The 57,671-nt window shown below is 37.2% G+C and carries 59 protein-coding genes and 1 tRNA gene (2 of these 60 running past the window's edge); 25 read left to right on the top strand and 35 right to left on the bottom strand.

Annotated elements, in window-relative coordinates; all coding sequences use genetic code 11:
• The 4 genes from BLR30_RS01115 to BLR30_RS01100 form a co-directional block, all read right to left on the bottom strand.
• A protein-coding gene (locus tag BLR30_RS01115) for a CTP synthase (RefSeq protein WP_089853447.1) crosses the window boundary here: on the bottom strand, nt 1–913 show its 5' portion. Its footprint begins 695 nt before the window's first position; 913 of the gene's 1,608 nt are visible here — the first part of the coding sequence; it begins with the start codon at nt 911–913; the stop codon falls past the left edge of the window.
• Between the two features lie 99 nt (nt 914–1,012).
• Nucleotides 1,013–1,372 carry a hypothetical protein gene (locus BLR30_RS01110; RefSeq protein ID WP_089853445.1) on the bottom strand — a complete coding sequence of 120 codons (360 nt, stop codon included), beginning with the start codon at nt 1,370–1,372 and terminating at the stop codon, nt 1,013–1,015.
• Between the two features lie 79 nt (nt 1,373–1,451).
• Nucleotides 1,452–2,021, bottom strand: coding sequence for a YceI family protein (locus BLR30_RS01105; protein WP_089853441.1), 570 nt, complete (start codon nt 2,019–2,021; stop codon nt 1,452–1,454).
• 70 nt (nt 2,022–2,091) lie between these two features.
• Nucleotides 2,092–2,499, bottom strand: a complete 408-nt coding sequence (locus tag BLR30_RS01100; RefSeq protein WP_089853438.1) for a hypothetical protein — start codon at nt 2,497–2,499, stop codon at nt 2,092–2,094.
• 59 nt (nt 2,500–2,558) lie between these two features.
• Here BLR30_RS01100 and radA point away from each other — a divergent pair, with 59 nt between their 5' ends.
• Entirely contained in the window at nt 2,559–3,911 is a 1,353-nt protein-coding gene (gene radA / locus BLR30_RS01095) for a DNA repair protein RadA (RefSeq protein ID WP_089853435.1), read from the top strand.
• Nucleotides 3,912–4,017: 106 nt separating this feature from the next.
• Nucleotides 4,018–4,611, top strand: a complete 594-nt coding sequence (locus BLR30_RS01090; RefSeq protein WP_089853429.1) for an acyl carrier protein phosphodiesterase — start codon at nt 4,018–4,020, stop codon at nt 4,609–4,611.
• On the opposite strand, the gene BLR30_RS01085 is transcribed toward BLR30_RS01090, so the two are convergent.
• From BLR30_RS01085 to BLR30_RS01070, 3 genes are all read right to left on the bottom strand, one after another.
• Nucleotides 4,608–5,549 (bottom strand): phosphatase PAP2 family protein, encoded by a 942-nt coding sequence (locus BLR30_RS01085; protein ID WP_175443572.1) that lies wholly within the window; start codon nt 5,547–5,549, stop codon nt 4,608–4,610. The genes BLR30_RS01090 and BLR30_RS01085 overlap by 4 nt on opposite strands.
• Nucleotides 5,550–5,636: 87 nt before the next feature.
• Entirely contained in the window at nt 5,637–6,137 is a 501-nt protein-coding gene (locus tag BLR30_RS01080) for a DUF6702 family protein (protein WP_089853423.1), read from the bottom strand.
• A gap of 274 nt (nt 6,138–6,411) precedes the next feature.
• Nucleotides 6,412–6,651 carry a hypothetical protein gene (locus BLR30_RS01070; protein WP_089853415.1) on the bottom strand — a complete coding sequence of 80 codons (240 nt, stop codon included), beginning with the start codon at nt 6,649–6,651 and terminating at the stop codon, nt 6,412–6,414.
• A 66-nt stretch (nt 6,652–6,717) separates the two neighbouring features.
• Here BLR30_RS01070 and BLR30_RS01065 point away from each other — a divergent pair, with 66 nt between their 5' ends.
• The 8 genes from BLR30_RS01065 (at nt 6,718) to BLR30_RS01030 (ending at nt 14,640) form a co-directional block, all read left to right on the top strand.
• Nucleotides 6,718–7,296: a HupE/UreJ family protein gene (locus tag BLR30_RS01065; RefSeq protein ID WP_089853411.1), complete on the top strand. Its 579-nt coding sequence runs from the start codon at nt 6,718–6,720 to the stop codon at nt 7,294–7,296.
• A 68-nt stretch (nt 7,297–7,364) separates the two neighbouring features.
• Nucleotides 7,365–9,749 (top strand): M1 family metallopeptidase, encoded by a 2,385-nt coding sequence (locus tag BLR30_RS01060; RefSeq protein WP_089853408.1) that lies wholly within the window; start codon nt 7,365–7,367, stop codon nt 9,747–9,749.
• A 53-nt stretch (nt 9,750–9,802) separates the two neighbouring features.
• On the top strand, nt 9,803–10,525 hold the full coding sequence (locus BLR30_RS01055) for a DUF3108 domain-containing protein (protein WP_089853405.1): 723 nt from the start codon (nt 9,803–9,805) through the stop codon (nt 10,523–10,525).
• Between the two features lie 80 nt (nt 10,526–10,605).
• A complete protein-coding gene (locus tag BLR30_RS01050; protein WP_089853403.1) occupies nt 10,606–11,493 on the top strand; it encodes a hypothetical protein in 888 nt (295 codons plus the stop codon).
• Between the two features lie 154 nt (nt 11,494–11,647).
• Nucleotides 11,648–11,926, top strand: coding sequence for a co-chaperone GroES (locus BLR30_RS01045; protein WP_040997294.1), 279 nt, complete (start codon nt 11,648–11,650; stop codon nt 11,924–11,926).
• 79 nt (nt 11,927–12,005) lie between these two features.
• A complete protein-coding gene (locus BLR30_RS01040) occupies nt 12,006–12,320 on the top strand; it encodes a four helix bundle protein (protein WP_228400673.1) in 315 nt (104 codons plus the stop codon).
• A gap of 55 nt (nt 12,321–12,375) precedes the next feature.
• The gene (gene groL / locus BLR30_RS01035) at nt 12,376–14,001 is read left to right on the top strand and encodes a chaperonin GroEL (protein ID WP_089853401.1); all 1,626 of its coding nucleotides are present in this window, start codon (nt 12,376–12,378) and stop codon (nt 13,999–14,001) included.
• A gap of 216 nt (nt 14,002–14,217) precedes the next feature.
• A complete protein-coding gene (locus BLR30_RS01030) occupies nt 14,218–14,640 on the top strand; it encodes a YHYH domain-containing protein (protein ID WP_089853398.1) in 423 nt (140 codons plus the stop codon).
• A gap of 287 nt (nt 14,641–14,927) precedes the next feature.
• Here the strand turns inward: BLR30_RS01030 and BLR30_RS01025 are convergent, their stop codons facing one another.
• Both BLR30_RS01025 and BLR30_RS01020 read right to left on the bottom strand, forming a co-directional pair.
• Nucleotides 14,928–15,173: a hypothetical protein gene (locus BLR30_RS01025; protein ID WP_089853394.1), complete on the bottom strand. Its 246-nt coding sequence runs from the start codon at nt 15,171–15,173 to the stop codon at nt 14,928–14,930.
• Between the two features lie 357 nt (nt 15,174–15,530).
• The gene (locus tag BLR30_RS01020; RefSeq protein ID WP_089853392.1) at nt 15,531–15,749 is read right to left on the bottom strand and encodes a helix-turn-helix domain-containing protein; all 219 of its coding nucleotides are present in this window, start codon (nt 15,747–15,749) and stop codon (nt 15,531–15,533) included.
• A gap of 200 nt (nt 15,750–15,949) precedes the next feature.
• On the opposite strand from BLR30_RS01020, the gene BLR30_RS01015 reads away from it, so the two are divergent.
• Both BLR30_RS01015 and BLR30_RS01010 read left to right on the top strand, forming a co-directional pair.
• The gene (locus BLR30_RS01015) at nt 15,950–16,129 is read left to right on the top strand and encodes a SymE family type I addiction module toxin (RefSeq protein WP_042719990.1); all 180 of its coding nucleotides are present in this window, start codon (nt 15,950–15,952) and stop codon (nt 16,127–16,129) included.
• A 557-nt stretch (nt 16,130–16,686) separates the two neighbouring features.
• On the top strand, nt 16,687–17,145 hold the full coding sequence (locus tag BLR30_RS01010) for a hypothetical protein (RefSeq protein ID WP_089853389.1): 459 nt from the start codon (nt 16,687–16,689) through the stop codon (nt 17,143–17,145).
• 162 nt (nt 17,146–17,307) lie between these two features.
• Here BLR30_RS01010 and BLR30_RS01005 read toward each other — a convergent pair whose 3' ends face one another.
• Nucleotides 17,308–17,655: a winged helix-turn-helix transcriptional regulator gene (locus BLR30_RS01005; RefSeq protein ID WP_228400672.1), complete on the bottom strand. Its 348-nt coding sequence runs from the start codon at nt 17,653–17,655 to the stop codon at nt 17,308–17,310.
• A gap of 144 nt (nt 17,656–17,799) precedes the next feature.
• Between BLR30_RS01005 and BLR30_RS01000 the strand changes: the two genes are divergently transcribed.
• From BLR30_RS01000 to BLR30_RS00980, 5 genes are all read left to right on the top strand, one after another.
• Complete coding sequence (locus BLR30_RS01000) at nt 17,800–18,594, top strand: SDR family oxidoreductase (protein ID WP_089853383.1); 795 nt, start codon at nt 17,800–17,802, stop codon at nt 18,592–18,594.
• Nucleotides 18,595–18,613: 19 nt separating this feature from the next.
• Nucleotides 18,614–18,928 (top strand): hypothetical protein, encoded by a 315-nt coding sequence (locus BLR30_RS00995; RefSeq protein WP_089853380.1) that lies wholly within the window; start codon nt 18,614–18,616, stop codon nt 18,926–18,928.
• A gap of 170 nt (nt 18,929–19,098) precedes the next feature.
• A complete protein-coding gene (locus tag BLR30_RS00990) occupies nt 19,099–19,758 on the top strand; it encodes a DUF2461 domain-containing protein (protein ID WP_175443571.1) in 660 nt (219 codons plus the stop codon).
• 54 nt (nt 19,759–19,812) lie between these two features.
• Complete coding sequence (locus tag BLR30_RS00985) at nt 19,813–20,631, top strand: CPBP family intramembrane glutamic endopeptidase (protein ID WP_175443570.1); 819 nt, start codon at nt 19,813–19,815, stop codon at nt 20,629–20,631.
• Nucleotides 20,632–20,768: 137 nt separating this feature from the next.
• Nucleotides 20,769–21,518: a DUF3575 domain-containing protein gene (locus BLR30_RS00980; RefSeq protein WP_089853369.1), complete on the top strand. Its 750-nt coding sequence runs from the start codon at nt 20,769–20,771 to the stop codon at nt 21,516–21,518.
• A 69-nt stretch (nt 21,519–21,587) separates the two neighbouring features.
• Here BLR30_RS00980 and BLR30_RS00975 read toward each other — a convergent pair whose 3' ends face one another.
• The 3 genes from BLR30_RS00975 to truA all read right to left on the bottom strand — a co-directional run bounded on the left by BLR30_RS00975 (nt 21,588) and on the right by truA (nt 25,520).
• Nucleotides 21,588–21,800: a hypothetical protein gene (locus BLR30_RS00975; protein WP_089853365.1), complete on the bottom strand. Its 213-nt coding sequence runs from the start codon at nt 21,798–21,800 to the stop codon at nt 21,588–21,590.
• 367 nt (nt 21,801–22,167) lie between these two features.
• Nucleotides 22,168–23,928, bottom strand: coding sequence for an ABC transporter ATP-binding protein (locus BLR30_RS00970; RefSeq protein ID WP_089853363.1), 1,761 nt, complete (start codon nt 23,926–23,928; stop codon nt 22,168–22,170).
• A gap of 857 nt (nt 23,929–24,785) precedes the next feature.
• Nucleotides 24,786–25,520 (bottom strand): tRNA pseudouridine(38-40) synthase TruA, encoded by a 735-nt coding sequence (gene truA, locus BLR30_RS00965; RefSeq protein WP_089853361.1) that lies wholly within the window; start codon nt 25,518–25,520, stop codon nt 24,786–24,788.
• 129 nt (nt 25,521–25,649) lie between these two features.
• Here truA and lpxK point away from each other — a divergent pair, with 129 nt between their 5' ends.
• From lpxK to BLR30_RS00940, 5 genes are all read left to right on the top strand, one after another.
• Nucleotides 25,650–26,675: a tetraacyldisaccharide 4'-kinase gene (gene lpxK, locus BLR30_RS00960; protein ID WP_089853358.1), complete on the top strand. Its 1,026-nt coding sequence runs from the start codon at nt 25,650–25,652 to the stop codon at nt 26,673–26,675.
• Complete coding sequence (locus BLR30_RS00955; RefSeq protein ID WP_089853355.1) at nt 26,659–27,483, top strand: purine-nucleoside phosphorylase; 825 nt, start codon at nt 26,659–26,661, stop codon at nt 27,481–27,483. Before lpxK ends, BLR30_RS00955 begins: the two co-directional genes overlap by 17 nt.
• Before the next feature lie 80 nt (nt 27,484–27,563).
• Entirely contained in the window at nt 27,564–28,079 is a 516-nt protein-coding gene (locus BLR30_RS00950) for a TlpA family protein disulfide reductase (RefSeq protein WP_089854573.1), read from the top strand.
• A 98-nt stretch (nt 28,080–28,177) separates the two neighbouring features.
• On the top strand, nt 28,178–29,275 hold the full coding sequence (gene dinB, locus BLR30_RS00945; RefSeq protein ID WP_089853352.1) for a DNA polymerase IV: 1,098 nt from the start codon (nt 28,178–28,180) through the stop codon (nt 29,273–29,275).
• Nucleotides 29,276–29,320: 45 nt separating this feature from the next.
• Entirely contained in the window at nt 29,321–30,793 is a 1,473-nt protein-coding gene (locus tag BLR30_RS00940; RefSeq protein WP_089853349.1) for an alpha-amylase, read from the top strand.
• Nucleotides 30,794–30,918: 125 nt separating this feature from the next.
• Here BLR30_RS00940 and BLR30_RS00935 read toward each other — a convergent pair whose 3' ends face one another.
• Nucleotides 30,919–32,247, bottom strand: a complete 1,329-nt coding sequence (locus tag BLR30_RS00935) for a carboxylesterase family protein (RefSeq protein ID WP_089853346.1) — start codon at nt 32,245–32,247, stop codon at nt 30,919–30,921.
• A 346-nt stretch (nt 32,248–32,593) separates the two neighbouring features.
• Here BLR30_RS00935 and BLR30_RS00930 point away from each other — a divergent pair, with 346 nt between their 5' ends.
• The 3 genes from BLR30_RS00930 (at nt 32,594) to BLR30_RS17625 (ending at nt 35,246) form a co-directional block, all read left to right on the top strand.
• Complete coding sequence (locus BLR30_RS00930; protein WP_175443569.1) at nt 32,594–33,148, top strand: hypothetical protein; 555 nt, start codon at nt 32,594–32,596, stop codon at nt 33,146–33,148.
• A gap of 247 nt (nt 33,149–33,395) precedes the next feature.
• Nucleotides 33,396–34,964: a fibrinogen-like YCDxxxxGGGW domain-containing protein gene (locus BLR30_RS00925; RefSeq protein WP_139164563.1), complete on the top strand. Its 1,569-nt coding sequence runs from the start codon at nt 33,396–33,398 to the stop codon at nt 34,962–34,964.
• A 144-nt stretch (nt 34,965–35,108) separates the two neighbouring features.
• Nucleotides 35,109–35,246, top strand: a complete 138-nt coding sequence (locus tag BLR30_RS17625; protein ID WP_175443568.1) for an HU family DNA-binding protein — start codon at nt 35,109–35,111, stop codon at nt 35,244–35,246.
• Nucleotides 35,247–35,654: 408 nt separating this feature from the next.
• Here the strand turns inward: BLR30_RS17625 and BLR30_RS00920 are convergent, their stop codons facing one another.
• The 21 genes from BLR30_RS00920 to BLR30_RS00820 all read right to left on the bottom strand — a co-directional run.
• Entirely contained in the window at nt 35,655–36,929 is a 1,275-nt protein-coding gene (locus BLR30_RS00920; RefSeq protein WP_089853337.1) for an alkaline phosphatase family protein, read from the bottom strand.
• Nucleotides 36,930–37,101: 172 nt separating this feature from the next.
• Nucleotides 37,102–37,851: a T9SS type A sorting domain-containing protein gene (locus tag BLR30_RS00915; protein WP_089853334.1), complete on the bottom strand. Its 750-nt coding sequence runs from the start codon at nt 37,849–37,851 to the stop codon at nt 37,102–37,104.
• 3 nt (nt 37,852–37,854) lie between these two features.
• Nucleotides 37,855–38,382, bottom strand: a complete 528-nt coding sequence (locus tag BLR30_RS00910; protein ID WP_089853332.1) for an ankyrin repeat domain-containing protein — start codon at nt 38,380–38,382, stop codon at nt 37,855–37,857.
• Nucleotides 38,379–38,924: a YceI family protein gene (locus BLR30_RS00905; protein WP_089854571.1), complete on the bottom strand. Its 546-nt coding sequence runs from the start codon at nt 38,922–38,924 to the stop codon at nt 38,379–38,381. Before BLR30_RS00905 ends, BLR30_RS00910 begins: the two co-directional genes overlap by 4 nt.
• A gap of 11 nt (nt 38,925–38,935) precedes the next feature.
• Nucleotides 38,936–39,274 carry a c-type cytochrome gene (locus BLR30_RS00900; protein ID WP_089853329.1) on the bottom strand — a complete coding sequence of 113 codons (339 nt, stop codon included), beginning with the start codon at nt 39,272–39,274 and terminating at the stop codon, nt 38,936–38,938.
• A gap of 1 nt (nt 39,275) precedes the next feature.
• Nucleotides 39,276–40,121, bottom strand: coding sequence for a DUF5777 family beta-barrel protein (locus BLR30_RS00895; RefSeq protein WP_089853325.1), 846 nt, complete (start codon nt 40,119–40,121; stop codon nt 39,276–39,278).
• A gap of 122 nt (nt 40,122–40,243) precedes the next feature.
• Nucleotides 40,244–40,894, bottom strand: a complete 651-nt coding sequence (locus BLR30_RS00890; RefSeq protein WP_089853322.1) for a Crp/Fnr family transcriptional regulator — start codon at nt 40,892–40,894, stop codon at nt 40,244–40,246.
• Between the two features lie 110 nt (nt 40,895–41,004).
• Nucleotides 41,005–41,532 (bottom strand): TetR/AcrR family transcriptional regulator, encoded by a 528-nt coding sequence (locus tag BLR30_RS00885; protein ID WP_089853319.1) that lies wholly within the window; start codon nt 41,530–41,532, stop codon nt 41,005–41,007.
• On the bottom strand, nt 41,532–42,041 hold the full coding sequence (locus BLR30_RS00880) for a hypothetical protein (RefSeq protein WP_089853316.1): 510 nt from the start codon (nt 42,039–42,041) through the stop codon (nt 41,532–41,534). The genes BLR30_RS00885 and BLR30_RS00880 overlap by 1 nt, the downstream gene beginning before the upstream one ends.
• Nucleotides 42,042–42,225: 184 nt before the next feature.
• Complete coding sequence (locus BLR30_RS00875; RefSeq protein WP_029295596.1) at nt 42,226–42,531, bottom strand: DUF3467 domain-containing protein; 306 nt, start codon at nt 42,529–42,531, stop codon at nt 42,226–42,228.
• 86 nt (nt 42,532–42,617) lie between these two features.
• Nucleotides 42,618–46,883: a DNA-directed RNA polymerase subunit beta' gene (rpoC, locus tag BLR30_RS00870; RefSeq protein ID WP_089853313.1), complete on the bottom strand. Its 4,266-nt coding sequence runs from the start codon at nt 46,881–46,883 to the stop codon at nt 42,618–42,620.
• A gap of 114 nt (nt 46,884–46,997) precedes the next feature.
• Nucleotides 46,998–50,819: a DNA-directed RNA polymerase subunit beta gene (rpoB, locus tag BLR30_RS00865; RefSeq protein ID WP_089853310.1), complete on the bottom strand. Its 3,822-nt coding sequence runs from the start codon at nt 50,817–50,819 to the stop codon at nt 46,998–47,000.
• A gap of 703 nt (nt 50,820–51,522) precedes the next feature.
• Nucleotides 51,523–51,891: a 50S ribosomal protein L7/L12 gene (rplL, locus tag BLR30_RS00860; RefSeq protein WP_042721315.1), complete on the bottom strand. Its 369-nt coding sequence runs from the start codon at nt 51,889–51,891 to the stop codon at nt 51,523–51,525.
• 46 nt (nt 51,892–51,937) lie between these two features.
• Entirely contained in the window at nt 51,938–52,525 is a 588-nt protein-coding gene (rplJ, locus tag BLR30_RS00855; RefSeq protein WP_089853307.1) for a 50S ribosomal protein L10, read from the bottom strand.
• A 17-nt stretch (nt 52,526–52,542) separates the two neighbouring features.
• Nucleotides 52,543–53,235 carry a 50S ribosomal protein L1 gene (rplA, locus tag BLR30_RS00850; protein WP_027380917.1) on the bottom strand — a complete coding sequence of 231 codons (693 nt, stop codon included), beginning with the start codon at nt 53,233–53,235 and terminating at the stop codon, nt 52,543–52,545.
• A gap of 11 nt (nt 53,236–53,246) precedes the next feature.
• A complete protein-coding gene (rplK, locus tag BLR30_RS00845; RefSeq protein WP_034702033.1) occupies nt 53,247–53,693 on the bottom strand; it encodes a 50S ribosomal protein L11 in 447 nt (148 codons plus the stop codon).
• Nucleotides 53,694–53,907: 214 nt separating this feature from the next.
• A complete protein-coding gene (gene nusG, locus BLR30_RS00840; protein WP_042721319.1) occupies nt 53,908–54,450 on the bottom strand; it encodes a transcription termination/antitermination protein NusG in 543 nt (180 codons plus the stop codon).
• Between the two features lie 21 nt (nt 54,451–54,471).
• On the bottom strand, nt 54,472–54,678 hold the full coding sequence (gene secE, locus BLR30_RS00835; RefSeq protein WP_066437416.1) for a preprotein translocase subunit SecE: 207 nt from the start codon (nt 54,676–54,678) through the stop codon (nt 54,472–54,474).
• 12 nt (nt 54,679–54,690) lie between these two features.
• Nucleotides 54,691–54,761: transfer RNA gene (locus BLR30_RS00830), tRNA-Trp, on the bottom strand.
• A 61-nt stretch (nt 54,762–54,822) separates the two neighbouring features.
• Nucleotides 54,823–56,028 (bottom strand): elongation factor Tu, encoded by a 1,206-nt coding sequence (gene tuf, locus BLR30_RS00825; RefSeq protein WP_089853305.1) that lies wholly within the window; start codon nt 56,026–56,028, stop codon nt 54,823–54,825.
• Between the two features lie 378 nt (nt 56,029–56,406).
• A protein-coding gene (locus tag BLR30_RS00820; protein WP_089853302.1) for an efflux RND transporter permease subunit crosses the window boundary here: on the bottom strand, nt 56,407–57,671 show its 3' end. It continues 1,834 nt past the right edge of the window; 1,265 of the gene's 3,099 nt are visible here — the last part of the coding sequence; its start codon lies off the right edge, out of view — the gene reads right to left on this strand; it ends in the stop codon at nt 56,407–56,409.

The following is a 57,671-nucleotide window of genomic DNA, read 5'->3' as shown; positions in this document are numbered from 1 at the left end:
AAACATATTTTCCAACCAGTGCAATTTCAATAGATTTTTTAGGATTCTGAAATTTCTTTAAGAATGATTTCCAGTCTTTAAGGTCTGCATCTTTATCACTTTTCAAATCTAATTCTTTAAGAACTACATCATCAAAGTTTTGTTTCTGAAGATACATCGGAACTTCATAAATCGTATCTAAATCTTTACATTCAATAACATTATCTAAAGGAACGTTACAGAACTGAGCCAGTTTTGCTCTCTGATCTTTTGGGATTTTATGTTCTGTACGGCAAACCAAAACATCCGCCATTATTCCGCTCTCCATCAACTGACGAACAGAATGCTGAGAAGGTTTTGTCTTTAATTCTCCGCTTGAAGCAAGATAAGGCAATAAAGTAAGATGAATTACCATAGAATTATTTTCACCCAGCTCCCACTTCAACTGACGAACTGTTTCAATGTAAGGCAAAGATTCTATATCTCCCACAGTTCCACCGATCTCTGTAATAATGATATCGTAGTTCTGTTTCGATAAAATTTTGATTCTTCTTTTGATTTCGTTCGTAATATGAGGAATTACCTGAACTGTTTTCCCAAGGAAGTCTCCTTTTCTTTCTTTTTCAATGACAGTCTGGTAGATTTTCCCTGTAGTAACGTTGTTATTTTGAGAAGTCGGAGCATCAAGATAACGCTCGTAGTGTCCTAAATCCAGATCCGTCTCCGCGCCATCTTCGGTTACATAACATTCTCCATGTTCATAAGGATTCAATGTTCCCGGGTCGATATTGATATAAGGATCAAGCTTTTGAATGGTTACGTTGAAGCCGCGTGATTTTAGAAGAAGGCCCAGAGAAGCAGAAACGATTCCCTTTCCCAAAGATGAAGTTACACCTCCTGTCACAAAGATGTACTTTGTATTCTTTTTACTCATTAGATTAGGTTTGTGCAAAGTTATGGGAAAAAGAAATACAAAGCAATTTTGTTGTGATTTTAAATTTATATTATAAATATATTAACTCAAAAATTCTTTTTAAATTCTTTCTTTAAGCTCAAGTTCACAATTCGTCAAAGTAAAATATAAGTTTTGTAACTCATGTACATATTCTATTTTAACACTTATCTGATTTTGTGCTAAGCGTAAAATATAATAGTTTTCTAAATTAATAAATTCAGCAAGTGTTATGTAACTTAAATTACTATCCGTAAAACCCACATGATTTATCTCAAAACCAAACTTATGAAACCAACTATCATCTAACTTTATAGGTTGATAATTCTCTGAATTCCCATATAAAATATTTTGTAATATATATAAGTTAACTCGTAAAATTTTCTCTTCACCATTTTTACTTACACAGTTATTAAATCTTAATTCATTTATTTTAATCATACATTTAATTTTATTCAAATATAAAAAAAGGTTTCCAACACAATTGAAAACCTTTTTTCTAAATCAAATTTATATGAAATTATTGCTTAACCATTTCAAAATATAAGTTCACATCAACATCTTTTGCAACACCAGCTCCCGTAGGATCATATTTGATGTTGTAATCCAAACGATTTACTTTAAATGCAGCCTGGAAACCCATTACCTCTTTACCCTGCTGGTTTTTGGTAACCCCACCGAAAGTAACAGGAACACTGATTTCTTTCGTTACATCTTTTATCGTCAGCTTCCCTTTAAATACATATGAATTATTTTTTTCTTTAACCACAGAGCTTGTTACAAAAGTCATGTAAGGAAATTTTTCAGCATCAAAGAAATCGGCACTTTTCAAATGGTTGTCTCTCATCTCCACACCGGTGTTGATTGAGCTTACATAAACACTAAAGCTTAGTTCAGCATTATCAAGATTATTTCCCTTGGTAATCGCTTTACCTTCAAACTTATCAAATCTTCCCTGCACAAAGCTGATTCCCATGTGCTTGATATTGAAATTAACGGATGAATGCATAGGATCTACCTGCCATCCTGTCTGTGCAAAACCTATAACACTTAAAAGTGCAAATACAAAAGTTAAAAATATCTTTTTCATTGTATATATTTTTTAAATTAAATTCTGATACAAAAGTAAGCCTGTTCTTATAAAACGGCGTTGATCTATGTTAGCTTTTTGAATTTTTATCAATTGTTTTTGTATAAAGTAAATGAATGAGGTACATCATAAATAAAATGACAAATGAAATTACATACATAAAAATTTTAAGGAGATTTTCATTATTAGATTCTGAAAAATAAATGAAAGGATTATTTCCTGAAATCACTAAAAACAACAAATAAATAATTTCAAACAAGATTGCAATCCGCAAAATTGAATAATAATGATTTCTAAAAATAATCACCGTTACTAACCCGATTGCCGTAATAACAGAACAGAAAACAAGAATAAACATTGAATACATCCCGTAACTTCCTCCCGGAAGATGGAGATATTTCACGATAAAATCCGTTAACTGCGCATGCAAAAGAGACATGACCACAAAAACTATCAAACTCAAAAAAATATTTTTCATCCCCGAAAATTAAATAAAATTAGAAAGAAAAATTCAAAAAAAATTTTGAACTTCGCAGTATGGCAAAACTTAGAACGGCATATTTCTGTCAAAATTGTGGTGCACAGTACTCTCAATGGATGGGACAATGCAAAAACTGCGGACAATGGAATACTTTAGTGGAAGAAATCGTAGAAAAAACATCTTCACACAAAACTCCGCCTTTTTCAAAATCAAAACAACATGTCATCAATATTATAGAGGTTGAAACCAGCGAAGAACCAAGAATTAAAACCCCTTCCGAGGAACTCAACCGAGTTCTGGGTGGAGGCATCGTTTTAGGATCCGTCACATTGATTGGTGGTGAACCAGGAATCGGAAAATCTACTTTACTGCTTCAGTTGGCTTTAAAAATGAAGAAAAAGATTTTCTATGTTTCCGGGGAAGAAAGTGCCTCGCAGATTAAAATGAGAGCCGACCGCTTAACGGATATTCAAAATCCGAACTGTTTTCTTTTTACGGAAACCAATCTCGAAAAGATCCTTCAGGAAGCAAAAAAACTTGAACCTGATTTTGTGATTATCGATTCTATTCAGACATTACAATCTCAACTGATTGAAAGTTCACCGGGAACAGTTTCCCAGATCAGAGAGTGTTCAAACGAGATTATTAAATACGCCAAAGAAAATAATATTCCTGTATTTTTAGTCGGTCACATCACAAAAGACGGACAGATTGCCGGTCCGAAAGTATTGGAGCATATGGTGGATGTTGTATTGAACTTTGACGGCGACAGAAATCATCTTTTCAGATTATTGAGAGCCAATAAAAACCGTTTCGGATCAACTTCCGAAATTGGGATTTACGAAATGATCTCGCAGGGTTTAAAAGAAATTAAAAATCCTTCCGAAATTTTAATTACCAAAAAATTTGAAGAACTTTCCGGAAATTCTATAGCCGTAACATTGGAAGGAAACCGTCCGATGCTATTGGAAATTCAAGCATTGGTAAGTACCGCCGTGTATGGCACTCCACAGAGAAGTTCCACCGGTTTTGATGCCAAAAGATTAAATATGCTTCTTGCGGTTCTTGAAAAAAGAGCAGGTTTTCAGCTCGGAGCAAAAGACGTTTTCTTAAATATTACCGGAGGAATAAAAACCGATGATCCGGCTTTAGATCTGGCAGTTGTTGCATCCATTCTTTCTTCCAACGAAGATATTGCGATTTCCGAACATTATTGTTTTGCTGGAGAAATTGGTTTAAGCGGCGAAATCCGACCCATTGCACAGGCAGAACAGAGAATTACTGAAGCTGAAAAATTAGGCTATGAGAAAATTTTTATTTCAAATCTCAATAAGCTTCCGAAGAAAAAATTTGGAATCAAGATAGAAGAAGTAAGCAAAATTGAAGATTTTCACGAAAGATTGTTCTAAAAAGTTATGAGTGATAAATTTTGAGTTATCCCTTTATCGATAATAGTTTATATTAATTGCCGTGATCAACTTATAATTTACAACTCATAATTCATAACTTTAAAACATGAATTACCTTGCGCACTCTTTCCTTACTTTCACAGACGGACAAATTGTCGGCCAGTTTCTGGAGGACTTTATCCGGAACAGAGATCGCTTTTCTTTTCCAAAAGACATTCAGGACGGCATTACATTACACCGTGCGATTGATACTTTTACAGATTCTCATCCTGCCATTCATGAAGCTAAAAAAGTTTTTGCGCCTTTGGTAAGATTGTATGCCGGAGCTTTTGTTGATGTAGCGATGGATTATTTCGTGGCGAATGATTTAAGCTTACATTCTTTGCAAGGCTGGAAAGATCATTCATTAAATGTTTATCGTGTTTTAAACAAAAATTACGAATTTCTTCCTGAAAATTTCAAAAAAATGCTTTCAAAAATGGAAGAAGGAGACTGGCTTTATAATTACCGTCATGAAGAAAACATCGGTTACAGCATGAGAAATGTTCTTAACAAAGCAAAATATTTGCATACGGATATTCCGGTTCACGATGCTTTTTTGAAAAATAAAGATTTTCTACAGCAATGTTATGATGATTTCTTTCCCGATGTACTGGAACACGCAAAAGGAATCAATGCCCTTCTACAATTGGAAAATTAAAAACGTCCGACAATTCCCAGCCCTAAAGGTCCGGCATTAATATTCCATGCGATTTTACCAACAGGACGTTGTTCCATATTGTATTTTTTATCCTCTTCATACTTCCCGTTCTTTTTCATAAATTTATCAATTCCTTCCACGATGGCAATGCTCATAATTGCACTTAATGTCACATCAGAAAACCAATGGGCACCATCAAGTACTCTTGAGATGGGAACAATAGATCCGACTGCCAGAATTCCTCCTTTTATCCATGGATTTTTAAACTGCTTAGACAATGCATAGCTCGTGGTGACAGAAAGAACAGTATGTCCGGAAGGAAAACTCCTGAAGTTAGCATCTTGACCGAAGGGCTTAAAAAAATGCTTTCCCAATCCCGCTCCCGGCCTGGCTCTTCCCGTAACTGTTTTTGAAATCTGCTGAATAACTCCTGTAGCACTTGCAGCGGTAATCATTAAAACTCCCGTTCTGCGGAGTTTTTCATTATTAGCTAAAAGTCCCGTCACATAAACCGCACCAGTAATACCATAATTGATCTGAGGACTCCCAAAATACCATCCGAATTTTCTGAAAACATTAGGAACATCTTCTCTGTTTCGTATAAAAGTACGGCTTATGTCCTCATCTGCAAGATAAATAGCTCCAACTACAGCTACTGTAGCACCCAACCTCAGATAATCTTTTTTCTCCCAGGATAAAGGACGTGTAAAAGCATTTCCGAAGCCACCGGCCATCGTCGCAACATCATATTTCAAATGTCCCCAGATGTCATTTTTATTATCCTGATTTTTCGTGAAAGAATATTCAGCGGACTGATTAGAATAGGATAATAGTGAATCCTTTTGAGCAGCGACAGTATCAGAAATAGTAGTATTCCCTTCCTGTCCATTTATCACTACAAACAATAATATACTAAGAATAGTAATTGCTTTTCTCATCTTCATTATAAAAATAAGCAGCAAAGTTACCTAATTTACACTATATTATGTTAAATCAAAATAAATTTATTAATTAGATAAAAACAATTAAAACTGTTGGAATAAATAACGATTGGGATAAGTAAGTTTCTCACTCTTCCTTTCTCCGTTTACGATGATATGAACAATATTCAGCTGGTCGTCAAATAAGTTGTAAAGAAAACTTACAGCTGCTTCTACTTTTTTAGGATTGTCGATTTTTTCAGACTCGAGATAAATATTTACAGATTCATGGTCTTCTTCATAACCGACAAAATTTACGTTTAAGAATTTGTTGTTTGCCTTAAGCTTAAAATATTCCACAGCATAGTTTTTCAGGGATTCGTTGAGCTGGCTTTTAAATTTAGCATCATTAAAATGCAGCGATTTTCCGTATTTATTGTTTAAAGCATTTTCCAGATCATCCAGAAAAAAACGACCGGTAATTTCAAAAGTCTTCGATTTCTGGCTATAATTAATTTCTACAGAGCCAACATGATAAGGATGTTTCGTTCCGGTAAAAGAGAAAAGAATCAAAAGAATAGGAAAAAAGAAAAGTAGTTTTTTCATTGTAATAAGTCAATAATTTTTTGCGTATCCTGCCGCATATCAAAGAAAAGAAGGACTATTATTTTATCCTCATTTTCTTTTCTGAAAAACATTCTGACATGCTTTTTGCCAATCAATACGCTTTTTGTTTTAAAGGATGAGTTTCGGAATTGAAGATATTTTCCATTTTCCAAATCATTTGTAATTTTTTTAATATCATCAAGAAAAATTGTAATCTCTCGATCAGTCCATGTTTTTCTAAGAAATTCTACATTTTCAGCTAAAGTTTTTCTTGCTATTTCTGAGAATTCAACCTGCATATTTCTTCATCAATAAATTTAAAGAAATCCTTTTTTGAGATCAAATCTTCATCTTTCAAAGATTTACCGTATTCTTCGATTTTTTCAAATACATGTGTTGGTAAGCCTTCAGTTGTTTCATAATCAGTCTTAACAATCCTAACTCCTTCTAATTTTTCTAAGAGTTCTTTAACGAAGGAATAATGCTCTCTATCTATTTCTATGGTAACATTCATCACTTTAATTTTACACAAAGTTAAAATAAATTTTGTATCATCGCATTCCAATAATATTATTAGAAAATGCAGGATTTTTTATTCTACCTAAAGCTCGGCTGGGAACATATTATTTCTCTAGATGCACTTGACCATCAGCTTTTTGTTTTGGCACTGATTGCCGTTTACTCGTTTAATGATTTAAAAAAAATCTTAATTCTTGTCACAGCTTTTACCATTGGGCATTCAATCACGCTGGCGCTAAGCACTTTTGATATCGTTAGAGTTAATTCTGCCTGGGTAGAATTTCTCATTCCTTTGACAATTGTTCTGACTTCATTGGATAATATTCTCATGAAAAATAAAAAGCACACCCTGATGAAAGCTAATTATTATTTAGCTCTCATTTTCGGACTTATCCACGGAATGGGTTTTGCCAATACTGCAAGAGTAATGATTGCCAAAAGCCAAAGCATTTTATTACCTCTTTTAGGCTTTAATATCGGGCTGGAACTGGGACAAATTGCGATAGTTTTCGGAATTTTACTCATCCTATTTATTTTACTTAAAATTTTTAAGGTCAATCAGAAAGACTGGGTTCTTTTTGTTTCGTCAGGCGTTTTTGCCTTATCATTAAAAATGACTTTAGAAAGAATTCCATTTTAGGAACAAAACATTTCTAAATTTTCAACCACTTATTATTATATTTGAAAATTATTAAACAAATTTCGGTTATGAAGCTAAAAGTTGCCATACTTTCTCTTTCTGTATTTACCTATGTAGGTTTCACCGCACAAAATATTCAGAATAATCCAGGGAGCAATCACGGAAATAAATTTGAACAACTCGGGACTATCCTTCCCACACCAAATATTTACAGAACGGCTTCAGGAGCGCCGGGTCATGCCTATTGGCAAAACAGAGCCGATTATGATATTACCGCATATCTTGATGAAGATAAAAGAAACTTGAAAGGTTCTGAAACAATAACCTATTACAACAATTCTCCGGATGATCTTGATTACATGTGGTTGCAATTGGATGAAAACCAACAATCAACGGTAAAAAAAGCAGACTTCCCATACTCTTCTACTCTTCCAAAAGCTTCAACCGACCAGCAATTACGTCCTACCAATTTACCAGTTCCAGACAACGGATATGGAGTAAATCTCGAGAAAGTAACAGACGCTTCAGGAAATCCTCTCAAATACACGGTAAACAAAACGATGATGCGCATTGATTTACCCAAAATATTAAAGAAAGGCGAAAAGCTGGTTTTTAAAGTAGACTGGAATTATAACATTCCTAACAGAATCAAAATGGGCGGCCGCGGAGGTTACGAAAACTTTGCAGAAGACGAAAACGATCTTTACACCATGACCCAATGGTATCCGAGAATGTGCGTGTACAGTGATTTCCACGGATGGCAGAACCATCAGTTTACCGGAAGAGGAGAATTTGCTTTAGCTTTCGGTAACTTTAAAGTTTCAATGAATGTCCCTGCAGATCATATCGTAGGCGGAACGGGAGAATGTAAAAACTACGATCAGGTTTTAACGTCTGAGCAATTAGCACGATATAACAGATCTAAAACAGCAACTGAACCTGTAGAAATTGTAACGTTGGATGAAGCGAAAAAAGCGGAGAAAAACCATTCTAAACAAAGAAAGACCTGGAATTTTGAAGCCAATGATGTAAGGGATTTTGCATGGACATCTTCCAGAAAATTCGTCTGGGACGGAATGGGTGTTCTTATTCCTGAAAACAACAATAAAGTAATGGCGATGAGCTTTTATCCTAAAGAAGCTTATGGCTTATACCGAAAATATTCTACCAAAGCTGTTGCACATACAATAAAAACGTATTCAGAATTTACGATTCCTTATCCGTATCCGGTGGCGCAGTCGGTAGAAGCGGCCAATGGAATGGAATACCCAATGATCTGCTTCAATTACGGGAGAACTGAAAAAGACGGAACCTATTCAGAAGGTATCAAAAACGGAATGCTGGGCGTAGTAATCCATGAAGTAGGACACAACTTTTTCCCGATGATTATTAATTCCGACGAAAGACAGTGGACATGGATGGATGAAGGGCTAAACACTTTTGTGGAATATCTTACCGAAGAAAAATGGGACAATAAATTCCCCTCCAAAAGAGGACCTGCATGGACGATTGTTGACTACATGAAACTCCCGAAAGATCAGCTGGAACCGATCATGACCAACTCTGAAAACATCGTTCAGTTTGGCCCAAATGCCTATTCAAAACCGGCAACAGGTTTAAATATTCTTCGCGAAACCATCATGGGAAGAGAACTTTTCGATAAAGCTTTCAAAACATACGCTAAAAGATGGGCTTTCAAACATCCTGAGCCAGCAGACTTATTCAGAACAATGGAAGATGCGAGCGGTGAAGATCTAGACTGGTTCTGGAGAGGATGGTTTTATGGAACAGATCCTGTAGATATTGCCATCGACAAAGTAACGATTGCTACTCCTGATCTCAATACGCCGCCGAGAGAAACAAAAGAAATCAAATATAAGGTCGACAAACCGGCATTGAATGAATTTGAAGACATTTCAAAACTCAGAAACAGAGAAGATAAAAGCATCACGTTCTACGTAGATAAGGATAAAGAAGCTCAGGATTTTTACTACAGATACGACAGAGGTCAGGAAAAAGTTGACAATAATAAAGAATACACTTCCAAATTTGAAGGAACCGAGCCTTTAACGCAAAAAGAAAAAGATAAGTTTAAAAATCTTACAGCATATCAGATTGATTTCGTAAATAAAGGTGGCCTGGTCATGCCTATCATTCTTGAATTCACATTTGAAGACGGTACAAAACTGACAGACAAATCTTCAGCACAAATCTGGAGAATGAACGAGCAGAAAGTTTCAAAAACCTATTATTTCGATAAGAAGTTAAAATCCATCCAGCTGGATCCGATGAGAGAAACCGCCGATATTGACACTTCAAACAATTTCTGGAGTAATGACGGCGGAACGTCCCAGGTTTCAAAATTTGAATTATTCAAACAAAAAGAAGGCGGAAAAACGAGAGGTGCGTCCAACGGAAAAATAAATCCTATGCAGGCTGCCGGAAAAAAGTAACAAAAAAGTAATGTAACTTTTATTTACAAGGCACTACTTATTATTAAAAAATCATGAAAACATTTCTGATACTTTTGGTAATGAGCAGTGCCAATTTTTTTGCTCAAAAAACATTAAACCCAAATAATGTAAAACCTGAATCCAAATTCATTAAAAATGAAATCTCCGACGCGGTCTGGTACGCCGAGAATGGAGATCAAAAAATAGAAATCGGCAAAATCACCACCGAAATTAAAAAGGTAGACAAAACAAAACTTCTGATTAAAACAACCGTAAAAATGAATCAGGCTCCGGGAAAACCCTGGGTAGATTCTACAGTAGTCAGAGTTTCAGATTTCCAACCTATCTATCATTCCTCTTATAATTTGATGAGAGATATGGTTTTAAATTTCGAAAAAAATAAAGCAACCGGCTATTATCTTGATAAAAAATCTCAGAAGAAAGATCTGGTTGATGAAAAAATTTCCACACAATATTTCGACAGTAATTCTTATCCGGCACTCATAAGATTTTTACCTTTAAAAGAACATTATTCTGCTGACATTCCGATTTTTGATTATAATCCCACAGCCAAAAAAGGAGTTATAAAAGCTTATATTGAAGACATAAACAGCGGAGAATTGAACGGCAAAAAAGTCTGGATCGTAAAAACAACGGATGATATTCAGGACAGGAAAACAATCAGTACTTATTTTATTGATAAATCGACAAGGGAAGTTTTAAAACAGGAAATTGATGCAGGCGGAAGAAAAATGGTCATGGAATCCGTAAAATAAAACAATATATTCTTAAAAAGTATTCAGTTTCTGGATACTTTTTTTTTAGATTTGCCGCAGATTAAAAACTTTCAAAATCCATGAAAAAACTCATTACATTTTTAGTGTTCATATTTACAATGCAAAATATAATTGCGCAGTCTTTACAATTTTATACTGGAAAAAGAGATTTTATACCTATTGAAATTTTAATGGAAGATGGCAGCACTAAAAAAGGATTTGCCCAGGACTTCATGCTTCCTGATGTTGCCACTTTCAGCATCATGGGAAAAGGTCCGAAATATGCCAACCTGGACAGAAAAGATGTAAAATTCAAATCCTCAAAAACTGATACAGAAATACAATTGATTCCGGTCTCCGATATCAAAAGTCTTATTTATACCAACGAAGAAACCCAGGAGCAGTTTCAGCTCGACAAACGTCTGGTAAAAGAAATCAATAAAAATCAGGAGCTGGAATCAGAAGGAAAAGTTTTAATGCTTCCCTTAATGGAAAAAGGTCCCATTAACCTTTATGGTTACAGAAGCATGCTGTGTAAGGCAGACTTTGGCAACAATTTCTCGGCAGGATCTAATGGTAATGAAGACAACTGCCAACTTACCTATGTCATGATATATCTGAGTAAATCCGAAGACTCAGTTGCCATTGCCCCGGTAGATTATCCTTCATTAAGTCCATTAGACTTATTCAATCTTAAAACACTGTATAAAAAGTTTTATACAGCCTACGAAATTGTAGGTGCCGATTGCCCGGAATTCTTGAAAAAAGTAGATGAAGCCAAGCAGAATGATTACTTTTCCAATAAAACGTTTAGGGAAAACAAAAAAGCAATGGACGCGGAACGAAAAGCTTTACTGAAAGGAAAAAAAGGAGCCGAAGCATCAAGAATCAATATGAAATACCGAACAGAACTATTCACGAATATATATAAAAAACTGATCGACGATTATAAAGAATCATGCAAGTAATTAGCATACACAAGTCACCTCAAAAATGGGGTGACTTTTTTTCTGCCAAATTTTCCACTCCCTGAAAAATAAGTCTGCCAAAATTTTCTTTTGCCTCGGTTGGCATACAATTAGAGACTTCCAAGACAGAAATAATTAAAAAATTAAATATATTATGTCAGTAAACTTTAAACCATTAGCAGACAGAGTTTTGATCGAGCCGATCGCTGCAGAAACTAAAACAGCTTCAGGTATTATTATTCCGGACACCGCTAAAGAAAAGCCACAGGAAGGTACGGTAGTGGCAGTTGGCCCGGGAAAAAAAGATGAGCCTACAACTGTTCAGGTAGGTGACAAAGTTCTTTATGGAAAATATTCAGGTTCTGAATTGAAATTGGAAGGAAAAGATTATTTAATTGTAAAAGAAGGAGATCTTTTAGGAATTATTGGCTAAAAAAGCAGTAGGCATTAGGCTATAAGCAATAGGCAATGAGAGACTACAAAAAATATGATACCTGGAAATTGTCCATGAGTTGGTAAAAGAAATTTATCTTATTTCTGAAAGCTTTCCAAAATCAGAACTTTTTGGCTTAACATCGCAAATAAGAAGAGCATCAGTCTCCATTGCGACGAATATTGCAGAAGGCTGCGGAAGATCTACAGACAAAGAATTTGCAAGATTTTTAGAAATAAGTATTGGGTCAACAAACGAAACTGAATATTTACTTTTCCTTTCTTGCGATTTGGGTTTCACTTCCGAAGACAAGTTATCAAGCCTTAATCCTCAACTGAATTTAATTAGACAAAAACTTATACAACTTAGAAAAAAATTATTAAATAATAATTAACAGCTTCAAGGCAAAAGCTTACTGCTTACTGCCTTAAGCTTAAAGCTTTAATATTATGGCAAAAGAAATAAAATTCGATATTGAATCAAGAGACGCTTTAAAAAGAGGTGTTGATGCATTGGCTAATGCAGTAAAAGTAACGTTAGGTCCAAAAGGAAGAAACGTAGTAATCGAAAAATCTTTCGGTGCGCCTCACGTAACGAAGGATGGGGTTTCTGTAGCAAAAGAAATCGAACTTGAAGACAGAGTAGAAAACATGGGAGCGCAAATGGTAAAAGAAGTAGCTTCCAAAACCAATGATATCGCAGGAGACGGTACAACTACCGCTACTGTTTTGGCACAGGCTATCGTAAGAGAAGGTCTTAAGAACGTAGCTGCAGGCGCAAACCCGATGGATTTGAAAAGAGGAATCGACAAAGCAGTAACGGCTGTTGTTGAAAACTTAAAATCTCAGTCAAAAACCGTGGGTGATTCTACAGAAATGGTGAAGCAGGTTGCTTCCGTATCTGCTAACAACGACGAAACAATCGGTGCTTTGATCGCTGAAGCTTTCGGAAAAGTAGGTAAAGAAGGAGTAATCACGGTAGAAGAAGCAAAAGGGATTGATACAACCGTAGACGTTGTAGAAGGAATGCAGTTTGACAGAGGTTACCAATCACCATATTTCGTGACAAATCCTGAGAAAATGCTTGCTGAATTGGAGAATCCATACATCCTTTTAGTTGAGAAAAAAATCTCTTCAATGAAAGAATTACTTCCTGTTCTTGAGCCGATCGCTCAGGGAGGTAAATCTCTATTAATCATCTCTGAAGAAGTAGAAGGTGAAGCTTTAGCTACTTTGGTAGTAAACAAATTAAGAGGTTCTCTTAAAATTGCTGCCGTTAAAGCACCTGGATTCGGAGACAGAAGAAAAGCAATGTTGGAAGATATCGCGATCCTTACAGGTGGTCAGGTAATTTCTGAAGAGCAAGGTTTCACCATGGAAAATATCTCTTTGGATATGTTGGGAACTGCTGAAAAAGTTTCTATCGATAAAGACAACACAACGATCGTAAACGGTGGTGGTGAAGACAGCAAGATCAAAGGAAGAGTAAACCAGATCAAAGCGCAGATGGAAACGACTACTTCCGACTACGACAGAGAAAAACTTCAGGAAAGATTGGCTAAGTTAGCCGGTGGTGTTGCCGTTCTTTACGTTGGTGCTGCTTCTGAAGTGGAAATGAAAGAGAAAAAAGACCGTGTAGATGATGCCCTTCACGCAACAAGAGCGGCTGTAGAAGAAGGTATCGTAGCGGGTGGTGGTGTTGCTTTGGTAAGAGCGATTGCTGCTTTAGAAAACCTTACAGGAATTAACTCTGACGAAAGCACCGGGATCAAAATCGTAAAAAGAGCGATTGAAGAACCATTGAGACAAATCGTTGCCAACGCAGGCGGTGAAGGTTCTGTAATCGTTGCTAAAGTAGCGGAAGGAAGCGGAGATTTCGGATACAATGCGAAAACAGACGAGTATGTAAATATGCTTGAAGCAGGAATCATCGACCCTACGAAAGTAACAAGAGTTGCTCTTGAAAATGCAGCTTCTGTTTCAGGAATGCTTTTAACAACAGAATGTGTAATCACTGAAGTGAAAAAAGACGAACCAGCTATGCCAATGGGCGGAGGAATGCCAGGAATGATGTAACGGTCAGCGACCGAGACAATTTAATATATTAACCGTTCTGATTTTCAGAGCGGTTTTTTATTATTGAAAGAATATTTTATAAATGAGTATGATAATTCGTATCAAGAATATTTTTATATTAGTCCTTATTTATATTACCGTGAATGTCCAAACTAATACCTTGAATGATCTGTGAATTTTAGAGTTTTATCACTTCTACTATTTTTAAATTATATTATGATTTTTGCTCATAGTGGAAGAACTGATTCAAAAGGAGGACATTATGATGTTAAAACAGGAAAATATCATTTTCATCATCATAGCAATTATAATTTCAGTTTTATATTCCTTTTAATTCTTGGAATTGGTTTGCTATTATTTTTGTACTTAGTAAGTCGAAACTCAAACGAAAAGATCAGCAAAAAAGAATACTCTTATCAAAAAAAGCCACTAAACAAACAAGATGAGCAATTAGAAGAATGGAGGAGAAAAAGCGCTAGAGAATATAATAACAAAAGTATTTTAGGTTGTTTTACATATATCATTGCATTCAGTATTACAATGATTTCAATTGTTGCAATTCCTGATGGTAATGGAGCTTACGTAGTATTTTTATTTATTTTGTTCATTTCGTTTTATAATCCTTACAGAAAAAAATAAGTATAAATATCTTATCATTGAATTTAAAGCGCTGGAACCAACTATGCTAATAGGTGGAGGAATGCCAGAAATAATGTAACAGCATACTGCTGAGACAATATAAATTAAAACCTTTGAGATTTTTCTGAGCAGTTTTTTATTAACTGATATGCTAAACAAACAAACTAAGAATATCTAGAATTTCATAACTAAAATAGCCATTCCGTTTATGAATGGCTAAAATGTGGCGGGGCACTGGCATCGAACCAGCACACTAGCATATAATATTTAAAATTTAACATAAATCTTTAGTTAGTTGGTAACCCGCCTGCAATGCCAACAGCCCCGCCAATTTGCATAAAATTAATGCTTAAAAAAGTTAGAATAATTCCAATTAGTAGATGAACAATTACAGTTTTTACTATTTCCATAAAATTTATTTTTTTAAAGTGAATAATTAAGTGACTGATAATAACAACTAAAACCTCTTTTAAATGCCAAACTTCAAAGAACTCTGCTAGGGTTCCCAGATCTTCAGGTTTCCCAATACACAAATATATTAAATTTAACCGAGTTATAATAAAAAAACAACACTAAAAATTCCCCCGATGTCGCGGTTTTGCATTTCGTAACTTTACAGCTACAAGAGTATTTTTCTAAACATCATAAACACAAAAAATCACGAAAAACCATTTCGATAAAACCTTCAATTAATTCATCGTGACTTCCAACTTCTTCGTTGAAGATACCGAGAGCTTTATGAAGATAATTAAGCATTACGTTGAAGAGCTAAAGTATTTCGTTAAGGCATTCAAGTGTTTCGAAGAGACGTTCAACCGGTCCGAAGAGTCAATCAAGTACAAAATACTACATTCTCGATGTCGGAGATTTGCAATCAGTAGAATAATACATCACTTCAAATCCACCAACTCTCCCAAAGAAATTTCCAAAGCATTCGCTAATTCCAGCAAAGTATAAAGTGTAGGATTTACTTTTCCGTTTTCAAGCTTTTCAATTGCTTGTCGGTCTTTATTGCACGCACGTGCGAAATCAGACTGGCTCCAGCCCTTCTGCTCACGAAGCATGATAATTCGTTTACCAAATTCTTTTTTTAACTGATCTCTGGTCATGATCCAAATGTCAGCCAATTCGACGACAAATTTGTCATACAAAAAGTTGACAAACCGGAAAATTATTTTATCTTTGCTAATAAATTAAACCTAGATAAAAAACACAATCTATCATATTACCTTGGCTTGTACAGGCAGGAAGTTCAGGAGTAATCAAGACTTCCTCCTCTACAGCCGACAAAAACTAAAAAAACAGCACCATGATGAACGCAAGAAAAATTAAAATTCACACCAGATACCAGAAAAGCAATCACCGGATGATCACCGTCCCGGAAATCCGCCTTCAGGGAAAATGGCTTGATGCGCTGGGCTTCGGAAAAGGCAAAACCGTACACATCCAACAAAAGAAAAACAAGCTAACGATTACTGTTGCCAAATAGCACAACGCAAAAACTGCATTTGGTTTCCCGCAGGTTGCGCAAGACTTCCGCAGTACTCCGGTGGTTTAAAACAATAGTGTTTGTAACCACCGTACATTGCATTTTATTACAAACACACCTGTTTGTAACTTCCGGAGATTGCATTTTGTTTCCCGCAAGTTGCGCGAGACCTCCGTAGTCCTCCGGTGGTTTAAAACAATAGTGTTTGTAACCACCGGAGAAATTTTAAAAGCAAAACACAGTGACATAAATATTTATATTGGAACAATGTTTAAATCCAACTATTTCGTCAGGTAAAAATCTTATCTTGCGAAGAATTTGGAAGGGGAATCAACGACCAATTTAAATAAAAAAAAACAATAATCATTAATGGAAAAAACAGACTTATACGAAGCTTTTTTTCAGGAAAGTAGTAACTATTACATCGGGCAATTAAACTATTCATTGTTTTCGTCCTATTCCTGCTTGCCATTATCCTACATTCAAAATAATGATAATCCGCTCGCATAGATTCACAGCTATTGCACAATTTATTAATACTATAAAACCAGCAACCCATGATTAAATCTCACGCTTTAGTAGCTACAATCCTTTTATTTTTCCTTGGTTGCACAAAAAAAGACGATATGAAATACAGCGTAGGTCAGGAGTGGAAATATAAAACCAGACAGGGAGAAGAAAACTCAAGCCTTAAAATTTTAAAAATTGAAGAATATCCGACCGGCGGAAAAGTGATCCATATTTCGATGAAAGGATTAAAGATGAAAAATCCTCATCATCCGGAAGGGATTGCAGATAAAATAAGCCATGTTCCGATTACTGAAGATGCATTGGACAAAAGTGTAATCAGCATTAAACATGACAGCCGCAAAACGCCTGACTCCACCGAACTGGATGGATATTATTACTGGAAGAAAGAATTTGATAAAGGAAATGCCGGCGTATTTTCGATTCCCGTTTCCGAGATCGTAAGCTTAATGGAAGAATCCATTGTTTCAGGAGACTTTACCGAGTAAATCATTTAAATTAGCTAAAAATCGTCAGGATGAAAAAGGCCTTTGAATTCCTTACGCAGCTGGAGAAAAACAACACCCGTGAATGTTTGCTGCTCCCTCGGGCACGAACGTCTCGCCCGTGTCTACCAACAGATCCGCTTGTATTCTATTTCATTACAACTACTAATTTTCACCATTCAGACGCTTCAAAATAACTGTCCGCAAATGTTCTTCATGGGTATCACCCCAATTTCCCAACGCCGCAATGACGGGAATTAAGGTTTGTCCGAAATCCGTTAAGCTGTACTCCACTTTTGGCGGAACGACCGGATAGATTTTTTTAGTAATTAATTCATGATCTTCCAGTTCCTTCAGTTGAATATTCAGTACCCGTCTCGTGGCATCCGGGATCTTTCGCTGCAGTTCGCTGGGCCGCTGATGCCCCTGATTAATAAACCATAGCAAACGGATTTTCCATTTGCCGTACAGCACTTCGCCAATCAGATCCAAACCGCAATTCAGGTTCGGCAAAATTTTTCTTTCATACATAAAGCAAATGTAGACCTATGTTCCAAATTGTGCAATAGGGGAAAAATTGTTCCCTATCCGAATCGTAATTCCGTACTTGTGAGGCGCGTACATAAGTCCCAACTTTGCCTAAACAAAACAGACAAAATGGAACAACAATTTAATTTCAACAATGAACTATCAGGCAAAATCGCCCTGGTAACCGGAGGAACAAAAGGAGCAGGAAGAGCCATCGCAGAAAGGCTTTTGCAAGCGGGCGCAACGGTCATTATTACTGCAAGAAATGCCCCGGCAACAGAAAATAGCAGCCTGAATTTTATTGCAGCGGATTTAAGCAAGCCAGAAGGCTCACAAAAAGTAATCGATGAAGTACTGTCGACCTACGGAAAGCTGGATATTTTGGTAAACAATCTCGGATCTTCAGAAACACCTGCCGGAGGTTTTGCCGCATTAACGGATGAAAACTGGGAATCAACACTCCAGGCAAATCTCCTTGCTCCTGTTCGGTTAGACAGAGGATTTTTACCACAAATGATTGAGCAGAAAAGCGGTGTTATTATTCACATCGCTTCTATTCAGGGCAAACTGCCGCTCTATGATTCTACCCTACCTTATGCCGCTGCCAAAGCAGGATTAATTAATTACAGTAAAAGTTTATCCAATGAGGTTACGCCAAAAGGTATTCGTGTGCTAACAGTTTCACCAGGATGGATTAATACAGCGGCATCGGTAGCCTGGCTGGGCGAGATCGCGAGAAATGCAAACAGTACCGTAGAAGAAGCTCAGCAGAGTGTCATGGATGCATTGGGCGGAATCCCTTACGGCAGACCCGCCGAACCGGAAGAAGTAGCGGAATTCGTTGGGTTTCTTGTTTCGCCGAGAGCCAATTATTTAACAGGAACAAATTTTATAATTGACGGCGGAACCGTCCCAACTATTTAACCATCTAAAATCACATACAATGAATTTACCAAACATAGTAACCGAATTAGTAAAGGCACAGAACAACTTCGACAGCACATCGTACGCCAATTGTTTTACAGAAACAGCTGTAGTGTTTGACGAAGGAAAAACACACAACGGAAGACCCGAAATAAAAAACTGGATCGATAAAGCCAATAAAGAATATCAGGCAACGATGAAACCGTTAGATTATTCAGAAGCAGAACATACTCTGAAAGCAGAAGTTTCAGGGAAATTTCCCGGAAGTCCTATTGTGATGACGTATTATTTTGAATTTGAAGGCGAATTAATTCAATATTTGAAAATAGTATAAATCATTTGATATCGTTAATAACATTTGAAAAGCAGGGCTGAAGTTTACACTTCAGCTTTTGTATTTCTGGTAAGTTTTGTACATTTATCTCCGCTGGCGTGAGTCCCTTACTCATGCCTTTCAATACTAATCAGCATTAATAATACGATAATTTTGCGAAAATCATTACCATGAAAAAAGCCTTTGAATTTCTTAAACGTCTGGAGAAAAACAACAACCGCGAATGGTTTGTCGCCCACAAAGCAGAATACGATGCAGTGGTAAAAGAAAACAAAGCGCTTTTCGATCAGATTTATGCTGAACTTCAGCAACATGACCAGGTATCAGGAATTCATATTTTCAGGATTTACAAAGATGTCCGGTTTTCAAAGGACAAAACGCCATACAAAACCAATTTCGGAGTCGGGTATTCCCGCTTAAAACCGATGCTGAGAGGAGGTTATTATATTCACATTGAACCCGGCAACAGCTTCGTAGGCGGCGGATTCTGGGGACCGGATGCCAAAGATCTGCTCCGCATCCGCAAAGAATTTGAGATCAGTACTGCGGAAATTGATAAGATTACTTCAGACAATACCTTTGTAAAGTACTTTAAAGAAATAAAAGGCGATGCCGTGAAAACAGCGCCGAGAGGTTTCGATAAAAGTCATCCCGCCATTGACCTCATCAGGAAAAAACAGTATGTCGTCATGAGACCATTTACTGACAAGGAAGTTTTATCGGACGGTTTCCATAAAGAAGCAGTGCTCACTTTATTGGCCATGCGCCCTTTCTTTGATTACATGAGCGAAGTGCTTACCACAGATTTGAATGGGCAATCTTTAATTTAAATTTGACTAAATCATCAAAACATTTAAGCAACTATATCAATAAAAAAATACACAATGAAACAACTAATAACCTATTTCAGCTTTGCATATTTCATCAGTTGGCTCATCTGGCTTCCCTTGTACGGACAATCCTTTGGTCTGAACAATTTACCGGTTCTCCCTTATCATCATGCCATCGGCGGACTTGGACCTTTACTCGCTTCATTTATCACGACATGGATCTACCAGAAAAAAGAAGGAATCAACCGATTAATTAAAAGCTGCCTGAAAGTAAGACCTTTCATGTATTTACTCATTGCGCTCTTCAGTCCTTTCCTGCTGGCTTTCATAGCGGCTTGCATCAATTATTTTATTGATGGCTCCCCAATAGACTTAGCCGGAGTTTTTACCAGTAAAGAATTTCCTCAATTCAACCTGCTGACTTTCTTCATCTATAATGTAATATTTTTTGGCTTTGGGGAAGAAGTCGGCTGGCGCGGTTTTGCACTGCCGAGATTTCAAGAGAAATTCAATGCTTTGACATCAAGTATTATTCTGACTGTATTCTGGGCTTTCTGGCATTGGCCGCTTTTTTTATACAGACCCGGTTACACTGCAATGGATATTTCAGGTATTTTCGGATGGTTTTTCAGCCTTCTTACAGGAAGCATATTACTGACGTGGTTGTATAACTCTTCGCGGGCAAGCATCTTGGTGTGTGCCGTTTTTCACTCAACCATTGATATTGCTTTTACGGCAGACTTTGCAAACAAAAATATTGTAAACTATATGGGATTTCTTATTACCATCTGGGGAATAGTAACGATTATAATTTTTAAGCCTAAAAATTTAGCGAAAAATACAAGGGAGAAAATTGCATCAAATCAGCAGTAAAATCTCTTTTAATACACTTGGAAAATTGGTTCGTTAGCAAATAGAAACTTATTTTAACCCAAAAGTGTATTTACATTAATTTTTTTGCCCGCTTTTTGCTATTTTCAAAATAATTCAAATCACAAAATAGTAAAATCATGAAAAAATTACTACTCATCATTCCCTGCTTTATGCTTTCGGCAATAAAAGCGCAGGAAGCTTCTGGCTCGCCTTCCGAAAAAATGAATATCGTTAAAACAAATGTGACGGCTTATGCCTTCAGAAACATTAACCTTTCTTATGAAAGAGCATTTACCCGTTGGTTTTCATTAAATATGGGGTTCGGCGTTATGCCAGAAGGAAAAATTCCGTTTATCAATTCTTTTTTAAGTGATAATGATGAAAAAAGATTTCAGAATCTGGAAGCAAAATCCTTTAACTTTACTATAGAGCCACGTTTCTATGTTGGTGCTGGATATGGAAAAGGATTTTATATTGCACCTTATTATCGCTATTCAAAAGTAACTTCCAATACATTCGATTTTTATTATGACTATACCTTTAGCGGAACAACATATCAGATTCCTTTGAAAGGATTCGGGAGCGCTCATGGAAACAGCGGCGGAGTCATGATAGGTGCACAGTTTTTCCTGACCACCAGTCGCAATCTGATACTCGATTTATGGATTGCCGGAGCACATTACGGCTCGGGGAAAGGAGATTTTACAATGACAAGCGATATTCCGCTTACTCCTGATATGCAGGCCGAATTGAAGAAAGAAATTGAAAACCTTGATATTCCTTATGTAAATTATACGGTGGAAACGAATACAAACGGAGCAAGAGTAATCATAGACGGTCCCTGGATCGGTTTCAGAACGGGGTTGTCTCTGGGATACAGATTTTAGTAATAATGATAGTAGGCTATTATATCGTAAAAAAGGCGCGGCTCAGAAAATCTGAGCCGCGCCTTTTATTTAATGATAAGCTTGCTTGAATTTTTCCAGAATATTATCCAGATTATGCCTCTGAACATATACACTTTTTATATCTTCGTATCTTGGTGATTTGTAAAATACCTCGTGGAAATCCATACTACCGTTCCCCACTTTCACCACTTTCTGAACTTCGATATTCAACTTTCTCAATTCATCTTTAAAAACCTGAAATTCGTCTTGGATATTTTTCATCTATATTTTTGGATTTTAATTAAAACTACACTTTTATATCAAACACCCTACCAAAATTCGGGGGTCTTGCTTAATTTTAGCATAAAGATAATGAATTTTTCAATACAAATACCATATTTACTTAACATTTATTCAATACTTCATTAATATAAAAATCATTTTAGCAATATTTATACCAATTCAATAATTTCGTGATTTACCCAAAAAATTAAACAAAGTTTTTAAACCCTGATAAAAGCAAGAGTTTTTAAGTCTATTTATCATCAGTAAAAGGTTTCTGTAACAAGCGGCGAAAGTCCTAAGGTTGCTATAAAAAAGAGGTTAAAACCTTATTGATTTTAACCTCTTTTTATATATTTTTTGTGAACTATTTTTCAGTTTTCTCTTCTTCAAGTTCAACCTCATGTCTCAGCTGAGCCTTGTATAAAGTGGCATAATATCCGTTTTTATCAAGCAACTCCAGATGTTTGCCTTCTTCTACAATTTTACCATGTTCCATGACGATGATCTTATCTGCTTTTTCAATCGTGGAAAGTCTGTGAGCAATGATAATGGATGTTCTGTTCTTTGTAATCTTTTCCGTAGCTCTTTGGATCAGTTTCTCACTTTCGTGGTCTATCGACGACGTTGCTTCATCCAGAATCAAAATTTTAGGATCGGAAAGATAAGCTCTTAGGAACGACAAAAGCTGTCTCTGACCAAGAGAAATCGAAGAACCTCTTTCGCTCACGACATAATCGTATCCTCCCGGAAGGCTTTCAATAAATTCATCCACCTCAATTTCCTTCGCACCGGCTTTGATCTGTTCAAGAGTAATAGTATCGTCACCAAATGAAAGATTCTCAAAAATACTTCCGTGGAAAAGGAAAACATCCTGCAGAACAACACCAATATGACTTCTCAGACAATACAGCTCATAATCTTTCAGATCAACATCATCTATGAGGATATTCCCGGAATTGATATCGTATAATCTTGTGATCAGGCTGATAATGGTTGATTTTCCGGCACCGGTAGCTCCTACAATCGCTACGGTTTCGCCCGGATTTACTTTAAAGTCGATCCCTTTTAATACCTCCTGCTTTTCGTCGTACGCAAAATGTACATTTCTGAATTCAATCTTTCCGTCAAAATGATCTTTCTGTACTGTTCCGGTATTCGCCATTGAATTTTCTTCATCCATCAATCCCAATACCCTTTCGGCACCCACAATACCTCTCTGAATATTGTTAAATCGATCCGCGATCTGCCTCAAAGGACGGATCAGCATGGAGATATACTGAATAAATGCAATCACAACACCGGCACTGATCGTGATATATCCACCGTAGAAAAGTATAAATCCGATGAACAATGAAGAGATTAATTCCACCACAGGAAAGAATAACGAGAAGATAAAAACCGTTCTCAGCAGTGCTCCTTTCAATGTGATGTTAATTTCATCAAACTTTTTAAATTCCGATTCCTGTCTGTTGAATACCTGAATGATCGACATCCCTGCCAGTCTTTCCTGAACAAAAGAGTTTTGGTTGGAAGTCCAGTTTCTTTCATCTCCGAAAGCTTTTTTAAGTCTTTTTTGGAAAAATCTGGTAATAGCCACCATTAAAGGTAATATAGCAAGGGTAATATAACTCAGATGTACATTGGTGCTGAACATCATCACCAATACAAAAACAATCCTCAGAACATCCCCGAAAACCATCAGGAAGCCATCCGTATAAACTGTGGCTATAGTTTCCACATCCCCAACGGCTCTGGTTACCAGCTGTCCGATCGGCGTTTTATCGAAAAATGATGTTTTAAAATAAATAAGCTTGTTATAAAGTCTCTGCCTGATATCTCTGATTACATTCTGTGAAATATAATTGGAAAAATAGACCAGAAAAAAATTCAGAACAGTTTCCGCAAATACCAGCCCTACCAAAATGTAGATATGCTTCATCATTAAAGCTTTGTCCTGAAGCTTTGTGATGTCATTATCCACCACTTCCATGGTAAGATAAGGCCTGTAAGTAGAAACCATTGCCAAAATGATGGAGATAATCAACGTAAGGATGAACCATGAACGAAACTTCATTCCGATAAAGAACAGCCTCTTGATAATTCCCCAGGTATCTTGTTTTTTCATTGTACGAATTGAAGAAAGAATGATATTAAAAAATTCTATGCAAAAATAAGACTTTAAAATTTGACAATCTTTATAAGTTTATTAAATACTCATGAAAATTTCAGATGGCTTTTATTTATGATATATATGATTTTGCATATTATGGCTGTTTAAACTTTTATATGACCGCAAAAGTTGCAAAAGACGAGCTTAACTTTTATTTAAAGTTGATAATTACAAATGAAAAAGATTACAATGGCTTAAAAAATCTTCGATTTTTATTCTTTTGAAAACTTTAAATATACAATCATTTCATTGTGATTACGTCTTAAACCGATATTTATAAATTAATATACATCTTACATACATCTAGATACGTTTCACATAGATCAATATACGTATTAAATATATTGATAGACATCTTACATATATAAATATAAGTTCTATAATAATATTTATACGTCTTATACGGGTACGGAGACGTTTGTCATCTATGCTGAAGAGTCTATAACATGGACGAAGCATCATACAACGTATCCAGATAGGTCATAAAACTTGCAGGATGAGTAAACAACGCCTACGGATAATAAAATTACTTCCGGAAAGGCGTAAAGAACCCCACGCAAGATCTTAATAACCGCGCTGAAGCATTAAATAAACCTCAACAGAATAGTAAAATACGCAGGCGGATCATTAAACAACGTTTCTTAAGGACTAAATAATCTCGCGATCCCAAAAGATCTTAGCACAGGCAAAAAACTTTGCGAGCTTATACAAGTAAAACGGCTTTGTATACCTTAAAAACAGTCAGCAGATAAAAAATCTTTTTAGACTTTGGGTTAAAAAACGCAGCTTGATGTCAGAAGCCTAGGAAAATTTCAATCAAAATCATATCCAACATCTACAAGATATAACCCATGAGCTGGTGCAGACGTTCCGGCAGAATTCCTGTTTTTATTTTCAATGACGGTTCGGAGATCTTCAGGTTTTAATTTTCCCGCACCAATATCCACCATGGTTCCGACGATAGCACGCACCATATTTCTCAGGAAACGGTTGGCCGAAACGGTAAATTTCAATTCGCTGCCTTCCTGCTCCCACTCTGCTTTGTAAATTTTGCAGAGATTGGTTTTGTTGTCGGTATGAAGTTTGGCAAAGCTGGTAAAATCTTCATATTCAAAAAGGATTTTGCAGGCTTCGTTCATTGTATTGATATCCAAAGGTCTTCTCCAGTGCTGCCAGGCAGAATCTTGTGTAAAAGGATTTTTATCCAGAGAAATATAATATTCATACGTTCTGTAAGTGGCACCGAAACGGGCATGGAAGTCATCTTTGACCTGAAATATTCTTTTAACAGAAATATCAGGAGGTAAAAAGCTGTTTAATTTTCTGGGAAGATCCTGACCCAATACTTTTTCCGTATCAAAATGAGCAAAGATTTTCTTCGCGTGCACGCCGGTATCCGTTCTTCCAGCACCGGTAGTTTTTATGTCTTCCCTTAAAATTGTGGAAAGCGCTTTCTCCATTTCTTCCTGCACGGAAACTGCATTCGGCTGGATCTGGTAACCGAAATAATTTTTGCCGTTGTACGAAAATTCAATAAAATATCTCACTGAAATAAAATAACGTTGCAAAATTACTTTAATTAAATGATAATCTTGAACACATTTTTTAAAATAAATCTCGAAAAGTAGCTTCGATAATAAGTTAAATACATACGAAATTCCCTATTTTTGCAAGGTATGAAAAGATGGTACCTTTATCCTTTTTCGCTAGGTTATCACATGGTAACGGGTATCCGAAACACAATGTATGATCTGGGAATTTTTAAGTCGACAAAATTCAGGACTCCGATCATTTGTGTCGGTAACCTTTCTGTGGGCGGAAGCGGAAAATCGCCTATGGTGATGTATCTCGCTAAGTTTTTATCTAAACATTACAGAACGGGAGTGCTTTCAAGAGGCTATGGAAGGCTCACGAAAGGCTACGCCGTTACAAACTATGAAAGCAATTACAAAACAGTAGGTGATGAAGCCATGCAGTTGTTTGAACGATTTAAAAACCGTTTCGTCATTGCCGTTTCCGAAGAAAGAGTTCCCGGCGCTAAAAAGGTAATTTCTGATATGGATCTGGATGTCCTCGTTCTGGATGATGCGATGCAGCACAGAGCGATAAAGCCCGGATTCACGATCATGATGACCGATTTTAATGATCCGTATTTTAAAGATCATCTGCTTCCTGCGGGAGATTTGCGGGAATCAAGATCCGGATCAAAAAGAGCAGACATCATCATGGTAAGCAAATGTCCCGATGAACTTACCGAGGAAACCAAGCAATATTATATCTCAAGAATAAGGCCGTCACATCATCAGAAAGTATTCTTCTCGTCGATAGGCTATGATGAAAATGTGTATGGCAAAGAAAAAATGCTTCCGGATAACAACCTGAATTATTACGACATTCTTCTCATCACAGGAATTGCCAATCCCAAACCACTGCTGAATCACCTTGCAAAATTTTCACAACGGGTAACCCACCTAAAATTCCGCGACCATCATAATTTTACGGAAGCGGATATTAAAAATATTGTATCAGAATATAAGAAATTAGGCGAATACAAGCTGATCTTAACGACTGAAAAAGATTATGTACGACTTAAAACTTTCGATTACCTAAGAGAGATTGTCTATTATTGGCCAATTAATGTGATTATTGACAGGAAAGAAGAATTTAACCAAATCATCTTGGATTATGTTAGAAAAAATTAAGAAAACCGCAGATTTCATCCAGAGTATTATTAAAGAAATTCCTGATTTCGCGATTGTGCTAGGATCCGGATTAGGTAAACTTCAGGACGAGGTAGAAGCTATCCACACAATGGAATATGCTGAAATTCCTGATTTTCCACAAACAACTGTTGCCGGTCATAGTGGGAGATTAATTTACGGACAACTGGAAGGTAAAAAAGTCCTTATGATGAGCGGTCGCTTCCATTATTACGAAGGTCATTCCATTGAAAATGTAGTTTTCCCGATCAGAGTTTTTCATATGTTGGGAATAAAAAACCTCATTCTTTCCAATGCTTCCGGTGGAGTAAATGCTGAATATAAAATTGCAGATATTGCTATTATTAAAGATCACATCAACATGATGCCTGAGCATCCACTTCGTGGACGGAATATCGATTCCTTCGGCCCTAGGTTTGTGGATATGAGTGAAGCATACAATAAAAAGATGATTTCGGAGGCTGAAAAAGTTGCTTCAGAAAACAATATCAATATCCATAAGGGAATTTATGTAGCTCTGCAAGGACCTACTTTTGAAACTCCCGCAGAATACGGAATGATAAAAGCCATCGGTGGCGATATGGTAGGAATGAGCACCGTTCCAGAAGTAATCGTAGCCCGACATATGGGAATGAACGTTTTCGGAATCTCCGTGATTACAGATCTTGGAGGGCCTGACATCGCTTTTTCCGTTTCGCATGAAGAAGTTTTAAATGCAGCCAATAAGGCAATGCCAAGCGTCATAACCATTGTGAAAGGTTTGGTCAGAAACTATCATCAATCATTATAGAATTTTTCAATAGTACAAATTACCGTCGATAACTTTCAAATTGCTTTTCATTCTTTAGATTTGTATAAATGATTTTTAAAATGAAGAAGCTTTTGTTATTATTCATGATGGGAATTTTCGGGTTAAGCTGCTCTCAGCAGACTCCTAAAGTTCTTAAGACCAGTTTCTCCAAAGAAGCCTTGCTTCAGACGGTAGAAGATGAAGAAGGTAAAACAGTGACCATACAGCAGATCCTGGATCAGCATAAAGGGAAAGTTCTGGTGCTTGATTTCTGGGCCGGCTGGTGCAGGGATTGTTTAAAAGCACTTCCGAAAGCCAAAGAACTGGAAGACAACAATAAAAATATTGATTTTGTTTTTCTTTCATTAGACCGCTCCAAAGAAGGTTTCGACAAAAGCCTGGAAAGATTTGAAATGAAGGACAAAGAAAATTACTGGTTTGCTTCGGGCTGGAAAAATGATTTCAACAATTATATCGACCTCAACTGGATTCCGAGATATATGGTCATTGACCAGAAATCTGCGATTGCCAAATATTATGCTATCTCTCCGGAAGATCCGGATATCCAAGCAACCATTGATAATCTTTTGAAATGAGTTTGAGATCGAGGTTGAGGTTTTAATCATCATCTCAACCTTAGCCTCAACCTTTAATTCTCAATATACACTATAACAGGAATCCATATCTTTGCGGTATGGATTCTTCTTTTCCACTTCGCAAAATTATTCATGTTGATATGGATGCATTCTATGCTTCTGTGGAGCAACATGATAACCCTGCACTGAAAGGCAAAGCGATTGCGGTCGGAGGAGAACATCGCGGTGTCGTTGCCGCGGCAAGTTACGAAGCCAGAAAATTTGGGGTACGTTCTGCCATGCCCAGTAAAACAGCAAAAGAGAAGTGCCCTCATCTTATTTTTGTTTCACCAAGATTTCAGCGGTATAAAGAAATTTCAAGAAAAATACGGGAGATCTTTTACGAATACACCGATCTGGTCGAGCCTCTGTCTCTCGATGAAGCCTATCTCGATGTCACGGAAAATAAAAAAAATATAGAATCTGCGAACCAGATTGCCAGGGAAATCCGTCAGAAGATTTTTGAACAGACCGGTCTCACAGCTTCCGCAGGCATTTCCATTAATAAATTTTTAGCTAAAGTAGCATCAGATATTAATAAACCCAACGGGCAGAAGACCATTCATCCCGATAAAGTCGAAAGCTTCCTGGAAGATTTACCTGTAGAAAAATTTTACGGTGTAGGGAAAGTTACGGCGAACAAAATGTTTAGTTTAGGTATTTATAAAGGAAAAGATTTAAAGAAAAGATCGATTGAGGATCTTACAAGAATGTTCGGAAAGTCAGGCGCTTATTATTATAATGTTGTGAGGGGAATTCATACCTCTGAAGTAAAGCCTCACCGTATTCAGAAAAGTGTTGCGGTAGAAAGAACCTTTTTTGAAGATCTATTCGATGAACAGCAGATCAACGAAAAACTGCAGAGCCTTAGTGAAGAACTTCACAACCGTCTCCAGAAAAATAATATTCTTGGTAGAACGCTGACTCTTAAAATTAAATATAAAGACTTTTCCCTTTTCACACGAAGCATCACCCGGGAAGAATATTTCTCGTCGGCAGAGCAATATTTCAATACCGGAAAACAGCTCTGGGAACTCCGCCCCTTCGACAAACCGGTACGGTTGCTGGGTTTATCTTTATCCCAGCTCAATACGGAAGAGAAAAAACTGGTATCCGTTCAACTAAAAATTCCGTTCAGAGAATTTGAAGACCAATAATCTCGAAAAATTTCATTACATTGTAGTAACCAAATTTTCAATTTTATGAATGAAACGATGATTCAATACTTCCACTGGTACACGGAAGGAGAAGCTAAACTGTGGAAGGAAGCAGATAAAAACGCAGATTATCTGGCTGAATTAGGAATTACATCAGTATGGTTCCCTCCTGCATACAAGGGCGCTAACGGAGGCTACTCTATTGGTTATGACGCTTATGATCTTTATGATCTTGGTGAATTTGACCAGAAAGGAACCATTGCAACAAAATACGGAACGAAAGAAGATTACTTAAAAGCCATCAAAGCTTTAAAAGAGAAAAACATCAAAGTGATTGTTGATATCGTCCTGGGTCATAAAGGAGGCGGAGACGAGCTTGAAACCTTCAAAGCTGTAAAAGTAGATGAAGAGAACAGAGACAAAATTATATCAGATGAAATAGAAATACAATCCTACACCAAATTTACCTTTCCCGGACGTGAAAAGAAATATTCTGATTTCGAATGGAATTATACTTGCTTCAGCGGTGTAGATTATGCCGAGGGTATGGATTCCCATATATTCAAAATTAAGAACGAGTACGGAACCGACTGGGAAGAAATGATCGATGATGAAAAAGGAAACTACGATTACCTCATGTTCAATGATGTGGAACACCGCAATCCATTTGTGCGTGAAGAACTCAACAACTGGGCAAAATGGTATTTCGATGAGACGGATTTCGATGGTGTGCGTCTGGATGCGTTAAAACATATTTCATTTGATTTTTATAAAGAATGGCTCACTCTGCTGCGCTCCAACTCAGGGAAAAACATCTTTGCGGTTGGTGAATACTGGGCTCCGGGATATCTTAACCTTCTTCAAAAATACATTGATGTCACGGAAGGATGTATGAGTCTGTTCGATAGCTCTCTGCAGAATAATTTTCATACCGCTTCCAATGAAGGCGATTCTTATGATCTTCGCAGAATTTTTGATGAAACGCTGACGCAGGCCGATCCTCTTCACTCCGTAAGCCTGGTAGATAATCACGATACACAGCCTTTACAGGATCTGGAAGCACCGGTAGAAAACTGGTTTAAACCATTGGCTTATGCCCTGATATTACTTCGTCAGGACGGATATCCCTGCGTGTTTTATCCCGACTTATTTGGCGCACACTATGTAGATAAAGACAAGGAGGGCAATGACCAGGAAATATTTCTGGATAAGGTAGACGGGATTGAAGAGCTTTTAAAAGCAAGAAAAGACCATGCTTATGGCGAACAGCGGGATTATTTTGAAGATGCGAATTGCCTGGGTTGGGTGCGTGAAGGAGATGATGAACATTCAGGATGTGCAGTCGTTCTCAGCAACAAAGAAGCCTATGCAAAACCGATGGAAATGGGTGAACGATATATCGGAAAAACATTTTATGATGTACTTGGAAGATTTGAAGACAAAATAACGATCGATGAAAACGGATGGGGAAATTTTCCGGTTCCTGCAGGTAATGTGAGTGTCTGGCTTGAAGAATAATACTTTTTAAACACAAATGACACTGATTTAGACCGGTGTCATTTGTGTTTAAATTCTAAATATATCTTAACAAGATAATGAGCTTAATAAGCTAAAATTCTTCATGTTAAAATTAAGAATAAACTCTAAACCTTTCTCAACTTCAGGATTTCCGGCCTTTCGGAATATTCTGAAATAGCTCCTGTTCTGGCGAATTCTGCCCAAAGCGCACGAAGCTTCTTTCCGTTTTCCTGAATATATTCCCACGGCACATCTTTCAGTAATTCTGCCGATTTCCAGGCTTCTTTATTTTCAAAAATTAGGGGAAGATCGACACAATGAGAAGCTCCGATATAATTATTCTTTAGGGTTGACCGAATGCTAAACTGATAAATATTTCCACCACCCGCTGCATAATTCTCAGCAAAGATCTTGGCTGGTTTTTCATAAATTGATTCCGTGGTTTTCCTTACGATGGTATTGAGGATTTTATGGGGTAAATATGTGTAGATTCCCTGCTGGGCAGTTTTAACGTAGAAAGCCGTTTCATCATGATTCGAACCGATAAGAACATCCACTTTTCCTGCATTTTCTTTCCATTTCTCAAGGCTTTCTTCTTCCCTGCACAAGGGCGGAAAACCATATTGTGTGCAGAAAGGCATGGAAGTTTTCAGTCCGTATTTCCTGAATGAAGGTAAAAAATTCACATAGCCTTCCACCATTTTCAGGGGATCGCTTTCATCTTTTAAAACATCAGTTTTTCTGAAAAACTCAAGAGACATATCTTGTCTTCGGATCCTGAAACCTAATGGTGCACTGTGGATGATTGCCCGCTGAAACAAGTCCTCCACTCCTTCAGATATCATGAGATGAGCAATCGCATCACCGCCTGATGATTGTCCGAACAGCGTGATATTCCCTCGATCTCCACCAAATTCATGTATATATTTCTTTATCCAATGTAAAGCTGCAATCATATCATACAATCCCAGGTTGGCAGGTCTTTCTTCGTCACCTCCCAGAAATCCGAAAAGTCCCAGCCGGTAAGAAACAGAAACAACTATAATATTATGTTCTTTTACCCATACAGAAGGATCAGAAGTGGGAAGATCTCCGCATCCGATCTCATAAGAACCGCCATGAATCCAGACAATTACAGGAAGTTTTTCATTGTCATTAAAATGTTCCGGGCGTGTAATACTAAGAAACTGCGGCGATTGATCCGGTTGGAATTTCTCCACATCGGTCTTTTGAATCAGTCGATCCAGCAACGGACTTACATTCTGCGGACATACCGGAGTTTTTTCAGGAATCTCATGGATGCCAATATATTCTACAGGCTCGGGCTTTTTAAATCGTTCGGAACGGGCATACCGAATACTCTTGGCTTTTATAACGCCGCTTTCCTTTACTGCTGAAATTTTTCCGAAAGAAGTATGGAAGATATGAACTCCCTTGTGTTGCTGTGTTGTCATCCAGAAACAAGATTATCTTTTACTTTAAAAGTAGTAATTTATCTTTTTTGAGCCAAACATTTTAACTGAAACGTATCAACGATAAAGGCTTTTCTCTGGTATGAAAAATACGAGACCCTAAAAGTAGTCTTGGTTGGACTACTATTTCAGCTACAAATGTAAACAAAATATTTTCACCACCAAATACTAACCTCTTATTTTATAATTTCTTACTTACTGATACCAAAAATCACAAAACCTCACAAACTTACACTACAGTTTTCCTGATTTATTTTATATATTTGTGATCTAGTGTTCATTACCTAGAAATAGTAGTCCAACCAAGACTACTTTTACAATAGCACGTATGAACACAATGATGAAAAGTTATGAACCCTTTCCGTTACTACGTTTTTTCGTAGTTTGGTTGTATATTTTCATCCCTTTAAAAGCATATTCCGGTTCCTTTGTACCGGCAGATTCCATTATTTTTGTAGCTGAAGACTCGTATGTTTATTCAGAAACTTCTGTTTTTGTTGCAGGTTCTGAACATAATAAGTGTTTTACATCAGCTAAAAAGTCTAAAGATTTTCTTAAGAGATCATCCTTACCATTTTCTACTCAAAAATCAGTCAATATTGCAGCTAATAAAGCTTGCTATACAGGAAGTCCGTGGAACCGTAATGACCCCGGACGTATTTCTCGTACCTCAATGTTGGGGATTATGGGAAGTCCTTCTCTAAAACTTATTGATAAAACAATAAAATCTTTATTTCTCATACTTGTAATAATAGGTAGGGATAGAAATAATTTTATAAATAGTGCTTTTTATCCATTTCAAATTACAAATATCATCATCTATCACTTTGTGCGTCCTCCGCCTGTACTTCCATCTGAAAGTACAAAAGTTTTTAACACATAAGTCATATAAGAGAAAGGTGAAAACTTTGGTATTGGAATCGTCGTCAATTCGAGTGTTTTTTCGTAACAAGGTGAAGAAAAAATGTATCGAGAATGAAGTGTATCCTCAAGCTCGCAAACTTCTCGATACGACTTTTACAAAGTCTACTCGAAGTGACGGAGTGAATCAAAATGCACAACGAATAAGAATCTTAGTGTACTTCGTGTTCACAATTAAAAATATAACAACATAAATTAAATACAAAACAATGAAACATTTTATTACAATGGCTGTTCTATTCATCAGCCTCGTTATTAAAGCTCAGGTGGGGATTAATAATACCTCGCCTAAAGCAACCCTCGATATTACCGCTAAAACAACTGGCAGCACTACCGCTGAAGGATTGATAGCCCCAAGGTTGGAAGGTGTGGATATCAAAGGGAAAGATACAAAATATGATACCGCTCAAAAAGGAGCCATCGTCTATGCCCTTTCGGCGGTTGCTTCTCCAAGTACCAAGACAGCCAATATTACTGCAGAAGGATATTATTATTTTGACGGTAGTGTTTGGCAGAAGTTATCAAATTCTTCCGTGCCAGCAGTTGTCGTAACCTCATCAGCTCTTAACGGAACCTATAAAGCAGGAACTGCAATGACAGCTTCTAATACATTCACCGTTACCCTGACCAATAATTCTTTCAGTACAGCTACCATTGCTTTTGGCACTTCGGATCTGGTGCTTTCCGATGCTACTGGCGCTACCGGTTCTACCGGTATTTCAGTGGCTTCGATGAGTACAGCTTCCAGCAATTTGATTGCAGGAGCAAGTGTGACAGTAACTTATACCCTTTCCGGAACGCCGACTGCCTGCGGAACACTTACTGCAACTTGGAACAAACTTACCTTAAGTTCGGTTAAAACATCCACGGTGATGCCTACCTTTACGTGTAGCGCAGGATCTTGGGTAAGTGTATTACCAGAATACAGACTCAATGGTCTCATAAACGGAACAACATATTCCGGAACTTATACTCTGCCATATACTGCAGGAGGAAGTTCATGCAACTATGCAGGTGAAACCCTTATCCAGAATGGACTCACCTTAACCCTCACAGCAGGAAACTACAGTACCAGCGGAAACCTTACCTATACTTTATCAGGAACCTACACGGGTACAACTAACGGAGCAGTAACCTTTACAACAGCGGGAGGATGTACGATCTATCTGGGACCTTGTGCTACTTGTAAAGAAATCAAGGATAAAGGATTAACAACAGCAGATGGTGTTTATTATGTAGATATCGATCAGGCGGGAACTACCTATGCACCAATGAAAGCACAATGTGATATGACAACCGATGGTGGTGGGTGGATGCTTCTCAACGTTAATGGAACTAATTTTTCAACACAGGAACAAAAAGCTGAAATGACAGACCCCAACAGTAGTGGCTATCTGTCTCGTACAATGGTAATTCAAATTGCTACTATGAGCACACAGGTTCAATTGAGGTCAGGAAACTCATCCTCAAGCTATGCCAATAAAATAACTTCTCAGAACGGAGGCCCTGTGATCCTTGCTTTAAGAAGCTCAGATACAACAGCAGCTGGGCTTGGAACATGGCATAGATCTGGCGCGGTGAACGATTTTACTGATAATACAGCTATTAGCCCTGTAGGATCTTGGACATGGTATGGTGCTAATTGCTCCAGCGTTGCAGGTGGCTGGCCAAGCATGTATCATGATTGTGGTAATCCAAATGGTGTACATTGGCAATATCTTACTGTTTCTAATCGAACATCTGGTGGAGATCCATGGGCATCTACATGGATAAGATAGTATCAAAATTTACTAGCAAAAAACTAGAAGATTCTTAATGCTCGCGCCAGCGATCTGACAACAACTACATTAATAATCCTAACTCTAACAGGAGTTTCAACCCTGTTAGGGTTTTTAATAAACAAATTTAAAAACAAAAGTAGAATGTCAATATTACATAAAATCAAAGCATATCTCTGCGATAACGTTTTAGCGAAAAATAGTCCTAATGAATTCACGGCGCGAACGGTAAGCAAACGAAGCCTTAATGTCCGACGAATCTGCCAGGCAACTGTAGAGTAGCTTTATCATATTGCAGACCGGACGGTGCCACTCGTACTGTCCGGTCGGTACCATCCGTACTGTCCGTACACTGCCACTCGGGCGAACCGGAGAGTGCCACAGGTACGCGTGGGATCGTGTCACAGGTGTGAACCACTCCAAAATAAAATTTAAGATTTATTCAACAGCTCCGGTTTGGGAAAGATTTCCCGGCCGGAGTTTTGGCTTCGGCTCCGCTCAGCCAACCTTTGGGTGGAGGGTTTTGGGGAGAGTGGCTTCGAGAGCCTCAGCCACCTTTTAGTTGGAGAGTTTGAGGGTTTTAGAATTTAGAGTATGAATCTTCCTATATCTGAGTGCCAACGAAGACGAAATTCTTACGGAAATCAAAGATTCGACGTAGTGAATGACAAAATGTGGTGAAGAGTGTAACTATTTTAGCGTTTGCTTTAATACTTTGAATTTTCCGTCAATGGGTTGGCTTATATTTAAACCCAAAATATGGGCTACCAATGGATATACATTTATATTTTCAAATTCACCAATGGTAATATTACTTTTAAAGGCAGAACCCCAGGCGAAAAATGTAGCTTTCATTTCGGGGACGGTTCTCGAATCGTAGCCATGCTTTCCGGCAGAGGTTTTTTCTCCTTTTTCAAGAAATATTTTGGGAGCTTTAGGAATGAGAAGAATCTGGCCTATCCTACCGTACCGGTCGTCACGGGTTGCAAAGTGGAGCGATCTCGGTAATTTTTTGACAAGATATACTTCATAATCATCTGTTTTTCCGGCTTTCAGTTCTTTATAAACAGATGTAACCTCAGCAGGATTTTTAACATACACCCTTAACATCGTCTGAGAATTATAATAATCAAATTTATCTTTATTTAATAGCAAAGAAGGAATTTCGACAGGATTTTTACCATCAACTTTTATCATTCCGTGATCTGAAACGAAAATAATGTTCACATTTCTCAATCCCAGTTCATTAATTTTCTTTACCAGCTCTCCGACAGCCGTATCTACTTTCTGAACCGCTTCCTGTGCCTCTTTTGTATCCGGACCGAAATGGTGTCCGTTGGCATCCACTTCCGGGAAATATAAGGAAATAAAATGCGGCCTTTTATCCATCGGGAGCGTAAGCCAGTTTATCACTTTATTCACTTTTTCTGATGGCGTAAATTTCTCGTGGTAAGGATAGTAATACGTAGGTCTTGCACCTCCTGCATCACTCGATGAGCCTGGCCACATCAGAGACGCGGAAACCATTCCTTCTTTTTCGGCAAGTCCCCAAAGCGGAAGCCCTCCATACCAGCTTCCGTCCTCTGCATTGGCTTTATTACTTTTATTATACAGTTCTTTTCTTTTATAATCGTAAAAATAATTATCGATCACCCCGTGATGAGAAGGGTAAAGCCCTGTGATTAACGTCCAGTGATTCGGAAATGTAATACTCGGATAACTTGGAAGCATTGCTTTTGCCTGAATACCTTGGTCTGAATATTTTAAGAGATTTTCAGCATGATATTTCTTTGCATAATCATACCTGAAGCCGTCCGCTGAAATCATGATTACATAAGGCTTTGTCTGTGCTTCAACACTGTTGTATCTGCCTGGGATAACCACCTGAGCAGTGTCTGCATTTCCTTTTTGGCCAAAAGCCACCAGTGAGAAAACCAACAGCAATAATTGTAGTGCCTTTTTCATTATTTAAAAGTTTATGCAAAGGTAGTTTCTGAAATTTTGCCATGAAAGTCCGGCGAGTTAAAAAAACATTAAAAGCATTCGCAATTAAGAAGTATGCTTAAACTTTTGAATATAAAAAAAATGAAAAAAGCCACTTTTCAGTGGCCATTGATTCTTTATTGATGTGATTCGATTATTCTTTGATTAACTGTTCGAAAGCAGTTGATCCGTCTTTCAGACTAATTTCTAAGTAATAATTTCCGGATTTAAGATCAGAAACATTCATTTCCTTACCGTCCATTTTTACTGTTCTGATTTTTCTTCCTGTTGATTCAAATATATCTACCGATTTAATTTTGTCGGCATTTTTGAAGCTTACCGTTTCTTTTGCAGGATTAGGATACAGCACTACTTTTTTGTTTTCTGCAGCTACTTCACCCGTAGCCAGCACTGCTCCCATTGTAAGGCTTGCATATCCTCTCGACTGATGATACTGAAGACTGAGACCAGGACCTTTTGCATAAAATATATTAATGGTACCCGGTGTATTAGCTATGGCAAAATCGCCTGTCCCCCCGTTCAGGGATCTGGTAGCAACGACTGTTCTAATTCCTCCTGATGTTGTATTGGAAGTCATCGTCCAGTCCTGAACAGCATCTGCAGAAATGTTTCCTATTCCTCCGAAAGTGTAATCAAGACCTGCATTTGTTGATGAATTTGCATTATATACAAATCCATCTGCCCCGGCGGCCATTCCTGAATTTCCGAATCCTATTCCAAGATAAGCAGTATCAGATCCTGTTAATGTAATTGTCACCTGTGTTGGTGATGTCACCAATTTTACGGTCATTCCTGTTGATCCAAGGCTTACAGTTCCCGATGAGAACTGAGCTTGTGCCACTGTAGCCAGGACCATTGATAAAGTGAGTAAAACTTTTTTCATTCGCTAATTTTTTAAGAGATTAATTATTTCTTTATTATTGGTTTGCAGAGCATATTCAAAAGGAGTCATTCCCTGCGTGTCTTTTACGGTTTTGTCGGCTTTATATTTGAGTAATAATTCGGTCAGTTCTTTATTTCCTGACTTTACAGCCCAGAATAGAGGGGTCGTGCCGTTGGCATCCGCAATATTAGGATCAGCGTTTTTCTTCAGAAGATATTCCACAAGTTCCTTATTGTATCTGAAGGAAAGCCCTGATAACGCTGTTCCTTCTTTACTTTTGTAGTTGATATCTTTCACATTGTCTATCAAAAACTTAGCCACTTCAACATTCCCTCTGTAACACGCCAGAATAAGCGGTGAAAATCCACTTTCGTTGGTTTCGTTAATGACATTGGGATTTTTTTTCATCAGGTCTTTTACTTCCGAAACGGTACCTGTGCGTGCGATATCAAAGATGTTTTTCGCCTTTTCCTGGGCGAATGTAAGTGTGAATCCGAGAAATACACTTAGCATTACTATTAATTTTCTCATTGTTTCACCAAAACATAGTTATACTCTACATTTACCGTTTCGGCAACCTTTTTCATCACCATTTTAGGGATGGTTACTTTGTGGTCTGCAGCCTTTACTACAAATCCACCCGTCATATATATTTTCCCGTCTTTAGCATAGATTGTCGCAGCAGACGTATATGCTTTTGCCATCCCATGAAAGTTGAGAGTTCCCTGAACCGTATATTTTTGAGGTGAACCAGAAAGTTTTGATTTATCAAAGTTTACAATTTTACCGCTAAACGTGGTCTTTGGATATTTTCCTGTTTCTGCATAGCTTTCATTGAAATGCTCTTCCATGAGTTTTGTTTTAAAATGAAAGTTTTTAACAACTGAAACTGAAGCGATGTCTCCGTTGTCGGCATTTAAAACAACAATATTGTTGTCATCCTGCGCAAAAACATCTTCAAAAAGAGGTACTGAGGCCTCAAATGTTACTTTTCCTGTTTTGGACATATATTTCTGAGCAAAAATAAAATTGCCGGAGATGAACAAAACAATTAATACGATCAGCTTTTTCATAAGAATACTTTTTAGTTTTCGGTAAGCCCATCGGCTTTCCATTTGGTGATGATATTGATTTGTGAAGGTGAAAGACTACCGCCCTGTGGCATTTTCAAAGGATCTCCATTCGATCTGGTAATCCTGTCGATAATATTGTCGATATTATTTTTAACCTGCGTATAATTGGTAAGAGCCTGTGCTCCCGGAGAATGACAGCTCACACAATTAGCATCAATGATGACTTTCACATCCTTATTATAAGTTACCGTTTCTGCAATAGGTGTTGTGTCGGAGATCTCTTCATAGGTTCTGCTTTCACAAGCTACCATAAGAACCGCCGATGAAATGATATATATATACTTTTTCATTTTAAAATACTCTGTAAAGATTAAACCCGAAGAAAATCTGTCCTTTTTCCCACTTTCCGGTGGCATTCGTAAGATACCCGATATCTGAATTGATCTGGGAATTCGTAAATAACAGCTGGAAAACGTGTCCTCCCGTCTCGATGTCCATTCCTAACGACAAAGGATTTTTGTAAAAGCTGTGATTATCAAAATTCACAAAATATTCTGCATTAATGGATATTCTTTTTGAAATTTTATATCTCCCTCCAAGACCAGCCAGAAACTGGTTCTTGTCTTCTATATTTGGGTCATAAAGGTTTTTGTGAACATAAGATGGTGTAAGCTGTAATGAAAAGTCATCATTAAATCTCCTGGAAATCAAAGCCTGTGTAAGGTAAGAAAGCCTGTCTCCGAATTGAAGGTGCGGATAGTTATCTTTTTTAAGATCCGTGTTTACCGCCATCACATTATATCCTACGATATCAACAGGGAAGTTTTCATTTTGCTTGAGTAATCTGTATTTGGCTCCACCTTCAAAAGTTTTTTGGTTGGTTTCTCTGGAGAGATTAAATGAAAGCCAGTCTGTGGCTCCGTAAATTGCGCCTAATTTGGTAGAGGCATCATCTAATCCGAAGAAGTCTTTAAAGCCTTTACTTACATCTCCGAAACGGTGTGCCACAACAATATACCATTCTTTCTTGGCAGCGAGCTTTGTAGATTGACCAGTAACAATCTGCAGTGCTTTAAAGGCAGGTTGAGAAGTATCGGTGTTTTTTGTCTGAATGGTGTCAATATCTTTCAGTAAATCTTCCTGAGCGAAAGCTAAACCCGAAATTAATAATGACAACAATAACACAGTTTTTGTCATACAGCTTATATTAAATTTAGTATGACAAACTTAGAAACTTATGATTGCATAAACGTGTGATAAAAGTCACAACCCGGATAGTTTTTATCAATCGGATTGTTAAATGAATTAAATAGGATTAGTTAGTCTTGTGTAACATTTTCATTTAAAGGCATCTGAATACCTTCTTTAGTCTGAGTAATCTCCCCTTCGTTTTCCACTTTTTTCAGAACACGGCTTATCACTTCTCTGGAAGTTCCCAAATTGCTTGCAATTTCACGATGGGTGAGTTTAATCGGGTTATTGCCTGTAATTGAAATCTGTTGCCTGATGTAATTCAAAACTCTCTTGTCGAGCCTGTGAAAAACGGCATCATTCACCATGCTCATCACATCTGAGAATCTTTTATCGTACTCATGGTAAAAAACTCTGTTGATTTCAGGAAAGGCAATCAACCATTCATGAACAACTGAGATAGGAATCAGCATTATCTCAGAATCTTCTTCGGTAACAGCATAAACTCTGCTTACACAATCTGTAAAAATAGAAGAAAAGGTCATCAGACAACTGTCATTAGCTCTTATATAATAATAAACAAGCTCTCTTCCGTCATTTAAAGTAAAAACTCTGACCGATCCTTTTATAAGGAAAGGAACGAACTTGTTTTTCTGCCCATCGCGAATAATTTCTGTTTTTGCCTTAATTTCTGTGACCACAGCATGCTTATTCAGTTCACATAAAAATTCTTCGCCTAAAAAGCCAAACTTGTTAATACCAAATTGATTATTTAACATATTATGTACCATATCTGGTAACAAAGATATAAAAATGTGATTTCTATGCCGTATTTTTTTAATGTTTTATACAATACTTTGAAGATTCTTGGAAGGAAAAAAAGCTGTTTTTAAAAAAAAGAATTAATGTCCGCATCTGGATTTAAGGCAAGGAGAAATAAAAATCCTTCATACTTTGCGATAATATCAACTGCTGTTTTTCTTAATTTTTCAGTATTATCGGAAGCATTAACAATAAGATATTCAAGATTATCATAAAACTTTTTAACTTCATTCTTAAAATTCGGGAGTAACGTAAATGCTTCAAAGTACATAATAAAGTATGCTGACATTCCATTTTGGTTCAACGATAAAATTTGTGGAACAAAATCAAGATAAAAAGCCTGAATATTTTCTTCAATTTCTTTTACTGTCATTTTAGCCTCAAAATAAACATCCCAGTTAACAGAACGGTAAAACTGTAGAAAATAGCGATTTATAACATTTTCATAAAGATCATTTTTATTTTTGAAATAATGATAAAATGCTCCTTTTGAAAATCCTGAGGCTTCTACGAGTTGCTGCATAGAAGTATTATGAAATCCCTTATTGATAAATATCTGATAAGAAGTTAGTAATATTTTTTCCTTTGTTTCCATTATTTCCCTGTCATTGCGGCGTTGGTTGCAAAGATAATAATACAAAGTCCAATGATAACAGCTATCGCTATTAGCCCGTAAAATCCTTTTGAAAAAGTCATTTTGCTATCATCATTCTTCCATTCTTTGATTATTTTCATTGAGTAGAATATTAAAGGAATTGAAATAACACAACCTACTATTTCCAAAATATAAAGTAGTTCTGGCATTGGAGTGGGAGACTTAGGGAAAATCTTAAATAAATCGATAATATAAACCGTAAAATAACTGATTCCACATAAATATGCAGCTTTAAATGACCATTTAAAGTTCTTGTTAATAAAATACACTAAAAACAAACTTATAAGTCCTAAAATGGTAAGAAAAATATTGAATATTGCAAGAATCATCGAATTGATATGTGAAAAGTCGCGCGATTCAATAAATCCACCCGGAATCATTAAAGTTAGATTAATAACTGATAAAATAAGAAAAAAACTGACTATTCTTTTATTTGTATTTGCATTCATAGTTTGACTTTTGCATACCGAACGTTCGGTCTGTAAAGATAAGCAAGATTTTATAATTTTAAAAAAAAGAAATATTTCTTTCTTAACTAATTGATATATAGAAACATTATGGTTGGTTAAATTTTAAATATAACATAAAATGCCCCAGCTTTCGCCGGGGCACTGTGTTTATTATGAGTAAATCTTAAGCGTTTACGTTGTTACCTCCTAATACGAAAGGTTCAACTTCTTTGATTTCTCCAAATTGCTGCTCGTAGTTAGCAATATTTTGCTGAAGAGCAGAAAGTACTCTCTTAGCATGAAGCGGAGCAAGAATAACTCTTGATCTTACTTTAGCTTGTTGTACACCTGGCATTAACTGGATGAAATCTACTACGAATTCAGATGGAGAATGGTTTACCAAAGCTAGGTTTGCATAGATACCAGCAGCTACCATTTCGTTTAATTCGATGTTGATGTTTCCGTCTTGTGGATTTTGATTGTTGTCCATTGTTATAAAATATTTTTTTATTCGAAATTTTGAGGTTGTGAAAATATAAAAATAAATTCAAACCTCAAATTTCCGAATCATTAATTTTAGTTAAGATCTTCGAATTCTTTTTTAGAACCTACGATCACATTTTGATATTCTTTAAGACCTGTACCTGCAGGAATTCTATGCCCTACAATTACATTTTCTTTAAGACCGTTCAGTTCGTCTACTTTACCTGCTACTGCGGCTTCGTTCAGAACTTTAGTTGTTTCCTGGAATGATGCAGCAGACATGAATGATTTAGTCTGAAGAGCCGCTCTCGTAATACCCTGCAATACCGGTGTTGCGGTAGCTGGCAACGCTTCTCTTACCTGAACCAAAGCCTGGTCTTCACGCTTCAGTTTAGAGTTTTCATCTCTCAATTCTCTTGCAGTAATCATTTGTCCAGGCAGGAATACTTTAGAATCACCCGCATCTACAACTACTTTCAATCCGAATACCCTGTTGTTTTCTTCCAGGAAGTCATATTTGTGCTCAAGAGCTCCTTCAAGGAACTGAGTATCACCTCCATCAACGATAGATACTTTCGTCATCATCTGTCTTACGATAATTTCAAAGTGCTTGTCATCGATTTTTACCCCTTGTAGACGGTAAACTTCCTGAATTTCATTTACTAAATATTCCTGAACCGCAGTTGGACCTTTGATTCTCAAGATATCGTCCGGAGTGATTGATCCGTCAGAAAGCGGCGAACCGGCTCTTACGAAGTCATTCTCCTGTACCAGAATCTGGTTGGATAATTTAACTAAATAAATTTTTCTCTCACCAGTTTTAGCTTCAACGATTAATTCACGGTTACCTCTCTTAATTTTTCCGTAAGAAACTACCCCGTCGATTTCTGTAACCACTGCCGGGTTTGAAGGGTTTCTTGCTTCGAATAATTCGGTAACTCTCGGAAGACCTCCGGTGATATCCCCTGCTTTTGCAGATTTTCTCGGGATTTTGATTAAGACTTTACCAGCCTTAATTTTTTCACCATCGTTTACCATTAAGTGGGCTCCTACCGGTAAGTTGTACGCTTTTTGCTCAACACCTTTAGAATCTACCACTTTCAAAGTAGGTACGGCTTTCTTATTTCTGGATTCGGAGATTACTTTCTCTTCAAATCCTGTCTGTTCGTCAATCTCCAACTGGAATGAAATACCCTGGATAATATCCTCATATTCTACCTTACCGGCAGTTTCTGCAATGATAACCGCGTTATAAGGATCCCATCTACAGATCACGTCACCTTTCTTCACTTTATCACCAGGTTTTACTGATAATATGGAACCATAAGGTACGTTAGCAATCATTAACGGTGTTCTGGATTCGTTATCAGCAACCAATCTGAATTCCGTTGAACGAGAAACTACAACTTCAGCTGTATTACCGTTTTCATCTTCAGAAGTAATCGTTCTTACTTCGTCCATTTCAACGATACCATCTCTTCTTGCAACGATTGATGGGTTTTCAGATACGTTTCCTGCAGTACCCCCTTGATGGAAGGTTCTCAACGTAAGCTGAGTTCCCGGTTCCCCGATGGACTGTGCTGCGATTACACCTACTGCTTCACCCATATGGATCGTTTTACCTGTTGCCAGGTTTCTACCGTAACATTTTGCACAGATTCCTTTCTTGGCTTCACAAGTTAATGGTGAACGAACTTCCACTGATTCTAATCCTGCTTCTTCGATTCTTTTCGCTAATTCTTCAATGATTACCTGATCTGCTTCAGCGATTAATTCGTCAGTTTCCGGATCGTAAATATTATGTAAAGATACTCTACCTAAGATTCTTTCAGAGATTCTTTCTACGATCTCGTCATTTTTCTTAAGTGCAGTAACTTCTGTACCTCTTAAAGTTCCACAGTCGTCTTCTGTAACGATAACGTCCTGTGCAACGTCTACCAATCTTCTCGTTAAGTAACCAGCATCGGCCGTCTTAAGAGCGGTATCCGCAAGACCTTTACGAGCACCGTGGGTAGAGATAAAGTATTCTAGGATGGAAAGACCTTCTTTAAAGTTCGCAAGGATCGGGTTTTCGATGATCTCCGCTCCGGTAGAACCCGCTTTTTGCGGTTTCGCCATCAAACCTCTCATCCCTGATAACTGACGGATCTGTTCCTTAGAACCCCTCGCTCCAGAGTCAAGCATCATATATACAGAGTTGAAACCTCCTTGATCGGTTTTCATTCTGCTCATAATCATCTCTGTTAATCCAGCGTTCGTGTTTGTCCAAACGTCGATTACTTGGTTATAACGTTCTGTATCGGTAATAAGACCCATGTTATAGTTGGCTCTAATTTCGTCAACAGCTTCGATAGATTGTGCAATCATCTGCTTTTTCTCAACAGGAACAACGATGTCTCCTAATGAGAAAGAAAGACCTCCTTTGAATGCGTTTGAATACCCTAAGTCTTTCATTGCATCAAGGAATTTCACAGTTGTAGGGAAATCTGTATCAGCAAGGATTTTACCGATAACGTTTCTTAATGATTTCTTAGTTAAAAGTTCATTAATATACCCTACTTGTTTAGGTACAATCTGGTTGAACAAGATTCTACCTACAGAAGTTTCGATCAGTTTTGTAACGATTTCTCCGTTTTCTTTAATAGGAAGTCTACATCTTACTTTAGCATTTAAAGATACTCTTCCTTCAGCATAAGCAATTTCCGCTTCTTCAGGAGAATAGAATGCAAGACCTTCACCTTTCACTTTCATATCTTCTGTAGAACTTAATTCCTTAGTCATGAAATAAAGACCAAGAACCATGTCCTGAGAAGGTACCGTAATTGGAGAACCGTTTGCAGGGTTCAGGATGTTCTGAGAACCTAACATCAATAACTGAGCTTCAAGGATTGCTTCAGGACCTAACGGTAAGTGTACCGCCATCTGGTCACCATCGAAATCGGCGTTGAATGCTGTCGTTACTAACGGGTGAAGCTGAATTGCCTTACCTTCGATCATTTTAGGTTGGAAAGCCTGAATACCCAATCTGTGAAGAGTAGGTGCCCTGTTCAATAGTACCGGGTGACCTTTCATCACGTTTTCAAGGATATCATATACAACAGGTTCTTTTCTGTCGATAATTCTCTTTGCAGATTTTACTGTTTTTACAATTCCTCTTTCAATCAGCTTTCTGATGATAAACGGTTTGTAAAGTTCCGCAGCCATATCTTTAGGAATACCACACTCGTGAAGCTGTAAGTTCGGACCTACAACAATTACGGAACGCGCAGAGTAATCTACCCTTTTTCCTAATAAGTTCTGACGGAAACGACCCTGCTTACCTTTCAATGAATCGGAAAGTGATTTCAATGGTCTGTTGGATTCAGATTTTACCGCAGAAGATTTTCTTGTGTTGTCGAATAATGAATCTACTGATTCCTGAAGCATACGCTTCTCGTTTCTCAAGATTACTTCAGGAGCTTTGATCTCCAATAATCTCTTCAAACGGTTGTTTCTGATAATAACTCTTCTGTAAAGGTCATTCAAATCGGATGTCGCGAAACGTCCACCATCCAACGGAACCAATGGTCTTAATTCCGGCGGAATAACTGGAAGCACACGCATAATCATCCACTCAGGCTTATTAATCATTCTTGTATTGGCACCTCTCAATGCTTCTACAACGTTCAATCTTTTTAATGCCTCAGTTCTTCTTTGTTTTGAACCTTCATTGTGTGCCTTGTGTCTCAAGTCGAAAGACAATGCATCAAGATCAATTCTTTTTAATAATTCCTCAACCGCTTCAGCACCCATCTTCGCGATGAATTTGTTTGGATCGGAATCATCAAGATATTGGTTCTCAATAGGAAGAGTTTCCATGATATCAAGATACTCCTCTTCCGTTAAGAATTCCATATGATCGAAATCTGAACCGTCTAATTTTTTAGCAATACCCTGCTGAATTACTACATATCTTTCGTAGTAGATAATCATATCCAATTTCTTGGAAGGAATTCCTAAAAGGTAACCGATTTTGTTTGGTAAAGAACGGAAATACCAGATGTGAGCGATAGGAACTACCAGATTGATATGTCCGATTCTCTCTCTACGTACTTTTTTCTCTGTAACTTCTACTCCACAACGGTCGCAAACGATCCCTTTGTAACGAATTCTCTTGTATTTACCACAAGCACATTCGTAATCCTTTACAGGACCGAAGATTTTTTCACAGAACAAACCGTCTCTTTCAGGTTTGTGCGTTCTGTAGTTAATAGTTTCCGGCTTAAGAACCTCACCTCTCGATTCCTGAAGAATCGATTCCGGAGAAGCTAAACCGATGGTTATTTTATTAAATCTACTTGATTTATTTTTATTTGACATAATTTTTATTTTGATTAAAAGATTAAAAGATTGAAAGATTTAAAAATTACTTTCGCACTTATTATCTCTGAGTTTAATTAATGCATTAATTTTTTAATAATTAAATCTTTTAATTTACTCTTCCAATCTTACGTCTAATCCAAGACCTTGTAACTCGTGAAGTAATACGTTGAATGATTCCGGAATACCTGGTTCAGGCATAGATTCACCTTTTGCAATTGCTTCGTAAGTTTTTGCTCTACCAATCACGTCATCCGACTTCACAGTAAGAATCTCTCTCAGGATATTTGATGCTCCGAATGCTTCAAGAGCCCAAACCTCCATCTCCCCGAATCTCTGACCTCCGAACTGAGCTTTACCTCCTAACGGCTGTTGAGTAATCAATGAGTATGGACCAATAGAACGTGCGTGCATCTTATCATCAACCATGTGTCCTAATTTCAACATGTAGATCACACCCACTGTCGCTGCCTGAGTAAATCTTTCCCCGGTACCACCATCATAAAGATAGGTGTGACCGAATTTAGGAAGACCTGCTTTCTCAGTATATTCAGTAATCTGATCAAGACTTGCTCCGTCGAAGATCGGTGTAGCGAACTTCAATCCTAATTTCTGACCAGCCCATCCAAGAACTGTTTCATAGATCTGACCGATGTTCATACGAGAAGGTACCCCAAGCGGATTCAATACGATATCTACAGGTGTCCCATCTTCAAGGAATGGCATATCTTCTTCACGAACGATTCTCGAAACGATACCTTTATTACCGTGACGACCCGCCATTTTATCTCCTACATTCAGCTTACGTTTCTTAGCGATGTAAACTTTAGCCAATTTCATGATACCTGCTGGTAATTCGTCTCCGATGGAAATTGCGAATTTCTCACGATTTTTAACCCCTTGGATATCGTTATACTTGATTTTGTAATTGTGAATTAATTGTTTGATTAATTCATTTTTATCGTTATCTACTGTCCAGTCTGAACCGCTAACGTTTACATAATCTTCAACTGAAGTCAATAATTTATGAGTGAACTTCACACCTTTACCGATGATTTCTTCGTCTAGGTCATTTTTCACCCCTTGAGAAGTTTTACCGCTAACAAGGGTATTTAATTTTTCAATTAAAGTGTTTCTCAAATCATCAAACTTAGCCTTGTAAGTGTTTTCAATCTCTTCAAGCTTAAGTTTTTCTTCAGTTCTTTTCTTTTTATCTTTAATGTTTCTTGAGAACAATTTCTTGTCGATCACAACACCTCTTAATGATGAATCTGCTTTCAATGAAGCATCCTTCACATCACCAGCTTTGTCACCGAAGATTGCTCTAAGTAATTTTTCTTCCGGAGTCGGATCAGATTCACCTTTTGGAGTGATTTTACCAATCATGATGTCTCCAGGCTTCACTTCAGCACCGATTCTGATCATACCGTTCTCGTCAAGATCTTTGGTAGCTTCTTCAGAAACGTTCGGAATATCTGCTGTAAGCTCTTCCATACCTAATTTGGTATCACGAACCTCAAGAGAATATTCATCTACGTGGATTGAAGTAAACCAGTCTTCACGAACTACTTTTTCGTTGATTACGATCGCATCCTCGAAATTGTATCCTTTCCAAGGCATGAACGCAACCACTAAGTTTCTACCAAGAGCCAATTCTCCTTTTTCAGTAGCATAACCGTCACAAAGTACCTGTCCTTTTTCCACTACATCACCTACTCTTACGTTTGGTCTTAGCGTAATGGTTGTACTTTGGTTAGTTTTTCTAAACTTAGTTAAGTTATATGTTTTCGTAGCAGACTCGAATTGTACCAAATCTTCGTCTTCGCTTCTTTCGTATTTAATAACGATTTTGTCAGCATCTACATACTCTACAGTACCGGTACCTTCAGCGTTAATTAAGATTCTTGAATCTCTTGCAACCTGCTGCTCAAGCCCTGTACCAACTACCGGAGCCTGTGGCTTCAATAGAGGAACTGCCTGACGCATCATGTTAGATCCCATCAATGCACGGTTCGCATCATCGTGCTCAAGGAACGGAATCAATGAAGCAGAAATACCTGAGATCTGGTTTGGTGCAACATCGATCAGATTAACCTGAGCAGGTTCAACTACCGGATAATCACCATCTAATCTTGCAATAATTCTGTCTGTTTCGAAATCACCATTATCGCTCAATTCGACGTTTGCCTGAGCAATTACTTTATCTTCCTCGTCTTCCGCATTTAGGTAGATTGGATCTGCTGACAAGTCAATTTTACCATTCTCAACTTTTCTATACGGAGTTTCGATGAAACCTAATCTATTGATTTTAGCATAAATACCTAAAGATGAAATCAAACCGATGTTTGGTCCTTCCGGAGTTTCAATCGGACAAATTCTTCCGTAGTGCGTATGGTGAACGTCTCGAACCTCGAAACCTGCTCTTTCTCTTGATAAACCACCCGGCCCTAGTGCAGAAAGTCTACGCTTGTGCGTGATTTCTGAAAGCGGATTGGTTTGGTCCATAAACTGAGAAAGCTGGTTAGTACCAAAGAATGAGTTGATTACAGATGTTAAAGTCTTTGCATTAACAAGATCAAGCGGAGTAAAGATTTCGTTATCTCTAACGTTCATTCTTTCCTTGATTGTTCTTGCAATTCTTGAAAGACCTACACCGAACTGTCCTGCCAATTGCTCACCAACAGTTTTAATTCTTCTATTTGATAAGTGGTCGATATCGTCAACTTCAGCTTTAGAATTTACCAATTCGATCAAGTGTCTTACGATCGCAATGATATCTTCTTTAGTAAGAACTTCAGTTGTTGTAGGAATGTTAAGACCTAATTTTTTGTTTAGTCTGTAACGTCCAACTTCACCAAGAGAATATCTTTGCTCAGAGAAGAATAATTTTTCAATGATACCTCTTGCCGTTTCTTCATCTGGCGGATCTGCATTTCTTAACTGACGATAAATATATTCTACCGCTTCTTTTTCAGAGTTGGTAGGGTCTTTCTGTAATGTATTCTGAATGATAGAGAATTCGTTAGAATTTTCTTTGTGAATCAAGATAGATTTCACACCAGCATCCAAAATAAGATCCAAATGTTCTTTTTCAAGAATTGTTTCTCTATCAAGGATGATCTCGTTTCTTTCGATAGAAACTACTTCACCTGTATCTTCATCTACGAAATCTTCGAACCATGTGTTCAAAACTCTCGCAGCTAATGTTCTTCCTTCTACTTTTTTAAGGGCAGCTTTAGAAACTTTCACTTCCTCAGCAAGGTCGAAGATCTGAAGGATATCCTTATCAGATTCGTATCCGATCGCTCTTAATAAAGTTGTTAATGGTAATTTTTTCTTACGGTCGATATACGCGTACATTACGCTGTTGATATCGGTTGTAAATTCCATCCAAGATCCTTTGAAAGGGATAATTCTTGAATAATATAATTTGGTTCCGTTTGCGTGGTAAGTCTGCCCGAAGAATACACCAGGTGAACGGTGTAACTGCGTAACGATAACTCTTTCTGCACCATTGATGATGAAAGATCCACTAGGAGTCATGTAAGGAACCGGTCCTAAATATACATCCTGAACCACGGTCTGAAAATCTTCGTGTTCAGGGTCTGTACAATACAATTTAAGTCTTGCTTTAAGAGGCACGGAATACGTCAATCCTCTTTCTACACACTCATCGATTGAATAACGTGGAGAATCTACCAGATAATCCAAGAATTCCAATACAAATTGGTTTCTGGAATCGGTGATCGGGAAATTTTCCTGAAAAGTCTTGTAAAGACCTTCATTCGTTCTGTCTTCAGGAAGCGTATCAAGCTGGAAAAACTCTTTAAAAGACTCAATCTGGATATCCAGGAAGTCAGGAGTGATGATTTTTCCTTTTGCTGATGAGAAATTAATTCTCGGCGTTCCCTTAGTTGTTGCTGTTGTTTTACTCATAAAACTTTTAAGAAAGGGTTAAAAAATATTTTGTTATTTAAAAAAATATCAGAAAAGAACAAGAAACGAAGTAAAAGTGAAAGGTAAAAAGTGTTTTGGCGCTCACAAAGGACCTTGAACTCTTTTAGCTTTGTACTTGATTCTTTCTAACTGCAACACTGGTATATCTTTTCACAGTGTAGTGCAAAATATTTTTATTGCTCCGAGGCGGAATACCTGTAATATCTATATACAACAAAGCCCTTTCACATAATGAAAGAGTTGACTTATAGTATTTTATAGATTTAAAAACAATTTTTCGCGCCAAAAGAGAATGCAAATTTACGAAAACTTATCCACAATGACAATTTTTATTGAATAATTTAATGGAGTACTTCAATCATCAATGCAAAATACTGTTAACTATACTATCAAAATTCTTTTTATTTTGACATCCTTCCACAGGAGAGATATTTATACAAGATGATTTTAATGGAAATTATCATTGGCTATTGTGATTATTGAATCTAACATCCTACTGTTATAGCCCCGATAGTAGCGTTTGTCTGAGCTATTTTTCTGCTTTCGGCGACGCGGCTCCGCCGCGTCGCCGAAAGCAGAAAAATAGCTAGTGCGGATAGCGGGATCAAGCTCCTCAAAATTAATTATCGAAAATAAAAAAGCCCGGACAAACGTCCAGGCTTTGTATTATAGATTCTTGAAATTATTTCAATTCTACTTCAGCACCAGCTTCTTCTAATTGCTTCTTAAGCGCTTCAGCTTCGTCTTTAGAGATACCCGTTTTGATTGGAGCAGGAGCACCATCTACGATATCTTTAGCTTCTTTAAGACCAGCACCAGTTAAATCTTTTACCAATTTAACGATAGCCAATTTAGAAGCGCCTGCAGACTTAAGAATTACATCGAATTCTGTTTTTTCTTCAGCAGCTTCACCTGCACCACCTGCAGCAACTACTACAGCAGCAGCAGCTGGCTCAATTCCGTACTCATCCTTAAGGATAGTAGCTAATTCGTTTACGTCTTTTACAGTTAAGTTTACTAGCGTTTCAGCTAAATTTTTTAAATCTGACATTGTTGTAATGTTTTTGTTGATTATTTATTTAATTTTTTGAGTGTAATTATTCAGCAGTTGGAGCTTCTCCTTCTGCAGCTGGAGTTTCCGGATTTTCAGTAGCCGGAGCTTCTTCTACTGCAGGTGCAGCTTCTTCAGTTGAAACTTCTGCAGTTTCAGATTTGTTTTGAAGAGCAGAAACAACTCTTTGGATTGGAGACTGAAGCAATCCGATGATTTCACCGATCATTTCTTCTCTAGACTTGATGCTAACTAAAGTATCAAGGTTATTGTCACCAACGTAGAAAGTTTCCTGTACGAAAGCTGATTTCAATGCAGGCTTCTCTTCTTTCTTTCTGAAGTCTTTGATTAATTTTGCAGGAGCGTTAGCTGTTTCAGCAATCATTAATGCAGAGTTACCTTTGAAAGTTTCGAACATTTCAGAGAAATTTACCCCATCAATCTGCTCCATTGCTTTTTGCAAAAGTGTATTTTTTACCACTTTTACTTTGATATTTTGCTTGAAAGCCTGTCTTCTGAATTCAGAAGATTTAGCTGCATTCAAACCGTCTAGATCTGCTACATATACTACTTTAGCATCCTGAAGCAAATCTTTGATCTCTTGTATCGCTACAACTTTTTGGTCTTTTGTCATTGTCTTTAGGATTAAAATTAGTTAACAGATTTAGTATCGATTGCAATACCAGGACTCATTGTAGAAGACAAATAGATAGACTTCACGTAAGTACCTTTAGCAGCAGTTGGCTTCATCTTAATCAAAGTAGATATCAATTCCTGAGCATTTTCCTTGATTTTAGCAGCATCGAAAGATACTTTACCAATACCAGCGTGGATAATACCATATTTGTCTACTTTAAAGTCAATTTTACCAGCTTTTACTTCAGTTACTGCTTTACCAATTTCCATAGTTACAGTACCTGATTTTGGGTTTGGCATTAAACCTCTTGGTCCTAATACTCTACCCAATGGTCCTAATTTACCCATAACAGCCGGCATCGTTACAATAACGTCAACATCTGTCCAACCGTCTTTGATTTTTTGTAAATATTCATCAAGACCTACATAATCAGCACCAGCTTCTTTAGCTTCTGCTTCTTTATCTGGAGTTACTAAAGCCAAAACTTTAACATCTTTACCAGTTCCGTGAGGAAGAGATACAACACCTCTTACCATTTGGTTTGCTTTTCTTGGATCTACACCCAATCTTACAGCGATATCTACAGAAGCATCAAACTTTGCAGTGTTCACTTCTTTTACAAGAGCTGAACCTTCTTCAAGGTTATAAATTCTTCCTTTTTCTACTTTGCTTAAAGCTTCCTTTTGCTTTTTAGTCAATTTTGCCATTTCTTTAAGTATTAAGCGTTAAAAGTTGGTTTAGTTCCTGTTACTCTTAATCCCATAGATCTAGCAGTACCTGCAACCATAGAAACTGCAGAATCCATTGTAAAGCAGTTAAGGTCAGTCATTTTATCCTCAGCGATTTTCTTCACCTGATCCCAAGACACAGAACCTACTTTGTTTCTATTTGGTTCTCCGGAACCTCCTTTGATCTTAGCCGCATCCATCAACTGGATTGCTGCAGGAGGAGTTTTAATTACGAATTCAAAAGATTTGTCTTCGTACACTGTAATTACTACAGGTAAAACTTGTCCCGGCTTATCTTGAGTTCTTCCGTTAAATTGCTTACAAAACTCCATGATGTTCACACCTGCAGAACCCAATGCTGGACCTACTGGTGGAGAAGGGTTAGCTGCGCCACCTTTCACCTGAAGCTTTACCATTTTAAAGACTTTTTTAGCCATTGTTTGTTTTTTAAATTTGAATAATTAATGAGTTTGGAAGCATTATTATTCAGCAGGTTATCCATTCTCACATTAGATATGCCTACTTTTCGGACTGCAAAATTATAAAATATTTTTGAAATAGCAAATCGATATCATTTATTTTTGCTAAATACTAATAAAAAAACCACTTATTATTTTAACAAGTGGTTTTTTTAAATATTTTAAGTAAGTATTATACTTTCTCTACCTGCATATAGCTAAGCTCCATCGGAGTCTTTCTACCGAAGATCAAAACTGAAACTTCAATTTTCTTTTTATCCTCAAGAATTTTTTCAATCGTTCCGTTGAATCCGTTGAATGGTCCGTCAATTACTTTAACGTTTTCACCCACTACGTAAGGAATTTCAACATCGCTTGCAAATTCTGAAAGCTCGTCCATTCTTCCCAACATTCTGTTCACTTCAGACTTTCTCATTGGAACAGGATCTCCCCCTTTTGTTAAGCTTAAGAAAGAAATAACGCCGGGGATATTTTTAATAACGTGAGGAATTTCACCCATCAGATCAGCTTCAATCATAAGGTATCCAGGATAGTAAGGTCTTTCTTTCGGAACTTTTTTACCGTTTCTGATCTGAATAACCTTTTCCATAGGAATAACCACCTGAGTAACGTACTGCTCAAACCCTAAACGTTTGATTTCTGTCTCAATGTAGTTTTTCACTTTATTTTCCTGTCCGCTGATTGCTTTCAGCACATACCATTTCAATTCGCTCATTATGGGAAAATACTTTTATTATTAATTGAACAAGTTGATAAGCATTCCTATTATGTTGCTGATTGCTTTAGAAAACAATTCATCAACACCAAAGGTAAATAATGCCAGAATAACTGTTGCAACCGTTACTACAATTGTAGAAGACTGCAGATCAGACCATTTTGGCCATTCAACTTTATGTCTGAATTCGTTATAAGAACCTTTTAAAAAATCGATAAATGAACTCATAATTGTTATTTGCACGGGCACAAGGATTCGAACCCTGATCAACGGTTTTGGAGACCGGTATCCTACCATTGGACGATGCCCGTAGTTAAAAAAAAGCTTCCGCAAAGAAGTTCCTTACGGAAGCTTTTATATTGCAATAGATGATTAGTCTAAGATTTCAGTTACCTGACCTGAACCAACTGTTCTACCTCCTTCTCTGATCGCGAATCTAAGACCCTCGTTAAGAGCGATTGGTTGTAACAATTCTACAGTGATCTCTAAGTTATCACCAGGCATTACCATTTCTACACCTTCTGGCAAGAAGATCTCACCTGTAACGTCAGTAGTTCTTACATAGAACTGAGGACGGTATTTGTTGTGGAATGGAGTGTGACGTCCACCTTCTTCTTTAGAAAGGATATAAACAGATGCTTTGAATTTTTTGTGTGGCTTCACAGAATCTTTCTTAGCGATTACCATACCTCTCTTGATGTCAGTTTTTTCAATACCTCTCAACAATAGACCTACGTTATCACCAGCTTCTCCTCTGTCTAGGATTTTTCTGAACATCTCAACCCCTGTAATTGTAGAAGTTAATTTTTCATCACCCATACCTACGATATCTACAGGATCACCAGTATTGATGATACCAGCCTCGATTCTACCAGTTGCTACAGTACCTCTACCTGTAATAGAGAATACGTCTTCGATTGGCATCAAGAATGGCTTATCTGTATCTCTTGTTGGCTCTTCGATCCACTCATCTACAGCATCCATCAATTGCTCTACAGACTTAAACCACTTATCATCAGATTTACCTTCAGTAGCAGCAGTAAGCGCACCAAGAGCAGAACCCTGGATTACCGGAGAGTTATCTCCATCAAATTCATAAGTAGATAATAAGTCTCTAAGCTCCATTTCAACAAGCTCTAATAACTCAGCATCATCCACCATGTCAACTTTATTCATGAAAACAACGATTCTAGGTACGTTTACCTGACGGCAAAGTAGAATATGTTCTCTTGTTTGAGGCATTGGCCCGTCAGTCGCAGCACATACCACGATTGCTCCATCCATCTGAGCAGCACCTGTTACCATGTTCTTTACGTAATCCGCGTGACCTGGACAGTCAACGTGAGCATAGTGTCTTTTTTCAGTTTCGTATTCGATGTGAGCAGTATTGATAGTAATACCTCTTTCTTTTTCTTCTGGAGCAGAGTCAATTGCAGAGAAGTCTTTTTTCTCAGCAAGACCTTTGCTAGCTAATACAGCAGAAATAGCAGCTGTAAGAGTAGTTTTACCATGGTCAACGTGACCAATAGTACCAATGTTCAAGTGTGGTTTGTTACGATTAAACGTTTCCTTTGCCATGATTTAAATTATTTATTTTATTTAATTTTCAAATTTTCGGTGTGCAAATATAATGAATTTTTTAAATACCAAAATCTTTTTATGAAAAAAAGTTTCAATATTAAAATCCAATGAATTACAAACATTATAGTTCAATGTATTAAGACTGCAAATTTACACAAATTTCTTGATTGAAAAAATCCTTCCGAACCTTTTCATGAAATTATAAACTATCTCTTTAATCCTGAATAATATACGATAATCCATAACAACAGAGCCATTTCGTATAAATTATAAAAACAGTCTTTAAAGTAATTGATAAAGAATCTTTATTGAACAAAGAATCGCGGGAAACTTTTTTTCCCGCGATTCTGTTAATATAATTGGTTGAAATAAAATTTAAATCTGCTGAGACTTTTTAGTTCTGTTGAAGATCCAAAATATAATAGGAAAAATTAATAACGTTAAAACTGTAGCCGTAATCAACCCACCAATGATAACAATGGCCAAGGGTTTTTGTGATTCAGAACCGATACCTGTTGATAGCGCAGCAGGCATTAACCCGATGGAAGCCATTAGCGCGGTCATGATTACGGGACGTGTTCTTGATTTTACACCATTCAATATCGCATTATCCAGACTCAATCCGCTTCTGACGTTCTGATGAAATTCCGTAATCAGAATGACTCCATTTTGAATACAGATTCCTAAGAGTGCAATCATTCCTACTCCGGCCGAAATACCAAAATTAATTCCCGTTATATGCAGTGCTATAATTCCTCCGATGAGAGCAAAAGGTACATTCGCCAATACCAGCAAAGAATCTTTCATGTTACCAAAAAGCACAAACAACAGGAAGAAAATCCCCAGAATACTGATCGGAACTACCTGCGTCAATCTTTTCGACGCTCTTTGCTGATTTTCAAACTGACCAGTCCACCCTACAGTATAGCCATCCGGAAGTTCTATTTTGGACACCTCTTTCTGTGCATCGGCAATCGTACTTCCCAAATCACGGTCGCGGATTGAGAATTTGATCCCAATATATCTTTTAATGTCATCTCTGTAAATAAACGCCGCACCATTATCTTTTTCAATCGTACTGATTTCTTTTAAAGGGATCTTTGTTCCGTCCTGAGTAGGAACCATCAATGCTGCTATGTCATTTTCATCTTTTCTGTATTCCTGTGAATAACGAAGACGAATCGGGAATTTTCTCTCTCCGTCAAACATTTCTGAAGCTGTTTTCCCTCCGAAGGCCATTTCAAGAACAGACTGTGCATCATCGGGCATTACTCCGTAGGCTGCCATTTTATCCCTGTCGAGAACAACACTTACTTCCGGCTGTCCAATATTTTTAATGATTCCTACATCTTTAACGCCTTTAATGTCTTTAATCTGTTTTAAAACTTTTTCTGCCAGATTATCAAGGGTCTGAAGATTATCTCCATAAATTTTAATACCGTTTTCCGCTTTGAAACCAGCGACTGCTTCGGCAACGTTATCGGATATTGGCTGAGAGTAATTAAAGGTAATACCCTGATAATTTCTCAGTTTTTTATCAATTTCTTCTATGAGTTCTTCATAAGTGATCTTGCGTTTCCATTCATCTTTGGGTTTAAGATTTACAGCAAACTGTACGAATCCAAAGCCGTTAGGATCGG

The sequence above is a fragment of the Chryseobacterium taeanense genome (assembly GCF_900099685.1).
Taxonomy (GTDB): Bacteria; Bacteroidota; Bacteroidia; order Flavobacteriales; family Weeksellaceae; genus Chryseobacterium; species Chryseobacterium taeanense.
Note: the sequence above shows the minus strand (reverse complement) of the source record. Positions and strands in the feature narration are given on the sequence as shown.

Coding starts and splice junctions, on each gene's coding strand:
- BLR30_RS01110 (WP_089853445.1), bottom strand. CDS start 1,372: ATGATTAAAATAAATGAATTAAGATTTAATAACTGTGTAAGTAAAAAT.
- BLR30_RS01105 (WP_089853441.1), bottom strand. CDS start 2,021: ATGAAAAAGATATTTTTAACTTTTGTATTTGCACTTTTAAGTGTTATA.
- BLR30_RS01100 (WP_089853438.1), bottom strand. CDS start 2,499: ATGAAAAATATTTTTTTGAGTTTGATAGTTTTTGTGGTCATGTCTCTT.
- radA (WP_089853435.1), top strand. CDS start 2,559: ATGGCAAAACTTAGAACGGCATATTTCTGTCAAAATTGTGGTGCACAG.
- BLR30_RS01090 (WP_089853429.1), top strand. CDS start 4,018: ATGAATTACCTTGCGCACTCTTTCCTTACTTTCACAGACGGACAAATT.
- BLR30_RS01085 (WP_175443572.1), bottom strand. CDS start 5,549: ATGAGAAAAGCAATTACTATTCTTAGTATATTATTGTTTGTAGTGATA.
- BLR30_RS01080 (WP_089853423.1), bottom strand. CDS start 6,137: ATGAAAAAACTACTTTTCTTTTTTCCTATTCTTTTGATTCTTTTCTCT.
- BLR30_RS01070 (WP_089853415.1), bottom strand. CDS start 6,651: ATGAATGTTACCATAGAAATAGATAGAGAGCATTATTCCTTCGTTAAA.
- BLR30_RS01065 (WP_089853411.1), top strand. CDS start 6,718: ATGCAGGATTTTTTATTCTACCTAAAGCTCGGCTGGGAACATATTATT.
- BLR30_RS01060 (WP_089853408.1), top strand. CDS start 7,365: ATGAAGCTAAAAGTTGCCATACTTTCTCTTTCTGTATTTACCTATGTA.
- BLR30_RS01055 (WP_089853405.1), top strand. CDS start 9,803: ATGAAAACATTTCTGATACTTTTGGTAATGAGCAGTGCCAATTTTTTT.
- BLR30_RS01050 (WP_089853403.1), top strand. CDS start 10,606: ATGAAAAAACTCATTACATTTTTAGTGTTCATATTTACAATGCAAAAT.
- BLR30_RS01045 (WP_040997294.1), top strand. CDS start 11,648: ATGTCAGTAAACTTTAAACCATTAGCAGACAGAGTTTTGATCGAGCCG.
- groL (WP_089853401.1), top strand. CDS start 12,376: ATGGCAAAAGAAATAAAATTCGATATTGAATCAAGAGACGCTTTAAAA.
- BLR30_RS01030 (WP_089853398.1), top strand. CDS start 14,218: ATGATTTTTGCTCATAGTGGAAGAACTGATTCAAAAGGAGGACATTAT.
- BLR30_RS01020 (WP_089853392.1), bottom strand. CDS start 15,749: ATGACCAGAGATCAGTTAAAAAAAGAATTTGGTAAACGAATTATCATG.
- BLR30_RS01015 (WP_042719990.1), top strand. CDS start 15,950: ATGATGAACGCAAGAAAAATTAAAATTCACACCAGATACCAGAAAAGC.
- BLR30_RS01010 (WP_089853389.1), top strand. CDS start 16,687: ATGATTAAATCTCACGCTTTAGTAGCTACAATCCTTTTATTTTTCCTT.
- BLR30_RS01000 (WP_089853383.1), top strand. CDS start 17,800: ATGGAACAACAATTTAATTTCAACAATGAACTATCAGGCAAAATCGCC.
- BLR30_RS00995 (WP_089853380.1), top strand. CDS start 18,614: ATGAATTTACCAAACATAGTAACCGAATTAGTAAAGGCACAGAACAAC.
- BLR30_RS00990 (WP_175443571.1), top strand. CDS start 19,099: ATGAAAAAAGCCTTTGAATTTCTTAAACGTCTGGAGAAAAACAACAAC.
- BLR30_RS00985 (WP_175443570.1), top strand. CDS start 19,813: ATGAAACAACTAATAACCTATTTCAGCTTTGCATATTTCATCAGTTGG.
- BLR30_RS00980 (WP_089853369.1), top strand. CDS start 20,769: ATGAAAAAATTACTACTCATCATTCCCTGCTTTATGCTTTCGGCAATA.
- BLR30_RS00975 (WP_089853365.1), bottom strand. CDS start 21,800: ATGAAAAATATCCAAGACGAATTTCAGGTTTTTAAAGATGAATTGAGA.
- BLR30_RS00970 (WP_089853363.1), bottom strand. CDS start 23,928: ATGAAAAAACAAGATACCTGGGGAATTATCAAGAGGCTGTTCTTTATC.
- lpxK (WP_089853358.1), top strand. CDS start 25,650: ATGAAAAGATGGTACCTTTATCCTTTTTCGCTAGGTTATCACATGGTA.
- BLR30_RS00955 (WP_089853355.1), top strand. CDS start 26,659: ATGTTAGAAAAAATTAAGAAAACCGCAGATTTCATCCAGAGTATTATT.
- BLR30_RS00950 (WP_089854573.1), top strand. CDS start 27,564: ATGAAGAAGCTTTTGTTATTATTCATGATGGGAATTTTCGGGTTAAGC.
- dinB (WP_089853352.1), top strand. CDS start 28,178: ATGGATTCTTCTTTTCCACTTCGCAAAATTATTCATGTTGATATGGAT.
- BLR30_RS00940 (WP_089853349.1), top strand. CDS start 29,321: ATGAATGAAACGATGATTCAATACTTCCACTGGTACACGGAAGGAGAA.
- BLR30_RS00935 (WP_089853346.1), bottom strand. CDS start 32,247: ATGACAACACAGCAACACAAGGGAGTTCATATCTTCCATACTTCTTTC.
- BLR30_RS00930 (WP_175443569.1), top strand. CDS start 32,594: ATGAACACAATGATGAAAAGTTATGAACCCTTTCCGTTACTACGTTTT.
- BLR30_RS00925 (WP_139164563.1), top strand. CDS start 33,396: ATGAAACATTTTATTACAATGGCTGTTCTATTCATCAGCCTCGTTATT.
- BLR30_RS17625 (WP_175443568.1), top strand. CDS start 35,109: ATGTCAATATTACATAAAATCAAAGCATATCTCTGCGATAACGTTTTA.
- BLR30_RS00920 (WP_089853337.1), bottom strand. CDS start 36,929: ATGAAAAAGGCACTACAATTATTGCTGTTGGTTTTCTCACTGGTGGCT.
- BLR30_RS00915 (WP_089853334.1), bottom strand. CDS start 37,851: ATGAAAAAAGTTTTACTCACTTTATCAATGGTCCTGGCTACAGTGGCA.
- BLR30_RS00910 (WP_089853332.1), bottom strand. CDS start 38,382: ATGAGAAAATTAATAGTAATGCTAAGTGTATTTCTCGGATTCACACTT.
- BLR30_RS00905 (WP_089854571.1), bottom strand. CDS start 38,924: ATGAAAAAGCTGATCGTATTAATTGTTTTGTTCATCTCCGGCAATTTT.
- BLR30_RS00900 (WP_089853329.1), bottom strand. CDS start 39,274: ATGAAAAAGTATATATATATCATTTCATCGGCGGTTCTTATGGTAGCT.
- BLR30_RS00895 (WP_089853325.1), bottom strand. CDS start 40,121: ATGACAAAAACTGTGTTATTGTTGTCATTATTAATTTCGGGTTTAGCT.
- BLR30_RS00890 (WP_089853322.1), bottom strand. CDS start 40,894: ATGTTAAATAATCAATTTGGTATTAACAAGTTTGGCTTTTTAGGCGAA.
- BLR30_RS00885 (WP_089853319.1), bottom strand. CDS start 41,532: ATGGAAACAAAGGAAAAAATATTACTAACTTCTTATCAGATATTTATC.
- BLR30_RS00880 (WP_089853316.1), bottom strand. CDS start 42,041: ATGAATGCAAATACAAATAAAAGAATAGTCAGTTTTTTTCTTATTTTA.
- BLR30_RS00875 (WP_029295596.1), bottom strand. CDS start 42,531: ATGGACAACAATCAAAATCCACAAGACGGAAACATCAACATCGAATTA.
- rpoC (WP_089853313.1), bottom strand. CDS start 46,883: ATGTCAAATAAAAATAAATCAAGTAGATTTAATAAAATAACCATCGGT.
- rpoB (WP_089853310.1), bottom strand. CDS start 50,819: ATGAGTAAAACAACAGCAACAACTAAGGGAACGCCGAGAATTAATTTC.
- rplL (WP_042721315.1), bottom strand. CDS start 51,891: ATGTCAGATTTAAAAAATTTAGCTGAAACGCTAGTAAACTTAACTGTA.
- rplJ (WP_089853307.1), bottom strand. CDS start 52,525: ATGACAAAAGACCAAAAAGTTGTAGCGATACAAGAGATCAAAGATTTG.
- rplA (WP_027380917.1), bottom strand. CDS start 53,235: ATGGCAAAATTGACTAAAAAGCAAAAGGAAGCTTTAAGCAAAGTAGAA.
- rplK (WP_034702033.1), bottom strand. CDS start 53,693: ATGGCTAAAAAAGTCTTTAAAATGGTAAAGCTTCAGGTGAAAGGTGGC.
- nusG (WP_042721319.1), bottom strand. CDS start 54,450: ATGAGCGAATTGAAATGGTATGTGCTGAAAGCAATCAGCGGACAGGAA.
- secE (WP_066437416.1), bottom strand. CDS start 54,678: ATGAGTTCATTTATCGATTTTTTAAAAGGTTCTTATAACGAATTCAGA.
- tuf (WP_089853305.1), bottom strand. CDS start 56,028: ATGGCAAAGGAAACGTTTAATCGTAACAAACCACACTTGAACATTGGT.